This is a genomic window from Bradyrhizobium sp. Ai1a-2, from assembly GCF_000426245.1.
In the GTDB taxonomy this organism is placed as follows: domain Bacteria; phylum Pseudomonadota; class Alphaproteobacteria; order Rhizobiales; family Xanthobacteraceae; genus Bradyrhizobium.
Genome location: NZ_AUEZ01000045.1, coordinates 1 through 57091 on the forward strand (window position 1 = coordinate 1; position 57091 = coordinate 57091).

Annotated in this window: 49 protein-coding genes and 5 pseudogenes (1 of these 54 cut by a window edge); 12 read left to right on the forward strand and 42 right to left on the reverse strand. The window is 63.4% G+C overall.

Annotated features, from left to right (window positions below):
• The 10 genes and pseudogenes from K288_RS0125620 to K288_RS0125665 form a co-directional block, all read right to left on the reverse strand.
• Positions 1 to 239, reverse strand: a pseudogene (locus tag K288_RS0125620) (IS256 family transposase); the annotation flags it as partial.
• A 540-nt stretch (positions 240 to 779) separates the two neighbouring features.
• Positions 780 to 1061: a WGR domain-containing protein gene (locus tag K288_RS0125625; RefSeq protein WP_027582139.1), complete on the reverse strand. Its 282-nt coding sequence runs from the start codon at positions 1059 to 1061 to the stop codon at positions 780 to 782.
• A 52-nt stretch (positions 1062 to 1113) separates the two neighbouring features.
• The gene (locus K288_RS46535; protein ID WP_084799730.1) at positions 1114 to 2205 is read right to left on the reverse strand and encodes a nucleotidyl transferase AbiEii/AbiGii toxin family protein; all 1092 of its coding nucleotides are present in this window, start codon (positions 2203 to 2205) and stop codon (positions 1114 to 1116) included.
• A pseudogene (locus K288_RS46540) lies at positions 2192 to 2989 on the reverse strand (type IV toxin-antitoxin system AbiEi family antitoxin domain-containing protein). Before K288_RS46540 ends, K288_RS46535 begins: the two are co-directional and overlap by 14 nt.
• A gap of 265 nt (positions 2990 to 3254) precedes the next feature.
• Positions 3255 to 5498, reverse strand: a complete 2244-nt coding sequence (locus K288_RS0125640; protein ID WP_027582140.1) for a DEAD/DEAH box helicase — start codon at positions 5496 to 5498, stop codon at positions 3255 to 3257.
• Positions 5467 to 6798, reverse strand: coding sequence for an ATP-binding protein (locus K288_RS0125645; protein ID WP_027582141.1), 1332 nt, complete (start codon positions 6796 to 6798; stop codon positions 5467 to 5469). The genes K288_RS0125640 and K288_RS0125645 overlap by 32 nt, the downstream gene beginning before the upstream one ends.
• Entirely contained in the window at positions 6795 to 9224 is a 2430-nt protein-coding gene (locus K288_RS0125650) for a TerB N-terminal domain-containing protein (RefSeq protein WP_244443254.1), read from the reverse strand. Before K288_RS0125650 ends, K288_RS0125645 begins: the two co-directional genes overlap by 4 nt.
• 617 nt (positions 9225 to 9841) lie before the next feature.
• A complete protein-coding gene (locus K288_RS0125655) occupies positions 9842 to 11656 on the reverse strand; it encodes an ATP-dependent helicase (protein ID WP_027582143.1) in 1815 nt (604 codons plus the stop codon).
• Positions 11643 to 13463, reverse strand: a complete 1821-nt coding sequence (locus K288_RS0125660; RefSeq protein WP_027582144.1) for an AAA family ATPase — start codon at positions 13461 to 13463, stop codon at positions 11643 to 11645. The genes K288_RS0125655 and K288_RS0125660 overlap by 14 nt, the downstream gene beginning before the upstream one ends.
• A gap of 94 nt (positions 13464 to 13557) precedes the next feature.
• On the reverse strand, positions 13558 to 14358 hold the full coding sequence (locus tag K288_RS0125665) for a hypothetical protein (protein WP_152535671.1): 801 nt from the start codon (positions 14356 to 14358) through the stop codon (positions 13558 to 13560).
• Between the two features lie 210 nt (positions 14359 to 14568).
• Here K288_RS0125665 and K288_RS0125670 point away from each other — a divergent pair, with 210 nt between their 5' ends.
• Together K288_RS0125670 and K288_RS46545 are read left to right on the forward strand one after the other, a co-directional pair.
• On the forward strand, positions 14569 to 14907 hold the full coding sequence (locus K288_RS0125670; RefSeq protein ID WP_244443245.1) for a hypothetical protein: 339 nt from the start codon (positions 14569 to 14571) through the stop codon (positions 14905 to 14907).
• Positions 14904 to 15560, forward strand: a complete 657-nt coding sequence (locus tag K288_RS46545) for a nucleotidyl transferase AbiEii/AbiGii toxin family protein (protein ID WP_051334722.1) — start codon at positions 14904 to 14906, stop codon at positions 15558 to 15560. Before K288_RS0125670 ends, K288_RS46545 begins: the two co-directional genes overlap by 4 nt.
• Positions 15561 to 15591: 31 nt before the next feature.
• Here K288_RS46545 and K288_RS0125680 read toward each other — a convergent pair whose 3' ends face one another.
• From K288_RS0125680 to K288_RS0125695, 4 genes are all read right to left on the reverse strand, one after another.
• The gene (locus K288_RS0125680) at positions 15592 to 15873 is read right to left on the reverse strand and encodes a hypothetical protein (RefSeq protein WP_027582147.1); all 282 of its coding nucleotides are present in this window, start codon (positions 15871 to 15873) and stop codon (positions 15592 to 15594) included.
• 439 nt (positions 15874 to 16312) lie between these two features.
• Positions 16313 to 16831 (reverse strand): plasmid mobilization relaxosome protein MobC, encoded by a 519-nt coding sequence (gene mobC, locus K288_RS0125685; protein WP_043160689.1) that lies wholly within the window; start codon positions 16829 to 16831, stop codon positions 16313 to 16315.
• Between the two features lie 424 nt (positions 16832 to 17255).
• Positions 17256 to 18236, reverse strand: coding sequence for a ParB/RepB/Spo0J family partition protein (locus tag K288_RS0125690; RefSeq protein WP_027582149.1), 981 nt, complete (start codon positions 18234 to 18236; stop codon positions 17256 to 17258).
• A complete protein-coding gene (locus K288_RS0125695; protein ID WP_027582150.1) occupies positions 18226 to 18987 on the reverse strand; it encodes a ParA family protein in 762 nt (253 codons plus the stop codon). The genes K288_RS0125690 and K288_RS0125695 overlap by 11 nt, the downstream gene beginning before the upstream one ends.
• A 643-nt stretch (positions 18988 to 19630) precedes the next feature.
• Between K288_RS0125695 and K288_RS54875 the strand changes: the two are divergent.
• Positions 19631 to 19899 (forward strand): annotated as a pseudogene (locus K288_RS54875) (WGR domain-containing protein); the annotation flags it as partial.
• 133 nt (positions 19900 to 20032) lie between these two features.
• Entirely contained in the window at positions 20033 to 20338 is a 306-nt protein-coding gene (locus tag K288_RS0125705; protein ID WP_027582152.1) for an HU family DNA-binding protein, read from the forward strand.
• 18 nt (positions 20339 to 20356) lie between these two features.
• On the opposite strand, the gene K288_RS54205 is transcribed toward K288_RS0125705, so the two are convergent.
• From K288_RS54205 to K288_RS0125725, 3 genes are all read right to left on the reverse strand, one after another.
• A complete protein-coding gene (locus K288_RS54205; protein WP_201449722.1) occupies positions 20357 to 20500 on the reverse strand; it encodes a hypothetical protein in 144 nt (47 codons plus the stop codon).
• A 62-nt stretch (positions 20501 to 20562) separates the two neighbouring features.
• Positions 20563 to 20874, reverse strand: a complete 312-nt coding sequence (locus K288_RS0125715) for a DUF736 domain-containing protein (protein WP_018273795.1) — start codon at positions 20872 to 20874, stop codon at positions 20563 to 20565.
• 702 nt (positions 20875 to 21576) lie between these two features.
• Positions 21577 to 21834: a zinc ribbon domain-containing protein gene (locus K288_RS0125725; RefSeq protein WP_244443246.1), complete on the reverse strand. Its 258-nt coding sequence runs from the start codon at positions 21832 to 21834 to the stop codon at positions 21577 to 21579.
• 73 nt (positions 21835 to 21907) lie between these two features.
• Between K288_RS0125725 and K288_RS54880 the strand changes: the two genes are divergently transcribed.
• Positions 21908 to 22108 (forward strand): hypothetical protein, encoded by a 201-nt coding sequence (locus K288_RS54880; RefSeq protein WP_027582155.1) that lies wholly within the window; start codon positions 21908 to 21910, stop codon positions 22106 to 22108.
• A gap of 141 nt (positions 22109 to 22249) precedes the next feature.
• On the opposite strand, the gene K288_RS0125735 is transcribed toward K288_RS54880, so the two are convergent.
• The 6 genes from K288_RS0125735 to K288_RS0125765 all read right to left on the reverse strand — a co-directional run bounded on the left by K288_RS0125735 (position 22250) and on the right by K288_RS0125765 (position 29223).
• The gene (locus tag K288_RS0125735; protein ID WP_244443247.1) at positions 22250 to 22771 is read right to left on the reverse strand and encodes a hypothetical protein; all 522 of its coding nucleotides are present in this window, start codon (positions 22769 to 22771) and stop codon (positions 22250 to 22252) included.
• A gap of 4 nt (positions 22772 to 22775) precedes the next feature.
• Entirely contained in the window at positions 22776 to 24008 is a 1233-nt protein-coding gene (repC, locus tag K288_RS0125740; RefSeq protein ID WP_027582157.1) for a plasmid replication protein RepC, read from the reverse strand.
• Between the two features lie 198 nt (positions 24009 to 24206).
• On the reverse strand, positions 24207 to 25223 hold the full coding sequence (gene repB / locus K288_RS0125745; protein WP_027582158.1) for a plasmid partitioning protein RepB: 1017 nt from the start codon (positions 25221 to 25223) through the stop codon (positions 24207 to 24209).
• Entirely contained in the window at positions 25220 to 26434 is a 1215-nt protein-coding gene (repA, locus tag K288_RS0125750) for a plasmid partitioning protein RepA (RefSeq protein WP_027582159.1), read from the reverse strand. Before repA ends, repB begins: the two co-directional genes overlap by 4 nt.
• Before the next feature lie 1410 nt (positions 26435 to 27844).
• Positions 27845 to 28030, reverse strand: a complete 186-nt coding sequence (locus K288_RS54210) for a hypothetical protein (RefSeq protein WP_027582161.1) — start codon at positions 28028 to 28030, stop codon at positions 27845 to 27847.
• 101 nt (positions 28031 to 28131) lie between these two features.
• Positions 28132 to 29223, reverse strand: a complete 1092-nt coding sequence (locus K288_RS0125765) for a hypothetical protein (protein WP_027582162.1) — start codon at positions 29221 to 29223, stop codon at positions 28132 to 28134.
• A 231-nt stretch (positions 29224 to 29454) separates the two neighbouring features.
• Between K288_RS0125765 and K288_RS0125770 the strand changes: the two genes are divergently transcribed.
• The 3 genes from K288_RS0125770 (at position 29455) to K288_RS0125780 (ending at position 31747) form a co-directional block, all read left to right on the forward strand.
• A complete protein-coding gene (locus tag K288_RS0125770) occupies positions 29455 to 29700 on the forward strand; it encodes a type II toxin-antitoxin system VapB family antitoxin (protein WP_027582163.1) in 246 nt (81 codons plus the stop codon).
• Complete coding sequence (locus K288_RS0125775; protein ID WP_027582164.1) at positions 29700 to 30095, forward strand: type II toxin-antitoxin system VapC family toxin; 396 nt, start codon at positions 29700 to 29702, stop codon at positions 30093 to 30095. The genes K288_RS0125770 and K288_RS0125775 overlap by 1 nt, the downstream gene beginning before the upstream one ends.
• A gap of 527 nt (positions 30096 to 30622) precedes the next feature.
• Complete coding sequence (locus tag K288_RS0125780; RefSeq protein ID WP_027582165.1) at positions 30623 to 31747, forward strand: RHE_PE00001 family protein; 1125 nt, start codon at positions 30623 to 30625, stop codon at positions 31745 to 31747.
• Here K288_RS0125780 and K288_RS46550 read toward each other — a convergent pair.
• From K288_RS46550 to K288_RS0125795, 3 genes are read right to left on the reverse strand one after another with little or no spacing between them, the layout of a single operon-like run.
• Complete coding sequence (locus K288_RS46550; RefSeq protein ID WP_064737358.1) at positions 31672 to 32874, reverse strand: TniQ family protein; 1203 nt, start codon at positions 32872 to 32874, stop codon at positions 31672 to 31674. The two genes, K288_RS0125780 and K288_RS46550, sit on opposite strands and share 76 nt — an antisense overlap.
• Positions 32871 to 33749 (reverse strand): TniB family NTP-binding protein, encoded by an 879-nt coding sequence (locus K288_RS0125790; RefSeq protein WP_027582166.1) that lies wholly within the window; start codon positions 33747 to 33749, stop codon positions 32871 to 32873. Before K288_RS0125790 ends, K288_RS46550 begins: the two co-directional genes overlap by 4 nt.
• Before the next feature lies 1 nt (position 33750).
• Positions 33751 to 35370 (reverse strand): Mu transposase C-terminal domain-containing protein, encoded by a 1620-nt coding sequence (locus K288_RS0125795; RefSeq protein ID WP_244443248.1) that lies wholly within the window; start codon positions 35368 to 35370, stop codon positions 33751 to 33753.
• Positions 35371 to 35571: 201 nt separating this feature from the next.
• Here K288_RS0125795 and K288_RS46555 point away from each other — a divergent pair, with 201 nt between their 5' ends.
• The gene (locus tag K288_RS46555; RefSeq protein WP_051334724.1) at positions 35572 to 36606 is read left to right on the forward strand and encodes an RHE_PE00001 family protein; all 1035 of its coding nucleotides are present in this window, start codon (positions 35572 to 35574) and stop codon (positions 36604 to 36606) included.
• A 154-nt stretch (positions 36607 to 36760) separates the two neighbouring features.
• On the opposite strand, the gene K288_RS0125805 is transcribed toward K288_RS46555, so the two are convergent.
• The 16 genes and pseudogenes from K288_RS0125805 to K288_RS0125875 form a co-directional block, all read right to left on the reverse strand.
• Positions 36761 to 37075 (reverse strand): DUF736 domain-containing protein, encoded by a 315-nt coding sequence (locus K288_RS0125805; RefSeq protein WP_244443250.1) that lies wholly within the window; start codon positions 37073 to 37075, stop codon positions 36761 to 36763.
• A 651-nt stretch (positions 37076 to 37726) separates the two neighbouring features.
• Positions 37727 to 38026, reverse strand: a pseudogene (locus K288_RS46560) (zincin-like metallopeptidase domain-containing protein); the annotation flags it as partial.
• A gap of 113 nt (positions 38027 to 38139) precedes the next feature.
• Positions 38140 to 39132 carry a tyrosine-type recombinase/integrase gene (locus K288_RS0125815; protein ID WP_027582170.1) on the reverse strand — a complete coding sequence of 331 codons (993 nt, stop codon included), beginning with the start codon at positions 39130 to 39132 and terminating at the stop codon, positions 38140 to 38142.
• Positions 39129 to 39782: a tyrosine-type recombinase/integrase gene (locus K288_RS46565; protein WP_244443251.1), complete on the reverse strand. Its 654-nt coding sequence runs from the start codon at positions 39780 to 39782 to the stop codon at positions 39129 to 39131. The genes K288_RS0125815 and K288_RS46565 overlap by 4 nt, the downstream gene beginning before the upstream one ends.
• Positions 39783 to 39828: 46 nt before the next feature.
• Positions 39829 to 40008: a hypothetical protein gene (locus K288_RS54885; protein WP_244443252.1), complete on the reverse strand. Its 180-nt coding sequence runs from the start codon at positions 40006 to 40008 to the stop codon at positions 39829 to 39831.
• Positions 40005 to 41045, reverse strand: a complete 1041-nt coding sequence (locus tag K288_RS0125825) for a tyrosine-type recombinase/integrase (RefSeq protein WP_244443253.1) — start codon at positions 41043 to 41045, stop codon at positions 40005 to 40007. The genes K288_RS54885 and K288_RS0125825 overlap by 4 nt, the downstream gene beginning before the upstream one ends.
• 287 nt (positions 41046 to 41332) lie before the next feature.
• Positions 41333 to 41962: pseudogene (locus K288_RS46570) on the reverse strand (ArdC-like ssDNA-binding domain-containing protein); the annotation flags it as partial.
• 291 nt (positions 41963 to 42253) lie between these two features.
• Positions 42254 to 42841: a hypothetical protein gene (locus K288_RS0125835; RefSeq protein ID WP_027582172.1), complete on the reverse strand. Its 588-nt coding sequence runs from the start codon at positions 42839 to 42841 to the stop codon at positions 42254 to 42256.
• A 396-nt stretch (positions 42842 to 43237) separates the two neighbouring features.
• Positions 43238 to 43558, reverse strand: coding sequence for a hypothetical protein (locus tag K288_RS0125840; RefSeq protein ID WP_027582173.1), 321 nt, complete (start codon positions 43556 to 43558; stop codon positions 43238 to 43240).
• The gene (locus K288_RS0125845; protein WP_043160695.1) at positions 43558 to 43779 is read right to left on the reverse strand and encodes a hypothetical protein; all 222 of its coding nucleotides are present in this window, start codon (positions 43777 to 43779) and stop codon (positions 43558 to 43560) included. The genes K288_RS0125840 and K288_RS0125845 overlap by 1 nt, the downstream gene beginning before the upstream one ends.
• Before the next feature lie 203 nt (positions 43780 to 43982).
• The gene (locus K288_RS0125850; RefSeq protein WP_027582175.1) at positions 43983 to 44846 is read right to left on the reverse strand and encodes a hypothetical protein; all 864 of its coding nucleotides are present in this window, start codon (positions 44844 to 44846) and stop codon (positions 43983 to 43985) included.
• A complete protein-coding gene (locus K288_RS0125855; RefSeq protein WP_027582176.1) occupies positions 44843 to 45310 on the reverse strand; it encodes a hypothetical protein in 468 nt (155 codons plus the stop codon). Before K288_RS0125855 ends, K288_RS0125850 begins: the two co-directional genes overlap by 4 nt.
• Positions 45311 to 45404: 94 nt before the next feature.
• Positions 45405 to 47090, reverse strand: a complete 1686-nt coding sequence (locus tag K288_RS0125860; protein WP_027582177.1) for a ParB/RepB/Spo0J family partition protein — start codon at positions 47088 to 47090, stop codon at positions 45405 to 45407.
• 257 nt (positions 47091 to 47347) lie between these two features.
• The gene (locus K288_RS0125865) at positions 47348 to 52444 is read right to left on the reverse strand and encodes a DEAD/DEAH box helicase family protein (protein WP_027582178.1); all 5097 of its coding nucleotides are present in this window, start codon (positions 52442 to 52444) and stop codon (positions 47348 to 47350) included.
• 171 nt (positions 52445 to 52615) lie between these two features.
• On the reverse strand, positions 52616 to 53221 hold the full coding sequence (locus K288_RS0125870; RefSeq protein ID WP_027582179.1) for a DUF1419 domain-containing protein: 606 nt from the start codon (positions 53219 to 53221) through the stop codon (positions 52616 to 52618).
• 314 nt (positions 53222 to 53535) lie between these two features.
• Positions 53536 to 54435, reverse strand: coding sequence for a DUF3991 and toprim domain-containing protein (locus tag K288_RS0125875; RefSeq protein WP_027582180.1), 900 nt, complete (start codon positions 54433 to 54435; stop codon positions 53536 to 53538).
• A 407-nt stretch (positions 54436 to 54842) separates the two neighbouring features.
• Between K288_RS0125875 and K288_RS0125880 the strand changes: the two genes are divergently transcribed.
• The 3 genes in view from K288_RS0125880 to K288_RS0125890 are tightly spaced (each overlapping or abutting the next) and all read left to right on the forward strand, a layout consistent with a single transcriptional unit that may run on beyond the window.
• Positions 54843 to 56078: a tyrosine-type recombinase/integrase gene (locus tag K288_RS0125880; protein WP_027582181.1), complete on the forward strand. Its 1236-nt coding sequence runs from the start codon at positions 54843 to 54845 to the stop codon at positions 56076 to 56078.
• Positions 56075 to 57040, forward strand: a complete 966-nt coding sequence (locus tag K288_RS0125885; protein ID WP_043160698.1) for a tyrosine-type recombinase/integrase — start codon at positions 56075 to 56077, stop codon at positions 57038 to 57040. Before K288_RS0125880 ends, K288_RS0125885 begins: the two co-directional genes overlap by 4 nt.
• Positions 57033 to 57091, forward strand: the 5' portion of a protein-coding gene (locus K288_RS0125890) for a tyrosine-type recombinase/integrase (protein ID WP_027582183.1). 946 nt of this gene lie beyond the right edge of the window; the window shows 59 of its 1005 coding nt (coding positions 1-59); its start codon is at positions 57033 to 57035; its stop codon lies off the right edge, out of view. The genes K288_RS0125885 and K288_RS0125890 overlap by 8 nt, the downstream gene beginning before the upstream one ends.

The following is a 57091-nucleotide window of genomic DNA, read 5'->3' on the forward strand; positions in this document are numbered from 1 at the left end:
TGGCGGACGGCGACCGGACCGATACCGGTCATCACCTCGCGCTCCGGCAGGTGACCGTGGCGGACCACGCGCTGATGGCCGTCCTGGGTTTTCAAATCGACATGCTTACCGAGAAAGTCCGCGACCTCAGCCTCGACCGCCTTGGCCAGCAGGGCACGTGCCCCATTGCGCAAGATTTCGGTGAGTGGATCGTCGAACCCTCCTGGCTGAATCAGCTTGGTGACGTTATCATTCGACACCGCATATCGCTCCTTCGGTGGAGAACTGGAGGCGTCAAGCACCCCCACGATATGCCGCCTTCCCGATTCCCGCCGTCACCAACTTTCGACGATAGCTCGTCGGTCAGCGAGTTCGAGGCCACACTCAAGCAGATGAACGGCCGATGCGTCCACGGCGGACGCGGCTTTAGAGAAGCTGAAGCACGCTGGTTGCGACTCCTGGTCAGTGCTGAGCGCCGCCTTGGCGGAATCCCGCAAAGCGTTCGATCAGGCCAACCAGGCGGTCTGGCATGCGTTAAAGGGCTCTGGCGCGAAGAGCTGAAGGTTATCTGGTTCGCAGCCGCCGCTTCAGGGGAGATGCATAACAATCGCTCCTGAACGCTCAGGATGGCCGGATTGAAAAGATGGCGGTGCCCTGTGACCGCAGCTCTTCGTCCAGCGCATCGCTGTCATTCGCATAAGATTGATTATGGAATACTTCGCAATTCTTGAAATGCGACCGACGATGACTTCGAATTACTTTGATATACTTTCTCTCGCTTTTCGTCCACCCCAGCCTTGTTACGTCGGGTCGCACGCTTGCTCCAAGTATGGCGAATGGCGCTGGACGTAACCACGACGGGTTTTCCGCCTGAGCCAGGACTCAAGAGCCTCGACGGCCTGCACGTGACCATCGAACAGGTCGAGCCGCCGTCGGCCGCGCCCACCGAGACGACCCCATTCACGCACCAATGCCGTATCGCCGAACAGCGTCGGCTCGATCGTGAGCACATAGAACCGCGCCATGTTGCGGGCCGGATCGCGACGCTCGAGCACGAGGTATTGCACCGTGAGTTCGGACATGCGCCAGAATCGCAATTACCGAATCGAGCGTCCAATTAAATAAATGAATCGATCAGGGCCAACGATTCAGAAATTTTATGGAGACAGCGAGACAGTCGAGATCAGGCTCGCGATAGTCAACTGAACTGAAGCCAGCGAGCTCCGAGCCCACTGGATGGTGGCGTACTTCCTGGAGATGTCGTCTGCACAAGTTGCCACGCACGTGGTCGGAATAGAGAGTCCCCTCCTCTGACCTCAGGCATTGCGCAAGACTTCCTCGAGTTGCGCGACGAGCTTCGCCCGGTGCGGCAGGAAGTTTGTCCAGATTGATCTGCTTCCAGCGCACCGCCGGCGCACTAGGGACGCCCAGCAGGCCCCAATCTGGCTCGCCGCGTTTAAACCCTATGAGGAAAGGCTTATGAGCTTGCGGCATTTTTCCCGCGAGTTCGGCGATCAGCGTCTCCCGCGCTTCGAGCAACTCGTCCAGGGTTGCTTCATCGGCGGTCAGGCCCTCGAAGCCGTGCGTGAACTCGTGCTGGATGTCCTTGCGGCGAGGAACCAAGACCTCGGAAATCGGCCTGTCATGACTGATGAGATAGAGGATGAACGCCTTGCGGAGATCGTCCATGATGCCTTCATTGGCAAGCAGATCGCGAACATCGAAGAGGTCGCAGGGATGCTGCCGGTCGAGCGCCGCGACGAGCTTGCCGGCGTATAGATCGGCGAACGAAACGACTTTCATCTGTGCGAAGCCGAACGCTTCCTCGACGCTCGGCGACACGTCGCGCAGCTCCGGCTCGAAGACGCAGCCCCTGATCACGGGCGTGACCTCGATCTTGATCTGCGCATCGCCTTTCTGGACGGTCAGCTTGGTGAGGATCTTTTCACGAGCGTTCACGACTTCCGTCACCCGCGCGCCCGGCAATCCTTTCCTGATGGCCGCTGCCATGCGCTTCATCGTTGCATCGATCGCGGCAAGAGATTCGGGGCGCGGAGCTACCGGCAGATACGTCAGGTCAATATCGACCGACAAGCGCGGCATGTCGCGGTGGAAGAGATTGATGGCGGTGCCGCCCTTGAGCGCAAAATCGGGCTCCGTCGCGACGAACGGAATCGTCTCGAGCAACAAGGCCACTTGATGCCGAAATTGTTCAGACAGGGGCATTGAGGTCGTCAGGGATGGTTATGAGGTATTTGGTGTCGAGTTTGCCGCCCTTGACGAGCATGCGCTTTCCCGTGCCCAGATTGACTTTCGACTTGTCGATCTGCTGGAGCTAGGCATGCTGATGCCGCTCCGCGAACCAGAAGAACAATCGTTTGACCTTGACGCTTTTGCAATCGTCCAGAAGCGTTTGCAGTCGCCGGGGACTTAGGCTCCTCAAGCCTTCAGCCAATGCATCGACCTGATGGAAGCTTTCGTGGCGGGGCAATTCGTCGAGCAGTTCGAGGAAGGCACGCTCGGGCGTCGATATGGTGAGAGGCCAGTCGAATGGTCCCGGTATTTCCCGCGTCGTACTCGACTTTGATTCGGGCAAGCCCCCGTGCGCTGTGAATAGACTTTGCGCGCGGTGAACGCGGAATTTCTGTTTGAGCGGGAGTTTGCCGAGCCAGCCGGGAGCAGGCCGCGTTCCGTATAGATGTACGGTCGAAGGACCCGTCTGGCTCAAGTAGTGACCAAAGCCTTGCGCTTCGATAGCGGTACGTCCGCCGACGACGAAATCGGAGCCGAGCAGTCGCTGGAGCGAAACGACGACACTCTGCCAGGAGAGCTCGCCGAGCGGGCGCTTGAAGGTCCCCCGCGCCGGCTGAACGAGCCAGCCGGACGATACGTATTGGCTGCGCAGGCTGGTGGAGTATCCATGTCGTTCCATCCAGGCGGCATCGACCAGAAGTCCCTGTGGGAGGGTTCTTTCGAGCTTGTTTAGCTTTCTGTCTTTTCGCCCAGCCATACTAAGTAAGTTAGTATTTTTTCAAACCGACCTCAAGGTTTCAAATCTGATCATTTTGCGTAGTCCAGCTAAGTGAAATCTATTAAAGATAAACCTACAGAGAACCTTGCGACGCCCACGCCGTCGATCGTAGTCGTTTTCAGTTCGTTTTCTTTGAGATGGTCGATATAGCCGCGTGAAGCGCACCACACTCGGCGAGAGTCTCCAGCACCGGATACAGACGCGCGGCTTTCCCAGCCGGCCCTGCGCCACAGCCGATGCTCGGTCAGATAAGAGCTTTGGCCATAACGGGAATTTCAGTGACCTTGTCGCCGTAATGTCTGGTCCAGAGAGACCTGGCCAGATTCTCCGGGACCTGCTCCCGGAACTTCCCGACCTTGATGTTCGCGACGAACTCCGAGACGTCGTGTGGATCGATATCTCGCGCTTCGGCGAGCTTGGAGAGGATCGGTCGCAGTTCGCTCTCCTTGATCTTGGAGACCGTGACTCCGAGTTCGTGCACACCCGATTGAAGCCCAGCCATCGCAAGCGCCGCGCTGAAGACGGCGGTCGCCTGGGATCCCCGCCAGAGGAAGACGTGCATGTCGCGATCTTCTTGGACCAGCGATCGGCTCTCCAGGTCGAGCTCGCGGAACATCTCGCGCCCTTCCTCCAGGAGATCCCGGCCTTTGGCGTCGAGATAGGGCGGAACGTCGTCCGCCAGATACACCTTGCGCATCTCCGCGATCAGCCGGTCGTGAGCCGGCTCGCCGGCCGCGGGCTCGAAACGCGGCACGACGCCGCCCGGATGGGGAACGACCACGAGAGTCATCGTCTGTTCGTCGAGGTCCTGTACGATCCAGCGCTGGCCTGCGAAGACCACCAGTCCTTCCTTGTGGACGGGATGCATGATCGGTAGCGTTCCGAGCGTGCGACCGCCCGTCGTCAATCGCCATTCCTCGTTCGATTCGAATACCGCAAAGAAGCTTCGGGACTGGCCGACCTTCTCGCCTTCCTGCCCGAGCATCAGCGTTCCGTCGCCAGCCTGCTCGACGAAGCGGACGGCCTGGCTGCCGAGATGCCGGAGCAGCAGAGCGAAGTCGGCGGCGGAGATCGAAGCGAAGGGCCCCGGGCCGCACAACAGATCGTAGAGCGGCTTCGGCCGGATTCCGCCGCGCTCCATGATCACGCTCAGCATCTGGTGGACGAGCGTCGAGGCGATCTCGGGTGCAGCGCGCGCCTCCTCCACGAATCCTTCGAGCAACAACCTGACCACGGCGACGGATCTGATCGTGTTGAGACGCAGGCGATCGAGGAAGCCCGACTTGTTGTCGATGTGCGGTTCGCGCAAGTAGATGCGCAGGATCGACGGCGTTCCGCGTCGCCTGCCGGTGCGTCCCAGCCTCTGCCTCAACGAGGCGAGCGAACGCGGCGCACCGATCTGCGCGACCGATTTGACCGAGCCGATGTCCACGCCGAGCTCCAGCGTCGAGGTGCATACCGCCGTCGTCGGCAGTCTGCCTTCCTTCAGGCGGTCTTCAAGCTCTTCGCGGAGCACCTTCGAAAGGCTTCCGTGATGCGGGTAGAACTCGTTGGGTACCTCGGCTTTCTCGGAGCGCCTGCGCAGGCGGTCGGCAGTCGACTCCACCGTCCGTCGCGACCCGCCGAACACGAGATTGTTCTCGCCCCGCAGCGTCTCGAACAGATGATCGGAAATCGAGTCGAGCGCAATCCGCCGCGGCATCTGCTGCTCCGAACCCGGTTCACCGCCTTCCGCGTGATCCGGATCGTCGAGATCCGACGGCTCGACGTAGCCTCTGACCTGGAGGCGCAGCTCCGGAGCGTCCGACTTCGCCACTAGCTCTTCGACGTTCGTAGGATCTCGCGGCCGCAGCCACGCGCGGGCCTGACCGAGGTTGCCGATCGTCGCGGAAAGCCCGACGCGTCGGGCCGGGCGCGCTGCCATCGCGTCGATCCGCCGCAACAGGCTGGCCACGTGCATTCCCCGCGGCCCTTGCAGGAACGAATGAAGCTCGTCGATGACGATGAACTCGGCGGCTGACAGCAGCCGCTTGGCGTCGGCGGGACGGCGGACGAACATCGCCTCGATCGACTCCGGGGTGATGAGGGCGATCCCGTCCGGCTTGTTCATAGCCTTCTTCTTCTCGGCCTGCGGCGCGTCCCCGTGCCATTTGACGACCGGTATTTCCATGCTCTCGCACAGTCCCTCGATCCGCCGGAACTGGTCGTTGATGAGCGCCTTGAGCGGGCTGATGTACAGTACCGAGAAACCCGAAGGGCTGCGCTCGGCTATCGACGTCAGGATCGGGAGGAACGCCGCTTCGGTCTTGCCGGCCGCGGTCGTCGCGGAGATCAGGATGTCGCGGTCGTCCTCGAGAACGGCGAGGATCGTGCGCGCCTGGATCTCGCGCAGCTCGTCCCAGCCCTGGTCGCGGATCCAGCGGCGGATCTTGGGATGCAGCAGGTGGTAGGCGGCTTCAAGTCCCGAGCCGGAAGCTGGTGAGTTCATCGTCGTCTCCGGGCTGAGCGCCGCCCTCGGGCACCGATTCCTGCTGGCGCTGCAGATCGGCGGGTACGTCGACCTGTCCCAGAAGATCCTGCCACTTCGTGCCCGGGTTCTGCTCGAGCACGGAAAGCATCTGCACGAAGGCCTTCACGGTCGTCCGCGGCGTGCGGAAATACGCCTCTCCGATACGGCGATCGCAGTGGGCCATGAAGGCGGTCAACGCTTCGTCGGGGACCAGATATTTGGACGGATCTCCCGCAGCGAACACCGTTCGGATGTTGGACAGCAGGACCAGGAGATCTTCCGGCGTCAGGTTCTGGAGGTTTATGACCGGGCCCGAAAGGTCGACAAGGCCCTTGGTGGCGAACTGGTTCTCCGCCAGCCGCGACTGCAGCGCTTCGTAGCTGAACAGGCCGCGCCGGGTGTCCAGCAGGAACTGCGGCGTGCCGCACATGAGGAAGCCTATGTTGGCGGTGTTTCCCTGCAGCGCATCGTTCACGATGCGGAGGATCTGTTCGAAGTTCGACTTGCGCGCCTGGGCGTTCTGGAGCTTGTAGATGTTCACCATCTCGTCGAACATCACCAGCAAGCCGGCGTAGCCCGCGACCTTCGTCAGGCATGAGAGGGACTTCAGCGAATCGTACACGCTGTCGTCGTCGATGATGGTCCTGACGCCGAGGGATTTGTTCGCCTCGGTCTTGGTCGAGAATTCTCCGCGCAGCCAACGCAGGGCCGCGAGCTTGAGCTCCTCGTTCGAAGCTTCGCTCCCGCGCCAGTAGGCCTTCAGCACCGTCGCGAAATCGTAGCCTCCGACGAATTCCTGGATCGGAGCCAGCTTCTCGTCGATCACCTTCTCGACAGGGACCTGCCGTTCTCCGGCCTCCTTCACGGAGTCGGTGACGAGCCGCTCGACCACCGCCGCAAGCGCGCCGCCCTCGGGCTTCGTGCGTGTTGCCATGTTCCGGACGGCTTCCGAATAGAGCGCCCTCGCTTGGCCGCCGCTGGCGTGGATGCGGCGATCGGGCGCCAGATCCGCGTGCACGGTCACGCACTTCCGCTCCAGCGCGATCAGTCTGATGAGGTTCGCGAAGAACGTCTTGCCGGCGCCGTAGTCGCCGATCACGAATCTGACGGCCGCCCCGCCGTCCGCGATACGGTCGACGTCGCGAACCAACGCTCCGATCTCCGCGGCTCTGCCGACCTGGATGTGCGGAAGTCCGACGCGCGGGACCACGCCAGCGCTCAGCGCCTGGATGATGGTGTCCCGTTCCTTCGGCTTTATCGTCTTCGGCGCTTTGCTCATGCCGTCGTCTCTCTCAGTTCAGCCAGTCGCTCCCGCAGATGCGGGACCATGATGATTTCGTCCCCGTCTTCGAGCAGCGGTTCCTCGAAGCGATCGAACGACCAGTCGTTGATGCGTTCAATCGCTCCGTCCGCCAGAAGCTTCATCGCGCGCGCCCGCTGATCGAATTCGGCTCGCGGGATGGATCCCTTCCGCTCGAGAAGCTCGACGAGTTCGGTATGCGGTCCGTCCAGCCCTTCGAAGGAGGCCTCGTTTGCGGCGGATGCTACCGGTGTCTCGACCGGAACCGGCGTCGTGTCTTCCTCGAAGATGTTCGCTAGCAGTTCCGCGACCGCGTCGGTCTCCCGCTGCGTCTTCGCCAGGCGAGCGGCATCGATCTGGATGCCAGCGACGGGTGCCGCCGCGACGACCTCCGGTGCCGCGACAGGCGCCAGCACGATGAGGGGACTTGGTGCGTCGACGGAAATCGGCGCGACGACCGGTTGCTCCCTGGGTATCGGCACTCCCGCTTCGCGCCTCTCGACGGACAAGGATACCGGTTCGTCGGCGCTTGGCACGGTCTTGTGCAGTTCGGAATAGACCCGCTCCTTCGGAAGGCCCATTGCTTTGTGGAGCTTCTCGAGAAACCTGACCTCATCGGGCCGCACGTTCTGGTCACCGCCGACGACTGCGACCGCCGCGTCGGCGATGGCTTCCCGTTCGGCATCGCTACGCTCCGCCAGGCGCTTCATGACTCTCGACAGCTTGGGCGGGTTGTTGAAGATCGTGACGGCGAACGCGATCAGACGCGCGCGTTCGATCGCGCTGAGGTCCTTTCCGTCCCTTATCCCGGCGATCACCCGCGACATCTCGTCACTCGAGGAATCGCCGTCCGCCGCCGCCGCGAGCACGGCGACCTCAACTTGGGCTTTCATCGATCGATAGGCCAGACGCTCCGGATCGACCGGCCCGCCGCCGGGTGCCTTGAACAGGAATATCTGATCGTCAGGCTGCGGGACCGCGCCGCCGAAGCGCCGATCCGGCTCGATCGCGATGTCGAGGCAATCGAGCACCTGACCGAGCTGGTCCGCGAGCCCGGACGATACCTTGCCATTCTCCGGAAGGTCGAAGTCGGCCGCCCGCAGCACGATGCCCATCTTCGTACTCGCCCGGCTCTGGCCGCCCATGACCTCCGACAGGCGCCCCTCGAACGCGCGCAACGCGTCGAATCCGACTTCCGACAACAGGTCCGGCGGCAACAGAAGCGACGCCTGCACCGAGTTGCGCGCCTCGGGCTGGCGACCCAGAAGCCGGCTAAATCCGTCGAGTTCGTCGGTACATTCCTGCACGAGCCGCCTCAACGGTTCTGAAGATGTCGTCGCCTTCGCGACGTCGGGATAGGCCTGATGGGGACCGTCCACCCTGACCCGGAAGGCCCGGCTCGCTGCCTCGTACCAAAGATCGATGTTGCCGGAAGTGGTGACGTTCAATCCTTCCGGAAACGCACTCCGGAAACGCAGATGCCAAAGGGCCACGAACTCGTCGAAGCACCGGACTGCCGCGGTGCGCAGATACATGTCCGGCAGCGCGAGAACCCAAAGCAGAGCGTCTTCGGACAGTATTGTCGACGATTGCGCCAGACGCCGCCCCAGGTGAAGGCGCACCGGAATGTCCATCTCTGGAGAGTGTGACCGCTCCGCTGATGGTTGCGGAACGGCGAGCGGCATGCCGGCAGCGCATCTGGCGATGTCCACGAACCGCCTCCCGTAACCCTGGAAGGACTCGCTGTCGACCCGCCTCGCCAGAAGCCTCTCGACCTCGGCGATGCAGTCCGGCGCGCTCGCGATGTCCCGATCGATGAAGAGCCTGTGCTCCAACCCGTAGAAGAACACGAAGACGTGCCCGATGCCGTAGGAGTCGTCCCGCCGACCCGTCGATATCCAATCGAGGAACGCGTGGCGGGCCGCTGGCGTCACGTCCGCGTAGGACGGCCAGTACGGCATGGAATCCCCGGCGACGTCCGGCCGCGACGTTCGTGCGGAAAGCTTAGGATTGATGACATAGCCGTCGATCTCCTGGCCTTCGAAGTAGAGGGCCTCGCCGAGATAGAAGCGACCGGCCGCGATGGTGACGTCCTGGACGGTGACCGACTCCCCCGGCGGCACCCACCTCGCCGGCGCCAGGGCCCGCCCACTGCGATAGGCCGGCGCGATCCGCTCCGGGTCCGCTGTCCTTGGCTCGACCAGCGGTGGCGGAGTGGGTTGCGCGCCCAACCGGCCCGCCGCGATCTCGTCTCGTCTTTTTGCTTTTGAGGAAAGGTAGCCGAGCAGCAGCACGAGACCGGAGACCGTGCAGACGGCCACGACCGCGGCCAGGTTTTCCACGACAAACCGATAAGCCGCGCTGAGGACCGCGTAGATCGCGCCCAACACGAGCAGCAAGCCCATTCCTGCCGTAGACCCGCCCTTGCGCCGCCCCATATCTCCGTCGATCCCCGCCCTTCGTTCGTCAAGAAATAGCGTGTGACAGCAGCGAAGTACAATCGTCGAAGGTCGTGTCCAGGCTCCTCCGGTAGTGCCCTCTCCCGGGAGCCTGCATCCGCCAGACCGAGATCGGCGTAATTCCCCCTGTAAGCGCGCCCATTGTCCGTTCTTGTTATGCCCCAGGCATCAAATCTCATTAGCGTTGGAAGCTACAATTTGACACCACAGTGTCGAAAATGGCTTTCGGTTGTTTCACAACTTTCGATTGTAACGATACGGTCAACCGCTGATGGTCGGGGGCCCTGTCAAGCCGAGGTGGGCGCCGCGCCATGCGAACTGGAGCCAGTCAAACCAGGATTCTGGCCCATTTGGCATGCGAACAAGGACTGCGAAATAACGGGTATTCGGTTCGAAGGTGCGGTTCGTTCCGGACAGCGGGCTACGAACGGGGGAGGCGGCACCTGGAAAGAGGTGGGAGAACTAACTACCGCGTCGGCTTGGGACAGCGCTCGCCGATACTGATTAGGTGTCAATAGGAATCCCGATCAAGATGAGAATCGCCCCGGCGCGCAGGAGAAAGATCACTCCTCGGCCGCCGCCAAGCGCTCCTCAAGTTCTTCAACGAACGGCGAGCGCCCGAGGCGTTGTGCACCGTAGCGGCCGGGAATCCAGCCGGAATATAGCATATGCACTGCGTCGCGCGCCCGAGTTAGACCAACATAAAATAGGCGACGGCTTTCTCGAAGCTCATCTTCGGTCTCGCGCCGCCACGGCATCGCGCCCATGTCCATCCCGACCATGATCACGACGTCATATTCACAGCCCTTGGCGGAATGCAGCGTCAGAAGATTGATATGGGTGGGCGAGCCATCTCGTCCTCCCAAGCTTTTGAGGTCCAGCCCTTCGAGTTTCCCGCCTTCTGCGAGAGCCTCGCTCATCCGTCGGACCTGCTCGCGTTGATCAGCAAGACTTCGGTCACTAGCTGTCAGCGGGTCGACTAATGTCCTTCGGATCGCGCTAACGAAAGGCGCTGCTGCACCTTCATCGGCGCGATGGCCAGACAGAAATGAAGTTAGTGCGCGTGCCATACGACGTGATTCGAGCTCACTTGGCCGGCCGGATCGGAATCCAATCCATCGCGAAATGAGTCCAGCGAGTTGGGGGCGTCCGGTCCGCCAGCCTCCTGCGCACCATGCTGCACAATCCTCGATCCAACTCGTAAGGCCGACCTTTTTGTACGGGGCAGCGTTGTCGACGCGAATATAGTCGTAGCCGGCCGCCGTCAAAGAGTCTGCGAATACATCCCCCACACTTGCAGCGCGATACAGGATCGCGATGTCCCCTAATGCGCGGCCCGGCTTTGCCGCCAGCGCCGCCGGGATGAGGCTTTCGACGACATAAGCGGCTTGGTCTTCCAGACCGCCCGGCCGCTCGGTGAATTCAATGACTGCTTGGCGCCGCGGATCATGGGGCTGGTAGCCACGCGCTTCGCCCAGAGCCAACTCGGACGCGCGGATAATCCGTCCCGCCGAACGGTAGTTGAGCTGAAGCTGGACCGCCTCGACATCGTCGCGCTGCGCGAGCTCGAGCAGCAAAGCGCCGTCCGCACCGGCGAAGCCGTACACCGACTGGTCGGCATCACCCACCGCGAACAGCCGGACACCGCCCTCAAATGCGAGGCGCTCCACAATCCGATGGAGTGGCACGCCCAAATCCTGATACTCATCAACCGCCAATACAGGCCAGCGCGCTTGAATGGCCGGCAGCACCCAGTCGTGGTCCGACACCAGGCGGTTGCCGAAAATCACCAGATCGTCGAAATCGATCAGGCCTCCACGACGCAGCGCCGCTTCGTAACCCTCAGTGATGCGAGCAAGGTCGGGATCGCTTTCCCAATCGGGCCCATCTCGATCGAGATGAACGCGCCGATACTTGCCCATATCGTGTGCTTTATATGGCTGCCCGGCTCCAAGCAGACGCTCAGCCACCTGTTTGAACGCACTATCGGTCTGGCGCGTCGTCGCGAGAGACAGCGGATAAGGTACGGCTAATCCCGCCAAGCGTGCATAGGGCATCAAGATGTGCCGCAGGCAGAAGCCATGCACGGTACCTACGAAAAGATTAGGCGCATCGCGCAACCCAAGCGCTTCCAACCGCCGCGTTAGCTCTCGGGCACATTCCTGACTATATGTGATGCAGGCGACCCCGCGGGGGGCTCTCACATCTTCAGCGAGGATCCGCGCCAGCTTCAGCACCAGCGTTTTGGTCTTTCCGCTCCCCGGCCCCGCGAGGACAACGCAGTGCCCGCGAGAGTCGTAGGCAGCTTGCTGCCCGGGATTACCGACCAAATCGCCGGCGTGCCGCAGATAAGCGGAGCTGGTGCTACGCAACGGCATCACGGATGCGCTCCAAGGCAGTCCGAATGTAGGCTGGGCACCGGCGCTCAGTCGCTCCTGCGGCCAACCGCTGGGCGAAGCGCCCTTTACCAACCCGCTCGATCAAGCCGAGCAACCGATCAACATCCACGGTCGCGGGATCGGCCACCCAGCCGTCGATCGCTTCCCGCCCGGCCCGCCGCAGAGGCAATTCTGATTTGAGGATCTGGCCCATGCGGCGTGCGAGGCCGGAGCCGAGTAATTCTGGCTCAAGCGTTCGAGAGTTGACGAAAATGCCGTGCCGCTCACCACGCCGAAAGATGGCTGCGTCGGCGAGATCGTCATAGACGGGGCCCGGCTCAACAATCTCAAGGAGCTTTTGCACCCGCCCGCGCGCTAGCGGCGAGCCAGCCTCAACAGGGTCGCGATCGGTCAAGACAACGTACGGGATCGAGAGGCCGGCCGGTCCGAGCAGTTTCACATACGGCGCGAAATTGGTTCCTCCAACCGAGCAGACAGAGATGCCGCGCTGATCGAGGGGAATGTCCAGCGCCTCCGCGAAGGCCGGGACGAGAAAGCGCTCAGCGTCGCCTTCAACCAAAATGACGCCGCGGGCAAAGAACAGCTCGCCCCGCGTGACATCGATGTAGCGCTGAAGGTCGGCTTCATCCGAGTCGGTCAGCGGCGTCTTCGCAGTTGAAAATCCTACCGTGCGATCGCCGGCGCCGGCGCCGTCGCGACGCAACAGCACCAGCGAACGGAGCGGCGCGATGCTGGCGATGTGCGGCGAATGCGTGGTCAAAATCGTCGTCAGTCGGGTCGCCGGCACCGGATCTTCATTGCCATCCTCCTCCTCGTCCGCTGCGTCTTCAGGTTCGGCCAAGAAGTGACGATACACGAGCCTTTGCACATGAGGGTGTAGGTGCGCCTCCGGCTCCTCGACAGCAAGGAAAGTGTGATCACGCTCTCCCTCCCCCACGAGTCGATCGAGTTCGAGGCTTTTCAGCGCCAAGAATATTAGATTTGCGGTACCCAGGCTGGCGTCCGCTATACCGCGGGCTCCACCATCGATCAGCAGGCGCAGTGCGCGCAGCAAGGCGTCAATGCGAGTCGGCGCGATGCCGAGGGAGATCGGGGTCGCGTGCGCAGGCCCTACCATCTTCTGAAGGCGATCGCTGATAATCTGCGCAACGGTCCGAACTTCGTCGCGTTCGGCAAGAGTGTTCTGAGCGGTGTCGACTGCCTCTTGGATCGCATCGCGGTCGTCCTCGCCCAGTCCGGCAGTCAACCCCTCGATCAACGGCCGCAGCGGAGAGTGCCGCCATGTCGCCAAGTCTTTCTCCGCATCGCGCAAGGCGGCGAGAACGTCGATCGGCAGCATGCGCCGCAGACCCGGGCGCATCGCGTTGTCGGGATCGAGACCGCCGAAAAGGATGTACTCGTAATCGGCCATGCTTTGCGGCCCGCCCTCCAAGTCGGCTTTCGGCTGGAAACGGTAAGTGAGCCGCGACACCATTGGCGGTCCCGGATCGACGATGCAGTCACCGAGATGGGCGAGCAGCCGCGGATCACCCTCGAAATCCGTGAGCTCGATGACGATTTCTATGACCGCGCCGAGCTTATTATCGCCCAAGCCATCCCAGAAGTGCTCAAGCCCTAGCTGTCGGTCGCGCTCCGACAGTCCGGGATCTAAAATGAGCTGGAGAGCAAAGATCAGATTGCTTTTGCCGACCTTATTTTCTCCGACAACCACGAGGTTGTCGCCGGTCTCAATTTCAAATTCTGAGAAATTGGCAAAATTATCGATTTTGATCTTCGAGATTCGCACGCTTTTCTCCCCATCCCAAGCCATTTAGTTGTTATTCATCGGAGCTTTTGGCCCATTTCGGAAAAATGGCTACTCTCGCGCGTATTTCGCCGCGCTATGCAGCGGCTTTGGACTCACGGTCGTCCTGCACCCGATCAAAGGCATTGCGGATTGCAAGCGAGAGATTGACCCGCACCAGGGTCACAGCGTCCGTGCGTCCACTGATGTATTCCTGTTCGAGGTGCCGCATTTTTTCAGCCGACTTCGGATTGATCTGAAAATCGAGACTGTCGACCTCCTGGTGGATCGGGACAATCTGCGCGGAGGCTCCCCGGCCCACTATTCGATAGTCGGGATTTGCAGGCAGTCCCTCGCGCGAAACCGGCGAGAAGATCTTGATCTTCTCGAGTCCCAGGGTCGTCGTCAGCACAAAGGCATGATCCGCAATCTCGATGATGCAGTCGCCCCGAATTGCGATCCCTCGCTTGTAGACCTCCGATCGATTGCGCAGCAGATGGTGCAGCCAATAATCCTGCTCGAAATCGACCGTGAGATCTTTCGGCATTTCACCCCACGGCAGGCCTTTGTGGGGGTTCATCTCACCACGAACGAATGCGTTAAGGTTGGACGGCAATCTGCCGTGGCTTGCGCCGTAATCGTTCGCAAAGGCCGCCGCGAGCCGGGCCGAGACCAATAGTTCAAATCCGGCAAGATGCAGGGCCCCGATCAGCGCGGCATGCGCGAGCCCTGCGCTGTCATAGGTGCGATGACCGGCCTTCCCCAACCCGTCGTTGGACGGCCCGGGCGCGAGGTTCTGGTCAGCCAGCAAAGCAAAATTGCGCACGGTAAGGTCGGCCGCAATGGCGACCTCCCTTGATGTGAAGACATTAGCGGCAGAACGTCCCGGACGAGCCACGATTCGAAACTCCCAGAAAATGAGAGTTCATAACTCTCATATATTGTAAGTTTAGTCAAGCGGGACCTTCCGCGCTCGTTCATCATCGGCCCGGGATCGTGGCAGCTTAGTTCCCAAGGCTCGATTACATATGATAATCAATCTGTTAGGCCGCCTTTCCCGACCTAAACGGAACGGGGGCGCTTCAGTATTCGTTGACGGACGGGGCTTATGGAGTTGACTTGGCTGCGCGCCGGGCCATCTTTGAGAGCGAAAGATGTGGCATGGCCGCTGAAGGCAGTGAGAATTGGCATGTTTCCCGCCTCGGTTTTGACGACTGTGAATGCGCCGTACAGCAAGAAGCTGGACGCGCAGGCGCTTGCCTATTGCCTGACGCATCCGGCGGCTGCAAAGGCAGCACCGGGACAGATGTCGGCCTTCTTCGGTGAAGTCGCTCCGGCACTGCAGAAAGAATTTGCCTGTGCGTTTCACATCAGCGACGGAGATCTGGTGATCGCCGCAAAGATGTTCGCCGAATTTTCGGGTGAAACCTACCCGCTCGCCGCGTGAGCGCCGGCGGATCAGATTGGGCGCGCCTGTTTCGCATCGCCTGCTTGTTGATCCGCCAGGTCAATTCCGAACAGATCATTGTGGATTCCTGGTCGTTTGGCGGCGGCACCGCCATGATGCTGCAAATTGACCACCGGGAAAGCCACGACGTAGATATTTTCTTACCCGACGCTCAGCTGCTGCCCTTTCTGGATCCAAAGCTACACGACTTTGAATTTGAGGTTCGACCGTCCGACTATCAAGGCGACGGAACGGGCTTCCTCAAGCTTGCGTTCGACGGCATTGGCGAAATCGATTTCATCGTAGGGCACGCCATGACGGCGCAGCCAACGACGAAGCGAACGATCGAAGGCGAAGAGGTCGACCTCGAAACAGTCGCCGAGATTATTACCAAGAAGATTCATTATCGAGGCGCCAGCATCAAACCGCGTGACATTTTCGACATTGCTGCTGCAGCACGAGGCGACCGAGACGCCCTTATCGCGGCGCTGAAGGACTATAAGAACGACGTTCTCAAAGCGATCGCAGCAATCGAGCGACTGAAGCCGGATTTCGTCAACGCAACGATCGCCGAGCTCGCGATCAAAGACGACTTCAAATCCATTGTCAGCACAGCTCTCGTCGATACCGTGGGCCTTCTGAAAGAGGTTTAAGCACTGCACGAGTACGCAATACCGCGCCGTGCTATTCTTCGCTCGGGCTCCAAGCCCGTTCTTCGATCAGCTGCTGCAGTTTGTGCAATACGTCAGATCGTACACGTTCTTCGCTTTTCGACCCGTCTGAGACCGGCCGAAAATGGCAGATGGTCTCCGCGTCGTGAACGACAAGTATCTCCCCGGGCTCACTAAGCTCGATCCTCTCGCCGATAGCCGCGTTGATAATTGCTTCGGCTTGATCTGCGGTGACGCCAAAATGATATTTCCAGCCCCCAATAGCGACTGAAATGACCTGCACAATCTTGTCCATCTGTTGCTCTTCGTCTCTTGAATCGAACACTGACTTTATCGGGTTGCTTTGCGAGCTACCTTTTCCAGGTCAGCGGCCGCGCTTGACGACCAGCCATTCCGTTGAGCCCACCGGCGGACTTCAACGGGATCAAACGAGTGCCCTTCCTGACGCAGCCGCGCGATTGTGCGCCCTGCGTGCTTCTTGTCTGAAGGATGATTGAGACCCGTACCCAAATTGATGGCTTGGGTCAGACTCTCCAGCGCTTCCTCTACGGGGCCGGGCAAACTAACGGTCGGCGCTGGCGCAGTGGTGGCTCCTATAATCCGGGCACCCCAGGTTGCTTGCCAGTCCTTATCCCACTCGGCCCGCCGCGGGCGCCGATTAGGCGTTTCCCAGACATACGAGATCGGCGGTAGTTCTGAGGCCAGGTCGGTAGGCCGCGGCGAATTGCGCCGACTCATCGCCGCCCGTCCCAGTAGTCCGCGTTGCCATTCAGCGCATTACGTAGTTGCGCCAGCTCTTTTTCGATGACCAATTTGGCTTCTTGAATTGCGGACAGATCGAGCTCACCCCCCCTGCCCTGCAGCACGCTGGTGTTTGCGGCGCGCGCGATCTGGTTGATGTTGCCGCCGATCCGGTTGAGTTCGCGAACGATAGCACGAAGCGCGGCATGCTCGTCTGGTGAATGCTGCACTGGCGATCCCAATCGTGAGCGCACCAGGGCGACAATCCAGCCGGTTCGGGTCATGCCACGCTGATGAGAAACTTCCGCGAGCTGCCGCATCTCGCTCTCGCGAAATCGCACCGTCACCTTCGCCGGCCGTCCGACCGGCAACGCCAAGATGCGCGGCGCTGGCGCAGCTAAGGCATCAGCAATGAGACGCCGCAGCAGGGCAGATTTGCCGCCCTGGGTCGCGGCAAGAACTGAGAGTTCCGCCGCGACTTCGTCGGGGACGCGAAGCGAGATCAGAGCCATGCACGCCAATCCCAATCGCGATGTAATACATCGCTGGCGCGAAGCCTATCCTGCACTAGAAAACGCGAATCGTTCCACCCCCTCCATGTTGGTTCAAACCAACAGGCTCGGCATTCAACGCTCGGGAGTTGCCGCAGGTGAGGCCCAACCCAGCCGACGATCAATGCAGAGAATTCCTCTGGGAATGACGCAGCCGTCGCCCTTCCTCCTTGCATCCCACGAACGCCGCGCGTGCAGGTCGACAACATCGGCACCGAGTATGTGGACCGCGGCTTTCCAGCCGCCTCCGGCCTCTCTACAGCGCGGTGGGGGGCGCGTTCGGCCTCCGGCTGCTGCGCTGGCGCGCCATCCTTCGGATGGGAAATCCGCTCCGCCGGCGCACCAACCGTGGCAGCGTTTCTGAGGAGGCTGTCTAAGACAAGCTTCATGCGTAAAGGATCTCTTCGATTGTGATGGTCGATGCCGGAACCTCTTCCGCCTCTTCTGCGCCATCAACCAACAGCATTGCGTGCCGAGAGCCTTGAGACGCGACTCGATCGAACAAAAGACAGCCAGTGCGATCTTGGTGGCGCACTCTGATCGTCAGTGATGGGCTCATTCGCGCGCTCCGGTCGACCGAAGAGTTGGAGGACTTTTCCGCGACCGCCGTTACATGGTCAGACTCTATGGGTCGGAATGCCGCTTGCGTTGCGACCGAGCTTCGCGGCGGTTGATCTCCAGGGGGCCCCTCGCCGACAGCAGGGGAACCGCGGACCTCGCTGCGAATTTTGCGGGCCAGCTGACGGGCGTGTGCATCGGTGAAGCTCTCCTGTGCTGCGCATAAGGCCTCGACGGCGTTGGGCTGATCACGCCAAGCCTGGTAGAGTTCATACACGGCACGGATTGATGAGCCGGCAAGCTTCGACCGGAGGAACTCCGGCATGCTCTGGACCGACGCGTAGCGAGACACCCAGTCCCTGGGCTTGCCGAGCTTGCGCGAGATATCGGCCTGGCTATCGCCTAGCTCCAAACGGTCCGCGATGAATGCCGCGATTTCGGGGGCATTGAGGTCATCGCGCTGGATATTCTCGATCATCTGAACATAGCGACCCGCAGAACCAGCGGCATGAATGAAAGCTGGGATTTCACGGAGCCCGGCACGCTTGGCAGCGCGATACCGCCTCGCGCCCATGACGATCACATACCGACCTTCCTCGGTCGCCTGTCGCAGCACGATCGGTTGCAGCACGCCATGCTGAAGGACTGATTCCGCAAGCTCCTCGAGCTTCTGTTCGTCGAAGCTGCGACGGGGCTGGTCCGGATCTTCGTCAATGCACTCGATGGCGATGCGGCTCGGTTGCCCGACTGCGGCAGCACCATCTTCCGCGGCATCGATGAGCTGCTTAAAGCTGAGATCAAGCGCCATGTGCCGTCTCGTTCATCTGCGCGACGATCTTGGCGAGAACATCACGGATTTCGCGACCAGCCTCCTGCGCAGAGCGGCGCTTGAGCTTCCAGACCGGCAGGCGTTCCGCAACGGCCTCAGCGTAGCCATCCCTTGCAACGATCTGGCCGGGGAACACATATTTGCCGGCCTCGCGCAGCAGTTGCTCAAGATGCGTCCTTTGACGGGGCGATTTCGTGTTGAAGTTCGAGGGCAGCAACCCGAGGAAGTTCGTATCCTGGCGGCCATAGCGCCTCTGCACGCCGATCACGGTCTGCATCAGACCTTTGACGCCCTTGATCGAATAGTCCTCCAGATAGATGGGGGCCAGCACATGCGACGCCGCAACCAAACAGCCGACACTGCGAAGTCCAAGTGATGGCGGCGTATCGATCACGCAAGCGTCGAACTGATCCGACGCGACAGCGATGTTCTCTTGCAGAGTCGTTATGGCGGTCGCATTGCTGCGATCGAGATCCGTCAGCGAGCTATCGGCCGGCGCCAGCGTTAGGCCTTCGCCTTCCCTGGGCACTATCCGCGCCCCCGGCTTGAACAAATCCGCGGCTAACGTTGAGCCGGCGTAGTGCCTCAACGTGTCCGACGCATTGCTTTGCGCATCAACGTCGATCACGAGAACGCGGAGATTCGCTTCCGCCATGAACCAAGCCAAATGGACAGCAAGCGTCGTCTTGCCGACCCCGCCCTTTTGATTGTTGATGACAATGGTCTTCATCTTGAGGGCCGAAATGGGTCTAATGGCGCGGGAGTCATGTCCTTGTCCTCGTGTCGTGGGGGATGTTGGTTTGAACCAACAGACGATTGCGAATCCGACCACCGGAAAGATCCCGAAATTCGTCCCGCGAATCCCCTGCCAGAAGAGTCAGGTCAGTTCTCGCCATCGAGGGGAGCAAATTTGGCAAGCAAGGCTGGGATCGTGCTCGTTGCCGGATCACTGCTGTCGACACGGCCGCGAGAGGATCGTCACGCCAATGCGCGGAGACCGCTTGCGGGCTCCGGGAGCGCCGCCGCAGCGGCGCGAGTAGAGCCATCCCCGGAGGGGCTCGCCCAAGCGTCCCCTGCTGCAAGAGTGGCCCACCGGACACGAATGCTTCTATGCGACGGCTATTCTGCATCGATGAGAATACATTCTACTATCGCGAGCGAGAGTCGTGTCGCCGGCTCAAGCTCTTCCACGGCCGGCTGTTGCGATAGAGACGGCCGCAATTACATGCCAAGCATTGCGACGCGCGCGTTCCCCATGGCGAAGTCTCCATCGACGAGAGACTCAATCCGGCAATAGGACGGGCCGCGGCTTTTCCCGCGCAATTGACCTATCGACAAAATGAATCGATCTGCCCGGTCGATTCATAAAACTCATGGACGTCGCTTTCCGCGGAAGCGAGACTCTGTCCGTGCCGAAACCCGAACCAGAACCGCTTCATCTGCGTCGCATCGATGCCGCGCGCAATATGCGAAGGTTTTATGCGCTGTCCACGCAGCCCACCTTGTTCGGAGAAATGTCGCTGATCCGCAATTGGAGCCGGATCGGCACGGCAAGACGATGGTGCAGACCTTCGATGGCAATGCGGACCCGCTCGAAGCATTCGGACGGCTGGAGCGCGCCAAGCGAGGGCACGGTTACGCTGCAGTCGACGAAAAAACGGTCACAGTCAGCCAATTTCTCGGGGATTGCGGCTCCGCCTGCGATGTCGGGTCTATCTGTTCCACAGCCTTGATGTCAGACGAGCCAAATCGAAACAAGACGGAGCTCGAGTCCCATGACCACTGCCAATGAGATTGCCGAAAAGATTGCAGCCGAGAACGACCTGACAAAGGCTCAGGCGAAAACCATCGTCGATAGCGTGTTCAAGGCGATCACTGATGCGGCCATAAGCGGAGCCGAGACGAGCCTTCCGGGGTTCGGCAAGTTCAAGGTCAAGGATAGCCCCGCTCGTGAGGGCCGCAATCCATCGACCGGCGCAACGATTGCGATCGCAGCTTCCAAGAAGCTGACGTTTACGCCTGCCAAAGCCATCAAGGATGTTCTGAATGGAGGAGCGGCCCCTAACGACGGTGCATCGTAAGGCGGAAGACGAGGGGGCTTATGCCCCCTCCTCGGCTGCGAGCGCTTCGTCGCGTTGGCGGACGAGTTCGGCGAGTTCAAGCTCGAGCGCCTTGCGCTCTGCCGGCGTAAACAGGCATTCGCGGAGCTCGGCGCGCAATTCCTCGATGGTGTCGACAATCATGATCGCATCTCCGGACGAAGGGAAGCAGGCCCCGCCTTGCGGCGGGGCCCACTGGCTGAGCTTCAGTCCCGGTTCGGCCGGGACCAGATCAGTTGAAGGCCTTCCGCACCTTCGACTTCGGTCAGGGTGGCGTAGATCGGAGCGGGGAAGCTCGGATCGTCCAGCTTGACGGAGAGGTAGTCGCGCTCGGTGTCCTTGGCGGTCTTCTGCCAGGCCGCACCCAACTCGACGTTGCCCGAGTAGATGCGGAAGTGCGGTCCCTTGTCGGAAGGATTCTCGACGCGGATCAGCTTGGCCTTGACGTTGAGGTTGAGCGTCTTGATCGCGCCGGAGAAGCCATTGCCCGTGGAGGTGAAGGTGCCGATGGTAGCCATGGTCTCATTCCCTTGTTTTCTCGGGCCGCGCCTATCGCGACCTCGATGGCGGTCGTGAGACCGGAGGCGATCGACCTGCACCCGAAGGGCCGAAATGAAATGGAGGGCGGCCGGCAGCGACTTTCTTGGACCGCGAGGAATGGCGCGCAGCGCCAGGGGAAGAAAGTCGAGGACGGACGTTGCGGGGACAAGATCGAGAGCCCGCGAAGCGGGATCGGCCTTCGGTCAGACCAGCCTCTATCGAGGACGCAGATGGGTGCGCCCGTCGCGAAAACACCTGGGATGAAGACAGGCGGCCCTATCGGCGATTCCGATCTCAAGGCAATGGGCGTAGCAGCGAAACGTAGTCCACCTTAAGGAGGCCACCTAAACGCCGCGTCATCACCCGCAATGGAAACCGTCGCTGTCAGCAACGCTGGCGCACTGTCGAACTTGCCATCGCAAGATCGATAATGAGGCTGCCGACGTACTCGCCATGTGGATGCAAACGCCGCCCTCCGCATCCATGCGACCGACCGCCCTGCGAGGCGTGAAACAGATGCTAGCGTCGCTGGACATGCCGGCCACCGAGTTCGGCGATTCCGCCGCCACGCGCGATGGAACGAAGCTGGGCGTTCGGGTTGCAACAGCATTTGGAGAGGGTTGTGAGCACAATCGGCCTCTGCAGCAATCCGGCTGCCGGGCTCGATTTCGACTCGAACGTTATTTGGCCGGCGGCCGCAGCGGGCTTTCCGCCCACTTCCGGGCGGCGGGATCGCGCAGCGGATCGTCCTCGCAGACCGGACAGACGTAGCGCGGCCGGCCGGGCGCGACATCGTCTGGCACGGCCGGCATCGGCTTACCGCACGTCGGGCACAGCTTCCGGCTGAGGTAGAGCGGCGTCATGGTTTTCGCCTGCCGCGACCAGCTTAGTTCCGCGTGCACCGCGAGCACAAGTGGATCGACAAAAATCGTCCGCATGCACCAGGCCGCTTGACGCGGAGCGCGTCTCACACTGAAATCCGATTTTCAGTGATGTTGCGGGGGTGGCGTCGTGGAAGAATTTTACAGGGGCTTCGCGCAGCGGGCGCGCGATCTGGCGGCGAACGCGGATCCGTTCACCAAGCGGCGGCTACTCGACCTAGCCCAGCGATACGATCTCAAGAGCAGACCGGGAGCCCCGGGCGGTCGGACCCTCCCGCCGCCGCGCGCGACGCCACCGACGGCGCTGTTTTCCTGCTCCGGCGAAGCTTAAGACTAGTCCGAGCGAGGTCCGGTCGCCGGTTTTCTAAGTTTGCATCGACCGGTCCGGGTGTCGGCCGCCCGCGGTCGCGGTGCTCGCGTTAGTACAAGCTGGGCCTTACTGCACTGAACCGCGCACGCGCGCCGCGAAGGATCATCGCCTGCGCCGCGCGATCTCGTCAGCGACCATGCCCTGCGCCCGCACCAGCCGTTCATGCAGGGTCTCGAACATATCGAGGATGTCATCATTGGGTTCATTCTTTCCCTGCTCGATGGCTTCGGCGACGAGCTCATCGAGAGGCGTCTCCGCCAATTGGCCTTTCTCCAAGAGCTCCTCAAACAGACTGTCGCTGCTCGGCTGCGGTTGGATGCGACCGTCGGAGTTGCACCAGACTGTGAATGCCTGAAGTCCCAGGACAGCGTGCTCGACCATCGCCGCATCCAACGGAATCAGCGTCCCCCAGGCCTCGCCCGCCTCGTCTGCGAACCCCGCCACGTACATCTGCTGCTCCGCGGCGCCTTCATCACGAGGCTGGAAGAACGGCGTGAGGATGATTGGAGGGCGTTTTGCCATGACGATCTCTCCGAACGGCTCTGCGTCGACACAGCGCAGCAGCCGGGCAGTGCGGGTAGTTCGATCACACGAAAAAGGCAAGGTCTGGGAACGGCGCCTCATCGCCTTACGCCCGCTGCTTGTCTCGCCGGCGAGAATTGATCTGCGCCATCAGGATCGGGCCAAGCGAGAATTCGCCGACCTCGGCTTTTCGCGTCAGGCCGCGCAGATAACCGCCGGCGGAATTGATCGCCGTCCCGCGCTGCAGGATACACGCGACGACGATGGCTGCGGGCACCTCGCCCATAACCTTTTGCGCCTCCTCCCAGGCGCTCGGACTGATGCCCAGCATCGATCGGACAACAGCCGCGGTAGCGAGGAAATCGCGCCAGTTCGAAACCCCACCCTTCGCATAGTCGACGATGTCGGAGCACGCACTCAAGACCATTCCTAACGGATACGCTCCCTCCCCGACTGGCGAGGGTTGAGGTTTGGGCTCAGCTCCCGCCGCCCTGCCTTCTCGAAGGACAGGTTCAAGATCAATAGGGGCGTCTGGTTTTGAATTCTGTATGTGGCGCTCAGTGTGGGACTCATTGGCACTCGGATTCTTGGATTTGATGTGCGCTTCCAGAAGATTGAGTACGTCATCGGCAAGCTGGGACAACTCGTCGGCGATCGGCTCGAGCTGCTGCCGGGTGGCCGTGCGCGGAATCTGGTCGACGATCGCGCGGAAGGCGGCGTGCACAACCTGCCAATCGGCAGGCCCCTGCCCTCCCCTTCGCGTCGGAACGGCTTCCTCGATGCCAGTTGCAATCATCTTCGCGATGTCGCGCCGGCAGAGCGTGATGCGCTCTCGTACGAGTTTGAGTGCGCGGGCCTCGGCTTCGATATCGGCCGCCAGGCTCTCGAACTCCTCCGAGCGCACGACCAGCGGCGACAGATCGAAGCCGAAGGCGAGCTCGATTTCGCCGGCGTTGTCCTTTCGTGCATACCGCTTGCCATTCGGACTGTCGCGCCGAACGATCAGGCCCGCGTCGACCAGCACAGCAAGGTGACGACGAAGCGTCGATGCCGGCATGCCATGCGCGCGCCGAGTGAGTTGATGGTTTGACGGAAAGACAATCAGATCATCCTCCCCGGTGAGCGCGGTCTCGGGATGGAAGGTTAGGAGCGCGTTCAATACCGACAGCGCGCGCTCCGACACACCAAGGCGCGGCCGTGCCGTGCAGATGGCGTGGAAGATCTTCCACTTGTGCACGATCTTTTCGGGGGGGCGTTCCGTTGCGACCATCTGGCTTGCCACATGGGCAAGCGTCAACGGTCGCCGCCCAAAGGGCGTCGTTGGAGAGTGTGACTGCATGTCTTTGCCTCAGCTGGGCAAAGAAAATCTGCTCGCCGAAACAGCGATAAAATCGCGTAGAAACTCTTGACTGCGATTCGCGAAAGTGATTCTCTGTCAGTCGCCAAACTTGAAGAGAAGGGCTTCCGGAACTCCGTTTCGGGGGCCTTTTTTCTTTTCCCTTGTCTGCTCCTGGTTCGTGTTTACGGGACGAGGCCGTCAGGCCTCGGTAGTTTCCTGGCCGCCCGTCTTGGAAAAGGCGTCGAAGATGGCCGGGAGTTGGTCCACAAGAAATGCCGCGAATGTCGCCGAGACATTCTTGTCGATGGTAAGCTTCAATTCGCGCTCGACCTGACGCACGTGCGCAATCTTGTCCCCGGATGCGGAAAAGACTGGCTTCTCTTCCGATGGCTTCGACGTCCCCGCGGGAGATGGACGGCTTGCTGCTGAGAATGCTGCGAGAAATCGCGCGTCGGTTTCCCGCTCTGCAAAGTTCGGGTCAGCGATCACCGCTCTGACACGTTTGAGCGCCGCGGCATCCTTGAGTAATTCAGCGAAGGACTGCCAGCGGCCGCGGCCAACTTTCGGAGCCTTCCCGATTGCTCGAACGACTTCGGGTGGAACCGATCGAGCGACGGCAAGGAGTTTCGAAGCCTCAGCCCGATCGATCGACAACGCATCCTGCACGATTGACCGGCTATGCCCGGCATCTTCGATATGCATCGCGAAGCTGGCGCGCTCAATGAAACTCAGATCCTCACGCGGTGCGTTCTCGAGTCCTTGCGCCACGACAAGGGCTTCATCTGACAGCGATCGCAGGATCGCTTTGACGGAAATACCCAATTCGCGCGTGGCGCGGACGCGGCGATGACCATACGCGCTTTGATAGCGCCCTTTTGCTTCAGGATGCTCCCGAACGAGAATGGGCACCTCTTGGCCACGTTGTGCGATCGACTGTTTGAGTGCTTCGAACGAGCTATCATCATTGTCGCGAAACCGGTCGGACAGGGGTGACGGATCAATAAGCGAAGGGTCGATTTCAAGGATCACAGCCCCAGACGCGATTCTTTCGCGAAGCTCCTCGTTCTCCTTCTCGACTTCGGAAAAAGAATCCTTCAACGAGCGGACCGAGCCCGACGAGACCCGCGGCAAGGCAGCGGGCACGTTGTCAGCTGACAACGTGCTTGATTGCGGGGCCGTGAAAAGGCTCTTGATAGTGTCAGTACGTTTGCTCATCGACCCCACACCTTCTTAAGAAGTTGCGCGATTTCGGCATTGACCGCGTCGACTGATTCCAACGCGCGGTCGTAAGCGCCCCGCCCTACCGCGCCGCGCTCCAGCTCATAAAGTGATTGCTTGGTGAGGCCAGCATTGGCGATTGCAGTCGATTTCCAAACAGTGGCCTGGAGCACATCCGATCCAAAGAGATTACGAAGGAGGGCCACGATTTGAGCTTCGGGCACGTCGTTGGGATCGTGACGCGTGATGACGTACCGGATGAAGTCGTGGTCGAGTCGCCCGCCGGCTTCCTCGATGACGGACATGAGATCCGACGTCATGAGGAGAAATTGGCTCATGGATGCGACATCGACCATCTGCGGATGGATGGTCACGAGCATCGCGGTGGCCGCGTTTAGCGCGCCCATGGTCAGGTAACCAAGTTGGGGTGGGCAGTCGATAACGACGACATCGTAGTCGTCGGCAACCTGGTCGATGGCGCTGGCGACTCGGCGAAAGAACAGGTCGTGTCCGCGTTCACGCCGCTCGATCATTGCGCGAGGCGTGTGGTGCTCGAACTCCATCAGCTCAAGATTGCCCGGAACAAGACCTATCCCGTCAAAGTAGGTCGGCCGGACGATGTCGCGCATCGGCCGGCGGTGCTCGTCATACCGGATGGCACCGTAGAGAGTTTCATTCGCCCCAATATCAAACTCGGGCTGGTACCCGAACATCGCGGAGAGCGACGCTTGCGGATCGAGGTCAATGGCAAGGACCCGAAAGCCGGCAAGGGCGAGGTATTGGGAAAAATACAATGCCGTCGTCGTCTTGGCGGACCCGCCCTTGAAGTTGGCGACGGTGATAATTTGGAGCTTGTCGCCCGGCTGGCGGCGCGGGAGAAATTCCGACGCTTCTCGGGGCCGCGCCGTGGCTAGATACGCGCGCAGCTCATGAATCTGAGCCAGGGTATAGGATCGGCGGCCCCCAAGTCCGGTCGCTGGGGTCGGTCCAAGTCCGTCGAGGGAGAGCTGTCTGAGATAACCATCGGAGACGCGGACAATTCGCGCAACCTCCCCTGAGGAGAACGAGCGGAGAGACTTACTGGCTGAAGGCGGGAAAAGCGTTGTCGCCAGCGAGCGAAGCTGGCCGGAAAGGATGCCGGCGTGCCGGGTGATCCGGGCAGACGCAGTCTCGCTCATGGTAAGTGAATCTTCCGCTAAGCTCGGCATTTGCTTTCTCAAGACGGTTTCCGCGCGTCAGACGCCTAATCACCGTCTTGAGAGATGGCCACGATTCTATGATTTGAGCAAGAATTAAAGGGTTAACGAGTTGTTAACGCCCAATGGCGCGCTGCCCACAAGCAATGGCGTCTTTCGGTGCATCGTGCGGCTGTTGTCAGCTGACAACAAAGCCTCCAGTGACTGGGCGGAACTCTACTTTAGCATGAGTCGGCGCCCCCCGCTCCCGCCGCTGCTTCGAAAGGTGCAGCCTTGTGCATCGTCTCAATCAAAGAGACCCTCCCGCGCAGCTCCCGCAAAGTGCTCCGAACCGTCCCCCTCCCCCACTCTTGCCAGCGCGGGCCGCCGCGACACTATTCACCGCGGATGATGTGATGGCACGCTGCATCCAGCCCCCGTCAACCCCGCTTCAGCCGCCTCGTCAGCGACACCGGCCTTTCAGCGCCCACGTTGGACGGGCGAAGAGTCGGCAACGTCGGCTCACTATTCCCGAGCCGTCGCAGATGAATCGAGGGCTTCCCCGCCTACTGTACCGCCGCCAGGCAAACACGCTGTCGACGCTTCGGTCCGGATCTGCTGGACAAGCCCCGCCCGGCGCGCGGCGAGCGGATATTCGAGGCAGTCCTCCTTGGTATTAAAATACCATTCCTTGGTATTAAAATACCATAGTCGCCGAAGTCTCCCAAATCCACGACGCTGGATAAACGCCTCTTGCAACGGGGACTTTCCGCAGCGGCGCCGCGTTCCCGCGTGCCGCCAACGGCGGGTCCTGGGTGCCATCCCGTTCGCGACCGCGACCGGATAGGCGACCTGGACTCGGTTCGCCACCTCGGCCGCGCACGACCAAGCAGCAGAGAACGGTCTCGCCCGGCTCAATTGTAATGGCAGTGACTTGGCCCGGCTTCGGACAGCCGGCCGAGGCGACGTCCGTCGCCAAGCTTGAGATGCGCTTGGTTCGGCGCATTCGCACGCAGGGGCGCGGCATCGCTGGAGTTCGGGATGGGGCCATCACATGCGACATTGGGATGACCCGGTCGAGGGGTGAATCGACCTCGCGGCGGACTGTCCTAATCGAGTTCAAGAAGACGAGGCGCCCAGTGCCGAAGGCCAGCCGCTCCTTTGGATAGTAAGCAGCAAAGCAGCCGCACCGAGCCTTGGCCCGATGGGAGATCCGCTGAGATCCGAGCTGCGAGCCACTCCAACATAGCGACATCGGACGGGCGGAACTCTTGCCAGATAACAGCGCCCCGGGAAGAGGTTGTTGTCAGCTGACAACAGGGGGCTTGCCTGGGAGATGTTGTCAGCTGACAACATCTCCCTGTTGCGCTGGCTCCCAATGCCAATCAGCACAGGCTCGCGGGAAGCACCAAAGAGGAGGGGGGCATTCATAGAATGCTAACCTTAAAAATTCGGCCTCGGACGAGTTTCGCGCCAAGCTTCGAGATAGGCGAGGTCAGAGGCCCGGGTAGGCGAGGTCAGAGGCCCGCGCCCGCAGACTATTCTCGCCATGCCCTCGCGCGCGAGGTGCTTCAGCGTTTCGACGTCGTCGTCGGTCAGGAGCGCGGCGAGCCGGTCACGCCGTTCCATCGGCAGGATCGCCGAGAGCGTATCGAGCCGCAGCGCCCGCCGGGTTTCGGGGTCGGAGATCAGCGGGGCGGGAGGTGATGTCGTCCATCGGCGTTGCTCAGTCAGAAGCCGTAAGTTCGATCCGCCCAGCGCAGCAGCACGCGGGCGTCGGGGTCGGGCAGGCGCACGCGCTGCGCCTTCAGGCCTTGCGCAATCGCCAGCCCGACGTCGGGATCGACCCAGTGGCCGTGGATCATCAGGAAGAACCAGCCGAAGGGCAGGCCGATCTCGCGGTCCACGTCCTCGATCCGGTCCATCAGGATATGAATGGACGCATCCTTTGGCGGCGCGAGGCGCTCGGCCAGCGGCTGCAGCGGCCGGGGGACAAAGCCGACTTCGCGCTCTCCCTTGTGCGTATAATCGCGGACATCGAGCGCCCAATGTTCGAAGACGCGATGCGGCCTGGCGCTCGAGTCCTCCCAGTCCCGAAAGAACCGTAACTCCCGAGGCACGTAGTCGAACCAATCCGGGGCCGCCTCAAGAAACGGGGTTTCGCGCGTCCCCCAAGGTCCGACTTCGCGAATGACACGCCCCTCCATCTCGGGCCGCTTGGCTTCGCGTTTCTCGCGTTCGATGCGGCCGCAACGATCGAGAAAACTGCGAACGTGGATCACCGCGCCGCCGGCTCGACCGAGGAGGCGATAGACCGGACCGGCCAGGCGATCCGACTGAGGCGGCTGATCGGTGCGGGGCCAGCTCGGATCGAGCAGTTCCTCTTGGCCAAACGGGCGGTAGTTCGGATTGACGATCGGGCCGGCTCGCCATTCGATTTCTCGCCCGAGCGCGATCTGAACATAGTCGGCTGCGCCTGGCCCGGTCGGCGCGAAGACAAACGCGCTGGTGCCGCGCCACTCGGTGATCTGCAGGTCCGTCTCTTTCAGGCGGCGCCAAAGCGCATCAATAGCGCCGCCGTCCTTGGCGAGCTCCGCCGTCATCCAGGGCCGCAGTTCGCCAATCCGCGTGCCATCCGGTCGAATTACCGAACGGGTGTCGCGCCAGTAGTCATCGTCGATCCGCGCGGCGCTGAACTGAAAGCCTGGGAAGGCGTGGGCGAGGGCTGGGACGAGGTCGTCATCGGCCGAGGCCGGATCGAGGTCTGTGAGGACGGTCTCGATGGAACCAGCGTCAGGGAGACGGAGAGGGGAGGCGTTCATTGACTATTAACCATAAAAGCCACCTCACACGCCGCGAGGGCCGCGCGCTTTAGCGGGATTGCCGGGATTTCCGTGGCGCGCGATCGGCAGACTGCGCCCCGTCGCCCCGAGCGGGGGCCGAATCGGCGGCCGCCCAGGACCTTGTTGGCCTGCCAATGGCGCAACCGGCCCTTCCTTCTGTGTATCCGAGGTGATATATACGGATACACGCTACGATCTAGAGGAATGCGCATGGCTTTCCACATCAAGAACCCGGAGACCGATGCGCTGGCACGCAAGGTGGCGGCGCTGAAAAAACTCGGCCTCACCGAAGCCGTGCACGCCGCACTCGCCCATGAGCTCGAGCGCGAGCAGGGCAAGCCGTCTTTGGTCGACCTCGGCGTCCAGTTCTGCCGGGATCTGCGCGCCAAGGGCAATCCGGAGCAGGGCCAGCCCGCCGACAAGGCGTTCCGCGACAGCCTGTATGAGGACAGCTGATGTTCATCGACGCCTCGGCGCTGACTGCGTTGTTGACCGACGAGAACGAGGCGCGTGAGCTTTTGGCCCGCCTGCAGCAGACCGGAACGCGTCTGACCTCGCCGCTGGCGGTGTGGGAGGCGGCGGTCGCGGTGGCGCGCGTGTTGAGACTTTCGGTCAGCGCCGCCGCCGAGGCGGTCGAAGACTATCTCGCGCTGATGGAGATCGCCGTGGTCGCGGTGCCGCCGGAGACGGCACGGATCGCGCTCGACGCCTTCGACCGGTTCGGCAAGGGCCGGCATCCGGCGAGCCTCAATTTCGGGGACTGCTTTGCCTATGCCTGTGCCCGGCATCTGGGCCAGCCCTTGATGTTCAAGGGCAGCGACTTTCCGCAGACCGACATCGCGGCCGCCTGAGGCAGCCGCCAGGCTGTCCCTGCAACCGGAAGGGCAGGGGACTTTGTCTTCCGGAAGGGCAAAGCGCCTCAGCATGGCGGGCTCGCAGGCCGATCTGGTGCCCAGATGATGCGACGTCCGGGGGCTCCCAGAACTCAGAATCACCGATTTGCGCCGTGACGTCCAACGCTATCGATAAGGGCTGGTTATCGATAGTGAGAGCTGGCCGGAAACATGCCTCGCTATGACGGAATCCAAAGCTGTGTTAGCTTCCGTTTCGTCGTTTCCTGTTAAGGTTATCAAGACCTTGTCGCCCAGCTACAAAATCCCCGATCCGCTGCCCTGGGCCCAGCTCGCTGTCGCGCTGTCGCTTTCCGTTAGCGATTTCAATTTGAAACGCTTAGCGGCAAATCGACACTTGTGTTTCTGCTTACGATTTCAGCGGGCGTCCGGCAACGCTTTGATCCAGCCGGCATTTCAACCCCGGTCCTTGGAATGTTCGGAAAGACCGTCATGAGCGACGCTCGCGCCCCCAACCCGGCCTTTCGATGCCTCCCTTGAGCGCCCACCTTCCCGATCCACTGCCGTGGCGCGAGCTCTCACGGCCGCTCGCGCGGGCCGAAGACGCGGTAGCGCGGCTGGACGAACGGCTGCGAACGAGCCCGATCCGCGACGGCTGGATCGCCCGAACTCACTTTGCAGATGCCGCCGCCGCACTGTGGCTTGAGGGCGAGCTCGTCCATCTCGAAGACCTCGTGCTGCACGACGCCGGAATGGACATCCGCGCGCCCACCCACGAGCTGATCCGCGCGCACATGGTGTTGCGCGCGCGCCGGCGCATCACCGACGCCGCGCCCGGCTGGGCGCTGTCGCCGGCCGGCCTTGATGCACTGCGGGGCAGGGCAGGGGAGGCGGACGCAACGCGTCACGACGTCGAAGAATCCGAGCCTGTCGACGGCGAAGACGACGCATTCGATCCGCCGATCGCCAAGGGCGAGGATTTTTCTGCGCTGTTCGCGTCGATCGATGCGGCGATCGCCAAGACCGAGGACGTCCTCGCCGGCGCAGGGCGCGAGCTTCCGCAGCCCGCGGCAGAGCGGGACCCGCTGATCTACGACCTCGACTGGGATGAGGACGCGCGCCTCGGCGAATGGCGCGCGACCGTCGACCGCACCCGCGAGCTGCCTCCCACTTTGGCGGCCGCCGTCGTCGCCGAGGCCTGGAGCGCGATCGACCCGCTGCCGCGCGCAACCGGCGTCGGCCGGCTACTCAGCGCCGCGCTGCTGCGCGAGCGCGGAAAAACCCGCACGCACCTGCCGTGCCTCACCGAGGGCGCGAAGGCCGTCCCGCGCGAGCGGCGTCGAAGCCGCGACGCCTCCACGCGCCTCGTCGCTGAGCTCGAGGCGATCGCCGCGGCGGCCGACGAGGGCCTGAAGCAGCACGACCGCTGGCTCCTCGCCCGCTCGTTGCTCATCCGAAAACTCGACGGCCGACGCTCCACCTCCCGGCTGCCGGAGTTGATCGAATATGTAATCTCGCGGCCGCTGGTCTCGGCCGGCATGATCGCCAAAGTGCTCGACATAACGCCCCGCGCCGCTCAGAACCTGGTGGCCGAACTGGACTTGCGCGAGGCGACGGGCCGCGGACGATATAGGGCTTGGGGCGTCTTGTAAGCGCGCCAAGCCTGCGCTCGCGCAGGCGATCCCGCGAGGCGAACGCCGCCGTGACGCGCACACTCGAGGTCGGTGGGCACCTCCGATCGGGCTGCCAAGCTATTGTGCAGGCCACCGCCCCGATGCTTTGAGCGCGCCCCGTCGCCAACGGCGCGAGTATAGGCTGCCAGCAACGCAGCGAGATCGAGGCCCGGTGGCTGCGCCCGCGCAAACCGTGGCGCTCTCTGACGCTCGTCGATGAAATCCGCGAAACGCGTGATCAACCCGTCACGACCGCCTGCGGCCAGGGTTGCTCGACGGCGCCGGCCGACGGCCGCGTCCCCAGCGGCCATGAGGGCATTGTCGGCCCGTTGCGCGAGCAGCTCGAAGCAACGAATGCGCGACGACACCGGCAGGTTGGCGAGCGGCCGGCCTGAGCCTACGCCGGCCACGTCGGGCGCCCGCAGAAGGCGTGCGACCCATTCGTGGATCGTCGACGAACTCTTGGCGATTTCCGCCTTGCAGATATCGTCGATCGACCGTTCCAGCCGCCGCGCCCCCGCTGTGACCGATCTCTTCACGCCGCCGCGCAAGTCGAAACCGCAGCGCACGCAGACATATTGCGGGATCAGGTCCGTCTGAGCGAACGGCGCTATTCCGCTGCGGCAGGCGGGACATCGGTCCCGCAGGCCGCAGCCATGCGCAAAACAGGAGATCCGCGACGCGAGCCGCCACGACCGCCGGAAATAGGGCGCTCGATCGTCGGCGAGACACAAAGCGCAATACTGCATCCAGCTCGAATGGCTCCGGCGCGCGGTCTCGCGCAAGGGCAGCCAAAGCGGCGCCAACGCCTCGTCCGTCATCGCCATCGCCGAGATCACCTCCGGCGCAACGCCCGTCCGAACGCCGAGCCAGGCCGCGAGGTCATGGGGAAGCCGCAGATCGAGGCGGGGCGACCACATCCCGCCGCCAAGCCCGAGCACACCGGCGAAAGTCCGCGGCGCGATGCCATTCGCGATCGCGAGGCGATGGAGCCAGCTCGACAACAATTCGTCGGGCTGCGGGTCGACCACCGCCGGCCACCGCTCGCCAACGACATCGGCGTACCTTTCGCGGATCGCGATGGCAAACCCGGTTTCGCCGCTCACAGCAGACCATCGCGCAGCCGCGCGCCGCGCCGGCGCGAAACAGGGACATAATCCAACTCGTCAACCGAGGCCTTGGTGATTCGCTCCGCGCCGGACGTCGCTGCAGAGACCGCTGCCGCCGTAACGATCGCCACGATCTCGCCAATCAACCCTTCCGAGAGCCGGAAGATCTCTCGCGCCAGCGTCTCATCGGACAAATCGGAACGGCGCGCGAGCGGCAACGCGGCCTCGAGACTATCGAGGAGCGCGAGGAATTCCTCGTCGTAGCGCCAGCGTGGCGCGGCCATCAGTTCGAACCGGCTTGCCATTTCATCGGTCGCGTTGATGAAATCGTACACCGCCACCTCACCGATCAGAACCGGCGATATGTCGAACTGACGGCCGATCCGTCGCAGAAACGCCAGCACCGCCTCCACGTCGCGCGATCGGCCGCGCAGCGCATTGTGGAATTCGTCGAAGATCAGGATTTTGGGCTTCAACCCGTCAAACAGATGATCGATCTGCTCCGCCTTGCGGCCGATATCCCGGCTGTTGCCTGTCGGCGCCCGCAATGCGCTTAGAATGCTTGCGTAGAAATGGGCGAGCCCGGCCCCCTCGCGCGTTTGGACCACCCACACCCGTTGTGACTCGGAGGCTTTCAAATGCGCGACGGCGAACCGCTCGGCAATCATAGTCTTGCCGTTGGCGTAGGGCCCGACCAGCATCAGGCCACGGGTGCGCAAGCTCGGTGGCCGCGACAGCAATTCGTTCAGTCGCTCCATCGCATGCCTGGCGCCGTGATGTCCGATCCAACGCGGCGCCCGGATATAGGCGATCCGCTCCTCCAGGCTGCGGTCGAGATACGGGCGCACATGATCGAGCAGATGGTCCGCCATCTCACCAATCCTCGACCGGCAGCCGGCGCCTTTCGCGGACTGGGCGCTCGGCCGAAGAGGCGGGCAGCGACGGGCGCATGGCCTCATAGGGCTTGCCGGCCTCGGCTGCGTGAGTCCGGCGCACGGCGTCGCGCAGGTCGACCTTCGAAGGTTTCGATCCGTCGACGATCTCGGCGATTTGACGCCGCAACGTCACCTTCTCTCTGTCCGATCGCGCGTTTGCGACGCGTCGACAAGCGCGATCGCCTTCGTGCTCCCACAGCGTCATCGGAGTGAGCAGCCCATCGCGCCGCCCGATGGACTGAAACTCCCTCGTCTCCGGATCCCGGATATAGATGTGGCTGATGTCGCGGGGATCGTATCGCACTTCGAGCCCACCCAGACGGTCCCGTCGCGGGACCAGACCGCCCAGCCACGGCGAATAATAGTCCAACGCGAACATGCTGACGCCCTGCGGGGAGAGGCGCCGTTCCGCCCCCGGCAGAAACGCCAGCACGACCCGCGCCGGATCGTCCTCGAAACGCGGGAGATCGCCGCTATTTCGCGTCCATTCCGCCGCCGGCGCCTTCAATGTCTTCGCATTCTGCTGCTGATTATGGTCGATCACGGCGAGCGCGACGCACCGCTCGAGGTCGGCGAAACTCAGGCGAGCGCGCCGCTCCGCGGGATAACCGTCGCGGTCCGCCACGGATCGACCGGTCGCCCCCGGATGCATCGCGAGAATGGCGTTGAGCTTCCCAAGCAACCTTTCGACCACGCCACCTTCATGGACGCGGCCACGATCGCGGTAGCGTATGCGGACGCCATAATCCTCGCAGCCGCGCTTGAATGCGCGGCCTTTGAACTCTTTCGCGGAATCGGTGACGAGCAGCCGCGGTCGCCCGAACATCGGCCAGGGGTGCTCTATGCCGCGCGCGGTCAGCCAAGCCTCCTTTGGGCACATCGCCTGCGCAAGGCATAGGGCGACGGACAGCGCCGACGGCTTTTCGAGGGTCAGACAAAAGCCGAATATGCAGCGCGTCGCCACATCGGCGACAAGCGTCAGGTACGCCCTGCCGACGAAGACCCCTTCGCCTTCCACCACCTCCACGAAATGGATGTCTGTCGGCGTGTGATCGATCTGACAAACCTCAAGCGGCTTCGACGCGCGGATATATCCCGGTCGCGGCTTGAGCCGCAGCAAATGCTTAGGGTTTGCCGACCGCTTTTTGGCGATGTCCTCAGGGCTGAACAGCGACGGAATGCGGCGCTCGACGGCGCCATAAGAGGGCGAGGCCAGCCCAGCCTCCTCGCAACGGGCGCGGATTTCGGCCACGACAGGCGCTAGCGGCGGCGCCTCCAGCGTCAACCATTGCGCGCGCAAGGTCGCGGCGATGATTTCCTCGACTTCATGGTCAAGCCGCTTCTTCCTGGCGCCGCTTGTGCGCGGCAGTAGCGACGATACCCGCCGATCGGCACGATAGCGCGCCAGCAAATTGTAGACCTGCCGGGTCGAGAGCCGGAGCTCGGCGGCCGCCCGATCTATCGCTGTTCGGTGCGGGTCGGCCTCATCGAGGATCCTGTCAAGTTCACGCGCAACGCGTCGCGCCGCCAGCCACACCTCGTCCGACGGCGTGGACACTGAGATGGTTGTTCGGGTTCGCGTTTGATGCAGCAAGCCGAGCGGTCACTGAAATCGTTAGCGGAAAATTTGGCTCGGTTTACTCCCTAAACCTAAACAATATATGAGCTTTGCGCCGTTGAAATCGGGAAGTGAAAGCGACAACTTGCGACCGCCGAGGACGCGCTTGCCCGCCTCGACGAGCGCCTCGCAAAGAGCCCAATTCGGGATGGGTGGATCAGCCGAAACCACTTCACCGATGCCTGCGCCAGTCTATGGCTGGAGGGCGAGCTCGTCCACCTCGAAGATCTGGTTCTCCATGACGCCGGCATGGATATCCGCGCACCGACCCACGAGCTGACTCGGGCACGCGCCGTGCTGCGCGCCCGCCGTCGCATCGACCGGGAAAAGCCCGACTGGGCGTTGTCGCCGGCCGGCCTTGCCGCCTTGCGCGGCCTGGACGGGACGAGCGACATGGAAGGGGCAGGCGGCGAGCGGGAAGAGGGTGGAGCAGGGGATTGCGATGCGAAGGACGCCGGCGATGGGCTGGAGGCGGCGCTCGAACTAGCCGCAAATGACGATCGGCTGTCTGAGGCGCTCGCTGCCGTCGATGCCGCGATGGCCAAGACCGATCGTGCCCTCGCCAGCGATAGCCCGAGTCAATTCCGTTACGCGACCGATCGCGATCCGCTGGTGTACGACATCGACTGGGACGAGGACGACCGCCTCGACGCCTGGCGCGCCAGCCTCGATGAGGCCCGCAGCCTGCCGCCGACGCTCGCAGCGGCCATCGCGGCCGACGCATGGCGCAGCATCGAACCGCTACAGCACAGGCCATGGCTGGGCCAATTGCTGGCAGCGGCGCTGTTGCGTCAACGTGGCAAAACGCGCTCGCACCTCGCCTGCCTGCACGACGGGCTAAAAACCATCCCGCGCGAACGGCGCCGGTCGCGCGACACAGCGACGCGGCTTGTGGCGGAGCTAGATGCGATCACGGCTGCAGCCGAGGCCGGGTTGAAGACGCACGATCGCTGGCTCAACCAGCGCACCCTCCTCCTTCGGAAACTTACCGGCCGCCGGTCCACTTCCAAACTGCCGGCGCTCGTCGATTACGTGTTGACCCGCCCGGTTGTCTCTGCCGGCATGATCGCTGAAGAATTGGGAATCACGTCACGCGCGGCGTTGAGCCTGGTGATCGAGCTCGGCCTGCGCGAGGCCACCGGGCGAGGGCGGTACCGGGCCTGGGGAATCCTCTAGGAGACCTCGAGGCGGCCGATACAGATCGCACCGCGCTCGAGCGGTTGGCCGACATGCGCGCGTTCAAGATCTTACACATCGTAGTCTCTGCGTTTGTCTCTGCCTTTTGGCAGGCGAAGGCCTCGCCTCTGGCGAGGCCTTCTTGCGCAGGGTTTCAGTCGCGGCTCGGGCGAGACCAGATGAGCGAGTGGCCTTCCTCGCCTTCGATCTCGACCAGCGTCGCGTAGATCGGCGCCGCAAAGCTCGGGTCGTCGAGCTTGACCGAGAGATAGTCGCGGTTCTGCTCCTGGGACTTCTTCTTCCACGCGGCGCCGAACTCGATGGTGCCGGCGAAGATGCGGAAGTCCGGGGCTTTCTCGGAGGTGCGGTCGGCCGCGACGATCTTGGCCTTCACGTTGCCGAGGGCGAGAGTCTTGACGGTACCCACGAAGCCATTGCCGTTCACGGTGAAGTTGCCGATGGTAGCCATGTTCGTATCCTCTTTCGGTTCTCGGGCCGCGACCACCGCGACCTCGATGGCTGTCGTTGACCGAAGGCGATTGGACCGCACCCGAAGGGCCGGCACGAAGTAGAGGGCGGCCAGGGCGAGGCTTTCTTGCCTCGCGAGGAATGGGCGCGCAGCGCCCAGGGGAAGAAAGCCGCGAACGGCCGTTGCGGTCGTGGAATCGAGGCGGAGCGCAGCGACGACGGCCTTCGGTTAGACATGCCAAATCGAGGACGCACTGGGCGCGTCAGGCCGACCGAGGGGATATGACTGGTGAGAAGCAGGCGCACCGCACGACAACGGCGGGGCCACGCAGCCAAGAGACTCGCCCGCGCCCCTGAAGGTTCTTTCAAGCTACGATCACCGCGAGTGGATGCCGGACGAACGCAATTCGTGCTGTATCGCCCTTGAGCTGCTGCGGGAAGACACCCATTGAGGAGCGGACGGATATCTCGGGATCCCAGCGGCCCCACGCGGAAAATCCTACCCGCGCTAGACGAGGTGATGGGGAAGAGCCTCCGCCTCCGGAAGACGGAAGCGCACGACTTTGCACACAAGAAGGACCTCGCCGCTAGGCGAGGCCTTGGTGAGCTCATGAAGGCTGAAGAGCAAGGGCAAGACGCGATGGCGTCGCGCTCATGCTGCCTGGTCGATTTCGGCCGGCTTCGGCTGAAGATCGTGCAAATAGTTCACGGCGCGCTGCGCGTGCGCCGCCGCTGAAAAAATGAAGCGCTTGTCGTTGGCCAGCACTTCCAGCCACGACGCAAGGTAACTCGCGTGGTCGGCGCGCGGCTCAAGCTCCGGCACGATGCCGAGATCGGCGCTGAGGAACCAGCTTCCGAGTTCGGCCACAAGCTCCTCGCGGGCGCGCTCGCTCCTATCCTTCGCGTAGCGGCTAAGATCGCGATTGACGCGGTGCGCCGGCGCGGTCCAATGCCCACTATGCCGATATCGGCATAACGTGCATAATGCCGCGATCCGGATTATGCCGCATGGCCTCTGTTGGACGCTGGATAGCCCGGCGTTGGCCATGCGGCTGTTCGGCATAATCAGAGCCCTTCCAGGAACGCGAGGAGTTTGTCGTCCGGCCGGAACCGACCCGGCGGCGCGGCTGGTGCAGCGACGCGAGCGAGCGCCTTTTCCTTCATCCGCATATCGGCGTGGATGTAGATCTGGGTGGTCTCGACGTTCTCGTGACCAAGCCAGAGCGCTATCACGGCAGGATCGACGCCATGGTGGAGCAGGTCCATCGCCGTGCTGTGGCGCAGCGTATGTGGCGTGACCCGCTTGGTGCCGATGCTCGGGCACGCGCGCGCCGCCGTGAGGCAGTGCTTGCGGACCAAATGCTCGAGAGCATCGCGGCTCAGCCGTTCGCCCCGGATCGACGGGAACAGCGGCTTTCCCTCATCTTTGTCGTTGCCGATCCACGTCGCCAGCAGCTTGGCTGTCTCGCGGCGAAGCGGGGTGGCGCGCTCCTTCCGGCCCTTGCCCATGCAACGGATATGCGCACCGGTGCCAAACACAACATCGCCCCTCGTGAGGCCGACCAGTTCGGAAGCTCGTAGACCTGTCTGGACCGCGAGCAGCAGCAGAGCATGATCGCGCCGTCCCGCCCACGTGGTGCGATCCGGAGCTGCCAACAGCGCCGCCATTTCCGCGGTATCGAGGAACGTGACCGCACGCTTCACATAGCGCTTGTTGGGCATGGCGAGGATACGCTGGCAGTGCAGCAACCAGGTCGGATCGGTCATCGCGACGAAGCGGAAGAACGATCGGATCGCCGCGAGCCGGGTGTTGCGGCTGCGAGCGCTATTGCCCCGCGCGGTCTCGGTGTGGGCGAGGAAGTCCGCGACCAGATCGGCGTCGATATCTTCGACCGTCAGGTTGACAGGCGGCTTGTTGCGGCGAGCGCTCGCGTATCTGAGCAGCAGCCGGAACGTATCGCGATAGCCGGCGACCGTATGTCGGCTCGCCTCCAATTGCGTGCAAAGCCGATCGGTGAAGAAGCGCTGGATCAGCGCAGGCAAGGCGACGGCGCTCATTGTGCGATCTCCCCGCCGCTCGCGGTGGCGCGGCCCATCGCTAGATCGAGCAGTTCCGGGACCGCCTGCAGATACCAGTATGTTCCGGAGGGGTTGCTATGACCCAGATAGATCGTCAGCCGGATCATCTCGCGCGCCGGGTCCTTGCCGGTCCGGTACCAGTTGATCATCGTACGCACGGCGAAGGTGTGGCGCAGGTCGTGGATGCGCGGTCCCCGGCCATGCCGCTGGTACTGTTGCTCGGATCGCAATCCGATCTGCTGGCATGCTTGCGCAAAGTTGTAGCGGGCCCCACAGTCGGTGAGCCGGGTCGCCTTGTCAGTTACGAACAGCGGCTTCGCCGGATGACCGATCAACCGGTCGCGCTCGACGCGATAGTCTAGCAGTCGCTCGACGGTGCTGGGGTCGAGCGGCAGTAACCGCTCCTTACCGTTCTTACCCTGTCGGACGCGTAACACACCATTATCGGCGTCGAGGTCGTCTCCATCGAGCGCCAGTGCCTCGCTGACGCGCAAGCCTGTGATCGCTATGAGTGCGAACAGCGTCGAGCAGGTCAGTCCGCGCAACCCGCAAATCGACGGCAGCGCCTTTGCGGCCGCGATAATCGAAGCGACCTCGGCATCGCTGTAGATATACGGACGCGAGCGCATCACAATATTCGGCAACAGGCCCCGTGGCGGGGCTTCATGTGCCGGATCAAAGCTGCTCAGCCACTGCGCGAAGAGGCGTACGACGGTAAGCCGTGTCGATATGCGTCGCACGCTCGCGGTCGGCGAACCGCGTGAAGCGGCGGAGGATGCGCTCGCTGGTGCTCAGGTCGTAGCCGAGGCTGCGCCGCACAGCCAGATAGCGGTCGAGTTGGGAGGTGAGGCTCATTGCGCGCCTCCCACCACGGGCCAGGGCATTGCCATCGACCGCAGCCCATCGATGTCGAGACGGGCATATATCATGGTCGATGTGCGTGAGCGGTGCCGCAGCACGTCGCCTACCTCGTCGAGCGATGCTCCCGAGTTCACCAACTGGATGGCGAGGCTATGACGTAGCAGGTGCGATCCCACATAAGGCGTTACCGGCTTCTGGCCGGTTGCCTTCAGGGCATCCTTTAGGACGGCGTTGACGATCTGGCTGTCCTTGAACGGACGGTGCGGCGCGCGATGGGTAACGAACATCATGCGGCAGGACGTGGGGCCGCGCTCCTCGCGCAGATAGCGGCTCAGCGCATCGCCAACCTCCGAACTGATCGGCACGCGATCGTGGAGTTTGCCCTTGCCACGAACCAAGAGTTCGCCCGCGCGCCAGTCGACGTCGTCCAACCGGATCGCGATGACCTCGGCAGCACGCAAGCCGAGCCGGGCCATGATGAGCAGCATCGCATAGTCCCGAGCGCCGTGCCGAGGGTTATGGCGCACGTTGGCGAGCACGGCCTCCACGCCCTCGGGCGATAGATGGCGCGGCAGGCGTGCGCCCCAGCGCTTCGCCGTTCTAGGCAGGCTCAGCGCCAGATTGGTCGCCGTCGCGCCGCTGCCGAACAGATATTGTAGGAAGATACGAACATGCGTTGCCACCGTTTTGTCGCGACGCGCGCTTACCAACACATGCTCGATGAAGCTGATCACGTCGGCGGGCCGCAACCTCCCCGGATCAACAGTCGCATCACCAAAGCGATGGTCAAGGAACCGGTTGGCGAACCGCAGCGTGTGATAGATCGTCCGCGGGCTAAGGCCGCGATGCTTGACCAGATAGCTCTCGAAGTCCGCCAATAGGGCCGCACGCGCTTGCTGCGCCTCGGTCAACGCTACCGGATGCGTCACGCCGATATCGAGCAGATGCTGCGCGAACCGGCGGGCCAACCTATAGGGCCATATCGTGCCGATCTTCTTGCGCGGCACCTTGCGTCCCAGATGCTCGGCCATGTCGAGCGTCAACGCTGAAGGATTGATACCCTGGACATCCATCGCGTGCCCCACCTTCCGCAAGATCGATAGGTAGGTCTTGACCGTGCCGGCGCTGTAATTCTCCGCCGCAAAACTCGCTGCGAACGAGCCCAGATGCGGCTCGATGCAGGTCTGCAAATATTGAGGCATGATCTTCGTGCTCCTTGTTGTTGGAGCGACGAAGATTATGCCGAATGGGATTGGCGCGATTATGCCGCCAACCGCGCCCAGCCGAGCAGATGCGGCATAATCCGGATCGCGGCATTATGCACGCACTCATGCGCGAGCGTGGCCGCATAGCTCTCCGCGTCGCGGAAGGTCTCGAACGGTGGCATCTGGATGAGGTCGAGCGATGGCGCGAAGAACGCCTTGTCGCCGCCGTGCCGGATGGTCGCGCCGGTGTTAGCGAAGAACGTGTCCACGTGCGCGATGCGCTGCGCCGGCGGCGTGCTCGGAGCAGGGCGCGAGTAGTAGTGGTCGGGCAGGCCGTCGATCTGATCGACGCAGAACACGGTGTAGGCCCGCAGGAACGGCACGGTCCGCTCGACGTCGTCGCCGTTATCGTCCGTCTCGATCTTACTGATCCGGTTTGCGTAGACGACCATGGTTCCGCTCTCGCCCTTGCGGACGTGGCCGCCGAGCTCGAGAGATTGCTTGAATGTCATCCAAATCGACGACGTGAAGCCGCGCGATACGGCTTCCGACCAAAGCAGCACGACGTTGATGCCTTGGTAGGGCATCCCGTTGTGGCGAAGTGGCCGCGTAATGCACCCACCTGCGTTGACCGTATTCCACGGCCTGACCCACGGCCGCACGCCGCGCTCCAGGTTCGCGACGATGCGATCGGTGATACGCGCGTAGATGTCGGCGCGCGGTTTTCCTTCGTTCCTGCTCATTTCGATGACCTCCGTCTCGGAGGCCGCGCCTGCCGCGGCCCCTCGCGGGTTCCGCCGCGGCGGCACTAAGGCGCTCGCGCACCCGGCCGGGCCGCAGCGCAGCGGAGGACGGCGCAGCCATTGCGCGGGCGCCGTATCCGCCGCACGGACCACCGAGCGGGAGGGGCCACGCTGGCGCGACGCGCCGTTTTTCTTGTTGGATTTGCCGGCGACACGAAAAAGGGCCGGTCTCGCGACCAGCCCTCGCAGCAGCAACATGTGGAAGGCGGGGCCGAGGCCCCGCCTTGAGGTCTACTCGAAGACCGCCATCTGAGCCGCGGCGGCCTTCTTAGTGACAGTTTCGCCGGCGTGCTCGACCTGCCGCTCGAAGGGCTTCCAGGGCTCGCCGATAACCTGCTCGTAGGCGGCGACGGCACCCTCAGCGACCATGCGAAGCGCGTGAGCCTGCGCGCCCATGTCGGCGGCGAATTCACGCTTGCGCTGTGCCTGGCTATCGAAGCCGACCGGACCATCGAGGTCCTCATCGCGGCTGTCGTTGGCGAGCTTGGCGGTGGCATCTCGCGCTTCAGTGACTGCTCGGGTGTAGAACTGGCCGGCGCCGTGCGCCGATCCGACATAAGCACCGACGATCCGTTGAAGGTGGATTTGCATGGCGCGTTCGCTCAGGCCATCCTTGAGCGCGTCGGCGGTTTCGACGATGAGCCGCTCATGCAGATCTCGGATACCGTCGCTGTCCAGGATTGCGAGGCCGAAGCTTTCGGAGATGCGCTGCGCCTGCGCCGAGTCGGGACAGGCGAGCCGGACCATCTCGAGCGTGGTGTCCTTGCGAAGCGGGATGACACGGGCGCTGGCGCGAGAGGAACGAGCAGTTTTGGTCATGGTGAGATCCTTTCTCGGTTTCGCCTTGAGAGCGTTCGGCCCTTTGCCAGCGCTCCCTTGGGTGCGGTCGACCAGAACCGGCCTCAGCGGGCCGCTTCAGGGGGCGGCGGCTGCCAAGGCGAGCATGGGTGAGTTGCGGGCGAGCGGGCCCTCAGGCCTGCGAAGCACGCGACCAACCATCGCGAGACGGCGGCCGCCGATCGCCTCGCGACTTGCCCTTGAAGCGGACCGCGGCCGGTTCAGACCGCAGCATAAACCGAGGGAGCGCCGGCCAAGGGGCAGCGAGCCGCCGAAACCGTGAGGGGTCGGGCCAAACCTGCTGAACTCTCCGTCTCGACATGAAGTGTCCGCGCGCGCCGCTCGCGCTCCAATAGGTGGATCGTTCGTCTCTCACCGTCACGCAGCGGAAACGCGATGGTGCGTCCGAAATTCAGCGATTGCCGTCTCCTGCCGATCGAGCTTCCGCGCGAGAGCATCGATCTCGTTGCGACGGGCCAAGGCGAGCTCCGCGACATGCTGCTGAAACAGCCGCTCATCCGCATTCGTCCAGCTCGATGCGGTCCGGCGGTGCTGCCGGCTCTTCGCCCGGTCGGTGTTTGTCAGCCGTTCGGCTCGTGCGGCGATCTGACGTTCGATGACGCCCAGATGGCGCTTCGTCTCGGCTTGCTCGGCTTCCATGCGCGTGAGCAGGAGACGTCGGTCCGGGGGCTCGATCATTACACCGTCCCCGTAGACGATAAGGGGACGGCGGCATTCGGCATGTAGACGCTCGACGACGGGATGGCGTCGCCGACGGCCGCACAGTCGATGAGCGCTGACTTGGCGCCGGCGTGCTTGCGCATCTCTGCGAGGATGCCATCGCGTGCGCCGGCGATGGCGCTTGCGGGATTATGGTGGACATGCGCGAGGAGATTCACGGCGACAAGGTCGGCCTTCATGACTGCCCCTCCTTTCTGTCAGCATCGGCCGGGCTAGGCTGCGGCGCGTGGATGGACGCCCGCACGGCGCGCCTCCAGGCATCGGAGCCAGTGAAGTGCCGTCTCAGCCGGGAATGCCAGACAACAAGGACCGGCGTGTCGCCGTCCTCGTCAGTCGCCGCAAACCAACCGAAAGCTTTGGCAATGAGGGGCCAGGGCATGGGTCACCTCCATCCGGCGAAGTCCGACGCGCCGCCGTAGAGTTGATGGCGCGCCTCATCGATCACGAAGCCGAAGCGGCCGACGTGATACTCGCCGGAGGGGACGAGGAAGCGGCGCTCCTCAGTTCCGGGCCCGCGCTTCCCGCCGAGCGTCGCAACGACCTCGACGAAGCCGCTCTCGTGCTTGGACGTGATGGCAGATACGACGACCCAGTCACGTGCATGCGCGTGGTCGAAGGCGCGGCGATCCTTTTCGCGGGACTCGCCTGGCTGGAGGGTCGTGCCAAAGATCATCTCCCAGGCGTCGGGCCAGCTGTCCTTGATCGTTCTCTCGGCGCAGCGGCGTTCAAACGCCGTGAAGAGATGCGGGAAGGTGATCGCCACGGCGGCCCATTCGGCGTCTTCTTCGTACCAGCCGCCCTTTGAGCGGAGCATGGCATGGACCCTGCGGTTGCGCTCGGCCGAGAGGTGGAAGCCGCCGTGGCCCGCGGTCGAGTGGCAGACGACCCCGTCGGCGTAGAGGGTGGCTGCTTGTGAGGCCCCCCATGGCGTGGTCGCCGCGGACCGCAAGTGTCTGCGGCCGAGCGCACGCTTTTCGCGCTGATGCTCGGCGTTTTCAGCAACCTTCGATCGGAATGCCGCCTCGTCCGCCAGCGCGCCGGAATGGCCGTAGAAGTCGGCGCGGTGCCATTCCACGATCGGCCGGCCGATGCGCCAGCCCGATGCGAGATAGTGCCCGCCGCCGCGCGCCTGCAGCATAGCGAAGGCGGTTTCGCCCACGCGGGCTGCGAGGAAACCCTCGGCACTGCGTCCGTACTCGACCTCCGGGTTTCCGGAGCTCACGTCCTGCGGGAGAGAAGCCTTCATGCTGCCCTCCCTTCGACGGCGTCCGCGCCGACCTCGTCGGCAGTCACTTCGTGGAGCACCGCACCCGGATAGCCGTGGCGTGACAGCCACTCCTTCGCGTCGGCCTCATTGGTCGCGAGATAGACGAGCTCGCCGCCGGCACGGTCGAGCACGCGGACGGAGCCGACGGCTGGACGTTCGACGACGGTGAAATGCAGCTTCGCCTCTAGTGAGAACGTCCGGTGGACGCGAATGGCGATGACGCCGCTGGCGCCGTAGTCCGCCTCGTGCAGGGTGAAAAAGGCCGACAGCGAGACATTGCCGACGCCTCGTCCGCCCTGCTTTCGGATCAGGCGGCCTTTGCTGTTGCTGGACTGCCAGGCGGCGAGCTTCTTCCTGAAGCGCGCCGGCGGCTGCGGCGTTCCGTCGGACCAGGCTATGATCGAGCCTATAGGTGCATTGTCGAAGATCGTGTGCGCGGACATCGTGTCCTCCTTGTTTGCGCGTGCGTGGAAACAGCACCGCCGCCGGCAGGAACCGGCGGCGGGAGATCGCTTCGGAGAGGGAAGTCGGGTGCGGCTACTCGGCCGCCTCCCTGAACGCCTCAGCGTCGGCGTCGCCGTCGGCGCGCTCGTCGCCCTCGCCGTCCACGTCCTCATCGGTTTCACTTTCGTCGTCCGGGGCGGCCGAGCCGGACGACAGCCACTCGGCGAGCTTCGTCGCATCCGGCGCGAACAGCGCGGCTGGGTGAACGAAGTGGCCTTCCTTGAAGTGCTCGACGAGCGCGGCGCGTGTGTCCTTCACGCGCTGGCGCGGCAGGACGGGCGTGTCCTTGCACGAGGCCTCGAGCGCTGGGCGCGACAGGCAGGACAGGAAGTCCTCCGCGCCCATATTCGGCAGGAAGGTGTCCGCGCCGACCACCGCGCCCGCGACGCGGGCGACGATGCCGCTATTGGTGGCGTTCTCCCGGCACGAGAACACGTCGACCAGCATGTTGCGCGCCGCGACACGCAGTGTGTCCATGTCGAAGGAGAGTTTGCCGTCGGCGTCGAATAGCGCCGCCGCGTTCTTCGCAAGCCGGCTGTGGCCGTAATAGATCCCACCGCTTGCCGTCGTCACAGAGACGTTCTGGCCTGCGAAAGCGAGGATCAGCAGCGCCATCAGCGTGTCGTCCTCGATCGGAGCGCGGCCGAGCGCCTCGCGCAGCGCGTCGGTGCGGTAGTCGCCGATCATCTCGACGCCCTTGCGCGTCACGTCGGGCCGTGACTTCGAGACCTCGCCGACATCGTCCGGAGCGTTGTCCGATCCTGCGCCGATCTGGCCTTTCGGCTTCTTCGCCGCAGGCATGCGGCAGTGCACGGTCTGCACACGGCCGTCGCGGTCGAGATACATCGCTGTGCAGTCGGATTTCGCCGGCTTGCCGTAGACCCGCTCAGCCTTCGGCGGCAGCTTCACCTCACCATGGTTGGTGGCCTCCGCGATAATGCCCTTCTTCGGCAGGTTGTTCGCCATCCACTCCTGCTGGGCACCGAGGAACGCCTCAACGTCCGTGGTATAACGGCTATCCTCGTCAGCCGGAGCAAACAGGTCCTCGACCCACTGGATTCCGTAAGCCTGCGCAAGGTCGTCTCCGAAGCTCGCGTGGCGCGCGTGCATGCGGGTCTTCTGCAACGCTTGTGCGACACTCCACCACGAGACCTGCGGATCTGCCTTCGACGGCTTGTGCTTCTTCCAGACCTCCTTCTGCTCGGCGAGCGAGGCTGCGGCGATGGTGCGGAGCTGCTGCTCGTTCGGCATATCGCCCTTGGCCATGTGGTCGAGCATGGCGGGAAGCACGTTCGCCAGCAGACGCAACTTCTTGATCTGACGCAGCGGCAGTGCGAGCGCGACGCCGATCGCCTCCTCGGTCCAGCCGAGCGCGACCAGGCGCTCGATCGCACGCCACTGATCGACCGGGTTCAGCGCCTCGCGGGCGATATTCTCGATCATCGAGCGCATGGCGCCGTTGTCGTTCGCAGCCTCGTCGACAAGCACGTGGATCTCCTCGAGACCGGCGGCGATTGCCTGCTTCACCCGGCGGTGGCCGGCGTTGATGACGTAGCCATTGCCACCGGCTGTCTCGGGCGTGATGACGGGCGGCTGGACGATACCAACAGCCTTGATTGTCGCGAGCAACAGCGCGTCGGCCTGCGGCGTCGACTTCGTCTGGCGCATGCGATCGGGGTTCTCTCTCAGCGCGCGCGGATCGACCTTGATGAGTTGCATGGGAACACTCCTTTGGAGTTGCGGACCGACGCTGCCGGCCCTTTCTCGTCTTCTTCCCGAAGACACCCCTGGGCCCTGCGGAGCGGGCGGGCCGGTGCAACTGCGGCCGAGCATCCCTGCCCGGCGGGACCAGCAGGGCCTACGCCCTGCGCAGGACGACGGGTTGGGATCGCGCAGGCGGCGGTTGAGCGCGGCGTCGACGACCCGCCCGATCTGCGAGCGGGCCTTCTCCATTTCTCTTTCTTCTCATTCTCTATTCACGCGGCCGCGGCGATCTCCCGGGTGCCTTCGCCGTCCTCCGCCAACGCCTTCTCCACCTCGACAAGCTGCCGGCGCTTTTCGGCAAGCTCGCCAGTGAAGGCGAACTCGCCGCCATCGCGCGACTCGTAAGATGCGAGCCGTCGGCGGGCCTCAGTGAGGCGCTGGCGGTAGCGCTCCCGCTCGCTCTCGAAGTCGGCCAGCGCATGCTCGAGACGGGCGATCGCTCCGAGCGGCGTGACCGTCACCGGCAACTCGATCTCGTACTCGGCGCCAGTTCGAAGCAGCATGGTGGTGTAGCGATAGCCGTCCCCGCCGAACCGCTCGCCATTGTAAGCGACGTCGAAGCCGCCGATCGAGGCGATGACGATCTCGCCCTCCTGCTGAAGCTGTACCAGCGTCAGAATTTCCTTCATCAGCGCGCGGCCAGCGAACTTGCGCTCCGCGTATGGCGTTCCGGTCACCGCCGCGGAGAAGGCGTCACCCGCAGTCGGAACACGACGCTTGATGTCCTGGCCGATCTCGCCGATGCGGCGGTTGGAGAGCTCGATGTCGCGCTCGGCCTCGCGCATCTGCCGCCGCACTGCGTGCTGGTCGTCGATGTGCGCAGCCCTCAGCCGTTCGAGCCGCGCGATGTCCGCTTCGAGGCCCGCTTTCTGCATCAAGCGCGGGTCACCCGACGCGATGGCCTTTGCCATGGCGAACTGGTTGGCTTGGCTCTCTCCCATGTCCTCGAGGCGACGGACCGAGGTCTCGCCGGAAAGCGCGGCGGCGATGAAGCGGGCCTTGCGCTCGTTGTTCTGCCACATCTGCGCATCGAGGCTGCCTTCGGTCGCATCGGCGAAGATGTCTATCTCATCGTGCTGGTTGCCCTGCCGCACGATGCGGCCCTCGCGCTGCTCGATCTGCGACGGAAGCCAGGGCACGTCGAGGTGGTGCAAGGCCTTCAGGCGAAGCTGCGCGTTGACACCGGTGCCCATCGTATCAGACGAGCCGATCAGGAAGCGGACCTTGCCGGCGCGGACGTCGCCGAACAGTCGCTGCTTCGCCTCCGACTTCTTGTAATCCTGCATGAAGGCGATCTCGCCCGGTGGCACGCCGAGACGGACCACCTCGTCGCGGATCCAGCGGTAGGCGGAGAAGCCGCGGCTCCTCTCGACGCTGATGGTGCCGAGATCGGAGAAGATCATCTGCGCGGCGCCGGGCAACTCGAAGGGCTTGCCATCCGTGCGCGTGTAGTTGCTCTCGGCTGTCTCGTTCCAGATGCGGAAGGCATTGCCGACAAGCATGTTCAGCTTGTTGTCGGCCTCGTTGTCGCTATCCGGATTAACCAGACGCAGGTCGATCGCCGCGTGGCGGCCGTCGGTGATGACCGACAGCAGGATGTCGTCGCCGGGCTCCGGTGCGCGGTCGCGCTCCTCGATCGCCTTGATGCGCTCGCCGAGCTGGATCTGGTAGCGCTTGAATGCCGGCGACGGCTTTGCAGTGACGATCTGGCGCTTGCCGGTCGAGACCGCCGGCACCTCCACGTACTGGCGCAGGTCATCCGGCATCACCACGTCCGCGAAGGAGCGGAACATAGCGATTAGCTCCGGCACGTTGACGAAGGTGGCGAAGCGCGTCACAGGCTTGTATTTGCCGGAGGGCTGAAGCTCAAGTTCGGTCGTGACATCGCCAAATGTGCTCGCCCAGGCGTCAAACTCGTGCAGGCCGCGCTCGAGGAGCGCATCGTAGCCGAGGTAGCGCTGCACCGAGAACATCTCGCCGAGCGTGTTGGTGATCGGCGTGCCGGAGGCGAGCACGAGCGCGCGGCCAGGGTTCTTCGTCTCGATGAAGCGAGATTTGACGTAGAGGTCCCAAGCGCGCTGCGAGCCGTTCGGATCCACACCCTTCAGGGTCGACATATTGGTCGCGAAGGAGAGTTTCCTGAACTCCTGCGCCTCGTCGACGATGATCTGGTCGACGCCCATTTCGGAGATGGTCAGCAGATCGTCCTTGCGGGTCGAAAGCGATTCCAGGCGCTCGTGCAAGCCTTCCTTCAATCGCTCGAGGCGCTTGCGCGAGACGCGGTCGTCACTCTCGACCTTCGTCAGCAGTGTTTCGTAGAGCTCGAGCTCGTCCTGGATCATCTGCTGCTCGAAGGTCGACGGCACCGCGATGAAGCGGAACGCGCTGTGAGTAATGATGATCGCGTCCCAGGTCGCGGTCGCAGCGCGCGACAGGAAGCGGTGCCGCTTGTCCTTGGTGAAGTTGGTCTCGTCGGCGACGAGGATGCGGGCGTTCGGGTAGAGCGCGAGAAACTCGCGTGCGGCCTGTGCCAGGCAGTGCCCCGGAACGACCAACATCGCCTTGGCAATGAGCCCGAGCCGCCGCTGCTCCATGACGGCGGCGGCCATCGTCATGGTCTTCCCGGCCCCGACCGCGTGCGCCAGGTAGGTCGAGCCGGCCGAGACGATACGCCAAATACCGCGCTTCTGGTGCGCATAAAGGACAAAGGCGCCAGAGGCGCCCGGAAGCTTCAGGTGCGAGCCGTCGAAAGCTCTCGGCGCAATGTTGTTGAAGCGGTCGTTGTAGACCCGCGCAAGGCGGTCGGTGCGGTCGGGATCGGACCAGATCCAGTGCTGGAAGGCATCCTTGATCTTTTGCAGCTTCGTCTTGGCGGCTTCGGTGTCGACGACATTGAGGACGCGGCGCTCGCTGTCGCCGTCCTTGACCGTGTCGAAGATCTGCGGGACGCGGCTGTTCAGCGCGTCGGCGAGAAGCTCGCCGGCGTGCCGGCGGTCGGTGCCCCATTCGGATGTGCCGGCCGCCATCCAGCCGAGCTGGCGGGCCTCCACGGTCCAGGAGGCGAGTTCGGGCATGTGATAGATCTTGATGTCGGCGTCCATCATCGCCTTCACGAAGGCGATGACGTCGGCGGCCGGAATCCACGGCGCACCCAGCCGCGCAGTGATGTCGGACGGCTTGAGGTCGGCGGGCTGCACGCCTTGCAGGGCCGTGACATTGCGCTGGTAGGAGGGGTCGAGGGCGGCCGCCGCAGCAGCAGCCTTCAGCTTGTCGCGCACGTGTCCCGACAGGTAGGAGTCCGCTGTCTGCCACGAGCCGTCCGTCGGGTCGCGGAAGATCGCGCTGCCGAGTTCGGCGACGACGTCGTCGCGGTCCCGGTGCAGCAGCTCGGCGATATGGTCGATGTCGATGCTGCCGCGCTCATTAAGGACGACGGCGAGCGCGTCTGCCGCGCTGGTAATTTCTGGGGCCGCCGGCGGCGCGATCACCCGCTCGGTGAAGATCGGCCCGGGCTTCGCGGTGTTGGTCTCGAGGTCGTAATCCTCGATCGATGCGACCAGCCAGCAGTCGGGGTCGTCGAGGAAGGGCTGGATGTTTGGCCGGCGGTGCGTCTCGCGCACCTCGCCGGTCTCCTCGTCCTCGGCGGTCGAGACCGTCGTGAAATTGATCGGGCCGAAGTCCCGAACGAAGTTCGACCAGGCGATGCGAAGCCTGACCTGCGCGTCCTTCCACGGTCGGTCGAGCTCCTGCGCCTTCAACACCTCGCGCACGGCGTCGCGGACCGGGATCAGCTTCCGGATGATGCTCACATGCTTTTCCGGGATGCCATCGGTGCTGCGGCCCTTACGCGCTTTCACCGCGACCGGGTCACCGTCGACGACCTGCATCAAGCCATGCGCCTTGTCGAAGAAGTAGCTGCCCTCGCGCACGTGGCGATCGGCAGGCCAATCGGCGTCAGATGGATCGCTGGCTTCTTCCAGGTCGGGATCGATCGCCTCCGGCTCGCCGTCATAGACGGCTATCGGGAGGAGCTCGACCGCGGCTTTGAGCATCGCTTCGAGATCCTCGTCCTCGCGCGGCAGGCATGTGTAGGCCTCGCCGAAGGGACCGGACGCGAGCGCGTGCGTGCCGAGCACGAAATCCGGGCGCTGCACGAACCATCGGTTCACGCGGATCGCGCTCTCGTCTTCCGCCGCCAGCCGGACCGCGTCGAGGTCGAGCCACGACAGGTCGCCTTCCACGTCTCCGACCTTGCGCTTGCGGAAGAACAGGATGTCGACGACGACATCGGTGCCGGCGCTGGCACGGAAGCAGCCCTCAGGCAGGCGAATGGCTGCGATCAGATCGGCCGACTTCGCGATGTGCTCACGCGCCGAGGCGTCCGACTTGTCCATCGTGCCGGAGCTCGTGACGAAGGCGGCGAGGGCGCCGGGCTTCAGGAGGTCGATTGCTCGCGCGATGAAATAGTCGTGCAGGCGCAGGCCCATTGACCGGTAGGCGCGGTCGGAACGAACGATCCGGTCCGAGAACGGCGGATTGCCGACGGCGAGGTCAAAGCTCGCCGGCAACTCGGCGCGCGCGAAATCGCCTGTGACGATCCGCGCCCACGGCTGCAGCAGCCGGGCGATGCGTGCGGTGACAGGGTCGAACTCGACGCCCGTGACGTGGGAGGTCCCGCGTAGTTCCTCCGGCATCAGCGCCGGAAACAGCCCCGTGCCGATGCCGGGCTCAAGCACGCGGCCGCCGCGCCAGCCGAGGCGCTGCAGGCCTGACCAGATCGCGCGGACAATGAACTCGGGCGTGAAGTGAGCGTACTGGGTGCATCGCGCAAGCGAGGCGTAGCCGGCGGCGTCGACAGCGTCCTCGAGCTCTACGCCGATTTCCCTCCAACCCTTCGCGAACTCGGATTCGCCCGGACGGCGGAAGACGCCGTTGGCGAGCTCGGAAGCGCCGAAGCCCGTGAAGCGGATCAACTGCCGCTGCTCGTCCGACGAGGCGGGCCGCTGCTCCGCCTCGATCTGCGCCGCGAGCCGAATGGCCGCGACGCTGTCGCGGGCGCGCTGCTTCCAGCCCTTTGCCAGGTCGCGGTCGCCGGCGAGACGGAAGTTGTCGCCGCGCGTGCGGGCGTTCGGCGCCCGCTGCCGGGCGGGTTTGAGCGTCAGCCCCGCGGGGGCCGGCCCTGGCGGCGCTGCGCTGTCGTCGTGGTCGTCGCTCGAGTCGGCGGCGAAGGCGGTGACGTCGAGGCCGAGGCCCCAGGAGAGGGCGGGGTTGCCGAAGAGGTCGATCGTGAAAGGGTCGTCTTGCGCCATTGGAGATGTCCTTCTGCTGGGTGCGCGACCGCCGCGAGCCCGAGCGGGCTGCGTCAGACGCACGGCGTTGCGGGGGTGAGGGGAAGGCCGGCCGGGAGGCCGTGTGCTGAAATTGCGAAGCCCGGCGCGGGGGCCGGGCTGTTCGCAAATCGAGGAGGGCGGGCGAACCGACTAGGCCGCGACCGCTTCCGGCAGGTGGCGGAGCTGCACCGGCAGTTTCGCTGCGATCTCGACTTCGGTGAGGTCGTCCAGCAACTTCAGCGCGGTGCCATGCTGGCCGGCGTAGACGAGCACGGTGCGGCGGCCGCGCGCGGCCGCGGGCCAGCGCTCGCCGGCGTAGGCACGGTAGTCGTCATGCGTGCTCGACCAGATGTGCTCGAGCCGCTCTTCGCGCGTCATCGCGCGGACAGGACGAGACTCGCGCTCGATGATCGCGGCCTTCATCCGCTCCGGCGACGCTCTGTCCGACAGGTCGCAATAGCCATGGAACCATCGCATCTGGCCGTCAATTGACAGTGATAGGAAAACGCTTGTCACACTTGCCGTCATGAATTCGCGCATCGCGAACATGTCGGCGCGCATCCATAGCGGCGGCAGGATCTCGAACATGTAGTCGTGCTCGCGCTCGGCGAGCTCGAACCATTCGCCAGCGAAAAGATGCTGGGCATCGCCTTCGGCCATGGCCGGATTGCCGCGATGGCGGTTGAACATACGGTGCATCTGGTGTCGCGTCGCGACGCCTTCGAAGACCTTGCGAACGATAGGTGAGGTGTGCATCGGCGGCTCCTCTTGGCCTGGCCGGACTGAGGCGCGAGCGATCCTCCTGATCTCTTCGTCGCTTCAATCCTTCATCACACCTCCTCGCCGGCCGCATCGAAGGTCCGGCGGGTCAAGGGCCGCGGAACGCGGGCGAAGCTTCACCCTTGACGCGCCGGCCGGTCATGCGGCAGCGCCTCATTCCCCATTCATCTTTCCTTTCCCATTGCGCGATCGCCTTCCCCTGCCGCTCACCGGCAGCATCGGGACCGCACTCATGCCGCGGCATTGCCGCTGCGCCACCACGCGGCCAGGCGTCCCATTCGCGAGCAGCATCAAGAGGCCGCCGTCAGGGCGTTCAGATCCTCATTCCAATCGACGGTACGTGGTTGTGCTCGCGCATACTCCGCACTCGCTTCCGCGGCGATGGCACGAACGCGATCGGCATACACGTCACCCTGTCGGTTGTTGTCGGTCGCTGCCACAAGGCGGACGTTGGCGCGCCTGGCCAGATTGCGGATGGCATGATCTGTCGCTGGGGACCAGCCGCCTCCGGTGCTGACATAAAGCGTATCGGAGCGTCGGACCTCGATCGCAGCAAGGCTCATGGCATCGATGGCCGCCTCTGTAATGCAGATCCGCTCGGACTCGGGCGGCCCGAAGCGGAAAAGTTCTTTCGCGCCCTCAGTGGCGAAGCCGCGCCATGCCGGTCCGCGCTCCTCCCAGCCCGTGATCGCTCCGGCAGAATCGCTATGGGCGGCCCATATGCTGCCTTGGGGGCCTTCTCGCAATTTATCGCAGGTGACCGCCTGCTTCACGATGTCGGCCGGCAGCCCGCGCGCGTCCGTGAGATAGCGCCAGGCTGGCGAGCCCGGGCGCGGCTTGAAGCGATTTTGCCACCGCTCGGTGATGGATCCAGGCGTCCTCGGCCTTGGCGGCCGCTGCCACGCTGGCGCGCTGGGACGGAAACCAACCATATCCGCAACACGGTCACATGCTTCGACGAAACCATCGGCACCAAGAAGTTCGGCGAGCGAAAACACGTCTCCCTTCGCAGGCGACAACGGATCGAACCAACCGCGGCCTTCGTGGATAACGATAATGATGTTGCTGTCACGGCGATACTTGATCGCGCGTCGGGTGCTTTCCTTGACGTCGACCTTCCAGCCGTCTTTCTCCAGCAGAGCCGCGCAGCCGACCTTTTGGCGTAGCTCCTCGATTTCTCTCTTGTCCATTTGTCTGCACCGGTCTCGCGCAAACGAGTCCGCCCCTTCTGTTGGTCTCTCTTGCTCCTAGCCTTGCGGAACATCCCCGACCGGCCGCGAAGCCTGCCGAATGCAAGGGCGCGCTGACCAACCGTCAGTCGCCGCGTCATCGGGCGCGGCGAAGCCTCCCTTGCAGCCGGCATGGCGCCAGCGGCAGCCGGTCACCCGGCTCAATGAGCCGGGCACCAGGGGTCGTATTCATGATTATGCGGATGTGAGCATAATCATGATTATGATCCGTTCGAGATTATGGAGAGCTGATGCCAGCCCGCCGCTGAATCGACGGAAACGCCGGGCTTGTGGCCCGACGTTTCTTCTTTGAAGTGCACATAATTCTGAGCTTCAGATTGGTCTCTCATCAGCAAGGGAGATCGAGAATGTCTACACCTCTTAAACCCCAACTCAGGATCGAAGATCCGGACAATGTTCTCTGGCCCATCATGGGCCTCTATACGGACTATCTCGCACGAGGTCGCTATTGCGCTGAGCGTCGCCGTCGATATACCGCCTCGGCTCTTCACTTCGGCGATTGGTTGCACAGCGAGGGCGCTGGACGGGGCGACATCGACGAGACTCGGATCAGCCGCTTTCTCGCCGACCACCTGACTACCTGCTTATGCGGACATCCAGTTCCGCGCGGCCTGATAGTCAACAGGGCGGCACTTAACAACCTGCTCCGCGTGCTGCGCGCGCACAACATTGTCGCGACTCCAGCACTCGACGCGATCGAAATGGAGCTTGTCCGATTCGACGACAAAATGAGCGACGTCTGGGGGCTGACGCAGGGTACACGAGATCATCGCCGCCGCATCATACGACGCCTGCTCCGGGAGCAGTTTGGCGCAGGACCCATCGAACTCGGCAGGCTCACGCCCAATGCTATTCGCGCCTTCGTGCTTGGCGACGCCGAATGGAGCACCAGCACCATCCGTGTTATGGCTGGCGCAGTCCGTTGCTACCTTCGTTATCGTGCACTGGTGGGCGATGACGTTGCTCATCTCGGCAAAGCAGTACCGCGCCCGGCGTTCTGGCGGGATACGGAGCTCCCGGAAGCTCTGTCGGCAGCGGATATCGAGCGACTGTTCTCGGCGTTCGACAGGCCATGTCCGTCGCGACGACGGGGCTATGCCATAGTGCGTTGTCTGGCCGATCTCGGTTTACGTTCAAGTGAGGTCATCCGGCTGACCCTTGATGACATCGACTGGAAGGAAGGTATCGTAAAGGTATCCGCGGGGAAGGCTCGACGGTCCGACATACTCCCGCTCTCGCCCGCGACCGGCGAAGCGCTCGTCGATTACATTCTCCATGAGCGGCCAGCGACCGCGCGGCGTGAGGTGTTCGTCCGTCATGTCGCTCCGCTCGGCGAGCCGGTGGGTAGACGCGTGGTGCAGAAGACGGTCCATGCTGCCTACGCTCGGCTCGGCTGGGACAGGAGCCGGGTTCACATCCTACGTCACACGCTCGCAAGCCGATTGGTCAACTCCGGCGTGTCAATGAAACAGATCGCTGACGTTTTGCGCCACCGCAGCATCGTCACCTCCGCAACCTACGCGCGGGTTGACATCGCTCGGCTATCGGCTGTCGCGCTGCCCTGGCCGGGAGCGATCGCATGAGCACTCCAGTCACAATGCTCGCGCGCGCCGAGGCATATCTTGCCGAACGCCGCCGGCTCGGGTTCAAATTGGACCGGTCGGGTAGCCTCACACGGGCCTTCGCCCGCTTTGCCGACGCAAGCGGCCATGAAGGTCCCCTGACATCTGCCATAGTGCTGCGCTGGGCGAAGGAGAAGGCGATGCATGCCGACCCCTTCACCTGGGCGCAGCGGCTTAACGTGCTCCGGCCGTTCGCGCGGTATCTGGCCGATGCCGAGCCAGCAACGGTGTTCCCGGAAGGCTCGCCCTTCGGGCGTGCGAAGCGCCGCCTGGCACCACACGTCTTCACACCTGCCGAGGTGGACGCGATCATCGCGGCCGCGCGGGCCCTTCCGACCGTATTTGGCGCCGGCCCGACCACGCTCCCGACGCTACTTGGTCTGCTTGCCGCGACGGGCCTCCGCATCTCTGAGGCGCTGAGACTCCGGTGCGGCGATCTCCACGATGCTGGAACTCACGTCACGGTGAAGCACTCCAAGTTCGAGAGGACACGCATAGTACCGTTGCACCCGACCACGACGGCGGCCTTGAGAGATTACCTCCGCAGGCGGGCGAGGTTCGGCTCGACCGACCATTCGGCACCGTTCTTCCTCGACGAGCGCAGTGGCAAGGCCCTTGGCTATCGGACTGCGCGTCAGGCATGGCTTCGCCTGGCCGCAGGCCTCGGTATGTTGCCCCGCGGCGGCCATTCCTCCATCCGTATCCACGATCTGCGGCACACCTTTATATGCCGCCGGCTGATGCTCTGGCAGGCCGACGGTGCGGAGATCGACAGCGCAATGCTGGCGCTCTCGACTTACGTCGGCCACGTCAATCTCGGCGACACCTACTGGTATTTGCAAGCAGTGCCCGAACTCATGGCGCTCGCGGGAAGCCGCTTCGAGGTGCTCGCGTCGCGGTTCGGGGAGGCTCACCATGAGTGATGTAACTCCTTCGTTCCCGATGCTCCTCCAGCGCTTCTTCGTCGATCATCT

Bases quoted from the DNA above. Each gene is read 5' to 3' on its own strand.
- repC (WP_027582157.1), bottom strand. From the start codon at position 24,008: ATGCAGTCACACTCTCCAACGACGCCCTTTGGGCGGCGACCGTTGACG.
- K288_RS0125715 (WP_018273795.1), bottom strand. From the start codon at position 20,874: ATGGCTACCATCGGCACCTTCACCTCCACGGGCAATGGCTTCTCCGGC.
- K288_RS0125850 (WP_027582175.1), bottom strand. From the start codon at position 44,846: ATGAAGGCTTCTCTCCCGCAGGACGTGAGCTCCGGAAACCCGGAGGTC.
- K288_RS0125835 (WP_027582172.1), bottom strand. From the start codon at position 42,841: ATGACCAAAACTGCTCGTTCCTCTCGCGCCAGCGCCCGTGTCATCCCG.
- K288_RS0125770 (WP_027582163.1), top strand. From the start codon at position 29,455: ATGGCTTTCCACATCAAGAACCCGGAGACCGATGCGCTGGCACGCAAG.
- K288_RS0125655 (WP_027582143.1), bottom strand. From the start codon at position 11,656: ATGCCGTTGCGTAGCACCAGCTCCGCTTATCTGCGGCACGCCGGCGAT.
- K288_RS0125670 (WP_244443245.1), top strand. From the start codon at position 14,569: ATGGAGTTGACTTGGCTGCGCGCCGGGCCATCTTTGAGAGCGAAAGAT.
- K288_RS0125680 (WP_027582147.1), bottom strand. From the start codon at position 15,873: ATGGACAAGATTGTGCAGGTCATTTCAGTCGCTATTGGGGGCTGGAAA.
- repA (WP_027582159.1), bottom strand. From the start codon at position 26,434: ATGCCGAGCTTAGCGGAAGATTCACTTACCATGAGCGAGACTGCGTCT.
- K288_RS54885 (WP_244443252.1), bottom strand. From the start codon at position 40,008: ATGAGCCTCACCTCCCAACTCGACCGCTATCTGGCTGTGCGGCGCAGC.
- K288_RS0125840 (WP_027582173.1), bottom strand. From the start codon at position 43,558: ATGATCGAGCCCCCGGACCGACGTCTCCTGCTCACGCGCATGGAAGCC.
- K288_RS0125875 (WP_027582180.1), bottom strand. From the start codon at position 54,435: ATGGACAAGAGAGAAATCGAGGAGCTACGCCAAAAGGTCGGCTGCGCG.
- K288_RS0125870 (WP_027582179.1), bottom strand. From the start codon at position 53,221: ATGCACACCTCACCTATCGTTCGCAAGGTCTTCGAAGGCGTCGCGACG.
- K288_RS54205 (WP_201449722.1), bottom strand. From the start codon at position 20,500: ATGATTGTCGACACCATCGAGGAATTGCGCGCCGAGCTCCGCGAATGC.
- K288_RS0125845 (WP_043160695.1), bottom strand. From the start codon at position 43,779: ATGAAGGCCGACCTTGTCGCCGTGAATCTCCTCGCGCATGTCCACCAT.
- K288_RS0125805 (WP_244443250.1), bottom strand. From the start codon at position 37,075: ATGGCTACCATCGGCAACTTCACCGTGAACGGCAATGGCTTCGTGGGT.
- K288_RS0125695 (WP_027582150.1), bottom strand. From the start codon at position 18,987: ATGAAGACCATTGTCATCAACAATCAAAAGGGCGGGGTCGGCAAGACG.
- K288_RS46535 (WP_084799730.1), bottom strand. From the start codon at position 2,205: ATGCCCCTGTCTGAACAATTTCGGCATCAAGTGGCCTTGTTGCTCGAG.
- K288_RS0125825 (WP_244443253.1), bottom strand. From the start codon at position 41,045: ATGGCCGAGCATCTGGGACGCAAGGTGCCGCGCAAGAAGATCGGCACG.
- K288_RS0125775 (WP_027582164.1), top strand. From the start codon at position 29,700: ATGTTCATCGACGCCTCGGCGCTGACTGCGTTGTTGACCGACGAGAAC.
- K288_RS0125790 (WP_027582166.1), bottom strand. From the start codon at position 33,749: ATGGCGGACCATCTGCTCGATCATGTGCGCCCGTATCTCGACCGCAGC.
- K288_RS0125815 (WP_027582170.1), bottom strand. From the start codon at position 39,132: ATGAGCGCCGTCGCCTTGCCTGCGCTGATCCAGCGCTTCTTCACCGAT.
- K288_RS0125690 (WP_027582149.1), bottom strand. From the start codon at position 18,236: ATGGCGCTTGATCTCAGCTTTAAGCAGCTCATCGATGCCGCGGAAGAT.
- K288_RS54210 (WP_027582161.1), bottom strand. From the start codon at position 28,030: ATGGAACGGCGTGACCGGCTCGCCGCGCTCCTGACCGACGACGACGTC.
- K288_RS0125865 (WP_027582178.1), bottom strand. From the start codon at position 52,444: ATGGCGCAAGACGACCCTTTCACGATCGACCTCTTCGGCAACCCCGCC.
- K288_RS0125860 (WP_027582177.1), bottom strand. From the start codon at position 47,090: ATGCAACTCATCAAGGTCGATCCGCGCGCGCTGAGAGAGAACCCCGAT.
- mobC (WP_043160689.1), bottom strand. From the start codon at position 16,831: ATGGCTCTGATCTCGCTTCGCGTCCCCGACGAAGTCGCGGCGGAACTC.
- K288_RS0125645 (WP_027582141.1), bottom strand. From the start codon at position 6,798: ATGAGCAAAGCGCCGAAGACGATAAAGCCGAAGGAACGGGACACCATC.
- K288_RS0125780 (WP_027582165.1), top strand. From the start codon at position 30,623: ATGCCTCCCTTGAGCGCCCACCTTCCCGATCCACTGCCGTGGCGCGAG.
- K288_RS0125885 (WP_043160698.1), top strand. From the start codon at position 56,075: ATGAGCACTCCAGTCACAATGCTCGCGCGCGCCGAGGCATATCTTGCC.
- K288_RS0125705 (WP_027582152.1), top strand. From the start codon at position 20,033: ATGACCACTGCCAATGAGATTGCCGAAAAGATTGCAGCCGAGAACGAC.
- K288_RS0125640 (WP_027582140.1), bottom strand. From the start codon at position 5,498: ATGAACTCACCAGCTTCCGGCTCGGGACTTGAAGCCGCCTACCACCTG.
- K288_RS0125880 (WP_027582181.1), top strand. From the start codon at position 54,843: ATGTCTACACCTCTTAAACCCCAACTCAGGATCGAAGATCCGGACAAT.
- K288_RS46565 (WP_244443251.1), bottom strand. From the start codon at position 39,782: ATGCGCTCGCGTCCGTATATCTACAGCGATGCCGAGGTCGCTTCGATT.
- K288_RS0125765 (WP_027582162.1), bottom strand. From the start codon at position 29,223: ATGAACGCCTCCCCTCTCCGTCTCCCTGACGCTGGTTCCATCGAGACC.
- K288_RS0125725 (WP_244443246.1), bottom strand. From the start codon at position 21,834: ATGCGGACGATTTTTGTCGATCCACTTGTGCTCGCGGTGCACGCGGAA.
- K288_RS0125650 (WP_244443254.1), bottom strand. From the start codon at position 9,224: ATGGGCTTGCTGCTCGTGTTGGGCGCGATCTACGCGGTCCTCAGCGCG.
- K288_RS0125855 (WP_027582176.1), bottom strand. From the start codon at position 45,310: ATGTCCGCGCACACGATCTTCGACAATGCACCTATAGGCTCGATCATA.
- K288_RS0125735 (WP_244443247.1), bottom strand. From the start codon at position 22,771: ATGAGGCGCCGTTCCCAGACCTTGCCTTTTTCGTGTGATCGAACTACC.
- repB (WP_027582158.1), bottom strand. From the start codon at position 25,223: ATGAGCAAACGTACTGACACTATCAAGAGCCTTTTCACGGCCCCGCAA.
- K288_RS0125625 (WP_027582139.1), bottom strand. From the start codon at position 1,061: ATGTCCGAACTCACGGTGCAATACCTCGTGCTCGAGCGTCGCGATCCG.